Here is a 57671-nt window from a genome sequence, read left to right as displayed (position 1 = left end):
GAGCAGACCGTCGCCGGCGCCCTCCAGACGGCCACCCACGGCACCGGGCGCGACGCCGCCGGACTCGTCTCGCAAGTCGCCGCGCTGGAACTCGTCCTCGCCGACGGCACCATCGTCACCTGCTCGCGCGAAGAACGACCCGACCTGTTCGACGCGGCTCGCGCGGGACTGGGCGCACTCGGCATCATCACCGCCATCACCTGGCGGACCGTCCCGGCGTTCCTCCTGCGGGCACGGGAAGAGCCGATGAAGTGGGACGAGGTCCTCGCGCGCGTGGACGAGTTCGACGCCGCCAACGAGCACTTCGAGTTCTACTGGTTCCCGCACACCGAAGGCTGCCTGACCAAGCGCAACAACCGCGTCGAGGGGCCCGCCGCACCGCTCTCCAAGTTCAAGCACTGGCTGGACGACCAGTTCCTGTCCAACACGGTCTTCGAGGCCATCAACAGGGTCACGCACCTCGCGCCCGCCGCGACCCCGTTCGTGAACGCCATCTCCGCCAGAGCGCTCGGTGCCCGCACCTACAGCGACACCTCGTACAAGATCTTCACCAGCCCGCGCACGGTCCGCTTCAAAGAGCAGGAGTACGCGATCCCGCGCGAGGAACTCGTCCCCGCGCTGCGTGAGCTCCGTTCCCTGTTCGCCAAGAGGGACTGGCGGATCAGCTTCCCCATCGAGGTCCGGCTCCTCCCCCAAGAGGACGCCTGGCTGTCGATGGCCCACGGACGGCAGAGCGCCTTCATCGCCGTGCACGTCTACCACCGCAACGCGCACGAGCAGTACTTCCGGGGCGTGGAGGAACTCCTCACCACGCTCAACGGCCGTCCCCACTGGGGCAAGCTCCACACCCGCGACGCGGCGTACCTGGAGAAGGTCTACCCGCGGTTCGCAGACTTCCGCGCCCTGCGGGACGAACTCGACCCGGACCGCCGCTTCGCCAACCCGTACACGAAGCAGGTCTTCGGCGACTGACTCACTCGGCGGGCGCGGTCCGTCCCTGCGGGTCGGTGGCGCCCTGCTCCTGCCCGCCGTCCTGCGGCACCTCGGTCGGCGCGGGCGTCTCCGGAGCCGTCGGCACCGACGTCGTGGGCCCGCCCGTGGGCTCCTGGGTGGGCTGCTCGGTCGGCTGCTCGGTCGGCTGATGCTGCGGCGTGCTCGGCTCCGCGGTCGGCGCGTCGCCCGTCGGAGTCTCGCCGGGGGTGGCGCCGGGCTCGGTCGGACGGTCGGACGGCTTCTGCGACGGAGCCTCCTCCGGCTGCCCGCCACCGCCGCCGCCCAGCACGTTCGTGACGGTCAGGCCCTTGTCGCTGCTTCCGATGGGCGTCCCGGTGGCCGCCTCGTAGATCGTGATCCCCCCGATCACGAGCGCGAACACCGCCGCCGACGAGAGCGCGAGCTTCACCCAGTGCGCCTTGGCCCACTCGACCGTGCTCTTCCACGCCGACCGCCGGACGACCTGCCGCACCGCGTCCTCGCCCGCCTCCTCGGCGAGCGAGCCGGCGACCGTCTCCACCGGATCCATGCGCGTGGCGTTGGGGTCGCCCCCGGCCGGCGGGTCGAGCCGCGTCGCGTTCGGGTCCCCGCCGCCCGGAGGGTCGAACCTGGTGGCGTTTGGGTCACCGGACCACACGGCGGTCCGGGTCGGGTCGGCGCTCGTCGCCTCCTCCGCGGCGCCCTCCGCCATCTCCCGCCGGCGCACCGCCGCCTGCATGTGCGTCAGTTCCTTGAACTGGCTGCGGCCCTGGTCGAGATAGTGCTGGCCGATCGCCGACCCGGCCGTCGAGATCACGCTCATCAGCGCCGCACCGATGATCGTCCCGTACACCCCGAGGGTCGACGCCCCGAACGCCGCGGCCGCCGTCGCCGCCGCACTCGCGATGAGCTGCGTCGTGCTGACATTCGGCAGCTTGCGCGGCATGACCCGCTTCACCCCTGTTCATCGCCCGTTGATCTCGCAACGGAAACTAATCGGGACAAGCGGGTGTTCCTGCCAGGAACGTGACTCTTGCAACGTCAAATCGGTGGAGCCCGCCAGGCCCGTCAGGCACAGTGTGGAAAAAGATGCACAAGGATCGGGCAGAGCGACCCCCCGCCGGACGAGTCACCGGCAAGCTTGGTCAGGTGCCCTCTTCGACCTCGTGAAGGGGGCTTCGAGAGCGGCGATGTTCGGACATGCCGGGTACGGTGCTGGCAGCAGGTGTGTCCGAAAGAGAGACTCGGGAACCCGGGGGAAGGGCACGCATGCGCCCTCGGTGGGCATCGGACGGCCGACCGTTGAGAGCACGGTCGCGCGGTCCGGCGTCCTCCGTGCCATCAGGACAGGGCAGGAAGGACACGCATGCAGGAGCTGCGCCTCGTCGCGGTCAGCGAGGACGGTACGTACCTCGTCCTGGCCACCGCGGGCCGAGGCACCCGGTTCACCCTGCCCGTCGACGACCGGCTCCGCGCGGCGGTCCGTGGACACTTCTCCCGCCTCGGCCAGTTCGAGATCGAAGTGGAGAGTCCCTTGCGCCCCAAGGAGATCCAGGCCCGCATCCGGTCGGGCGAGACCGCCGAAGAGATCGCCGAGTCGGCGGGAATCCCGGTCGAACGCGTCCGCTGGTTCGAGGGTCCGGTCCTGCAGGAACGCGAGTACATGGCCCAGCAGGCCCAGCGCGTCACGGTCCGGCGTCCCGGCGAGTCCACTCCCGGCCCGCCGCTCGGCGAGACCGTCGAGGAGCGCCTCGGCCGCGGCGGCGTCGACCTCGACGAGGTCGAGTGGGACTCCTGGAAGTGCGAGGACAACACCTGGCGCGTCCGCCTGTCCTTCTTCGACAGCGGCCGCCCGCACGCCGCCGAGTGGACCTTCGACCCGCGCCGCCGGAACGTCTCCCCACTGGACGAGATCGCCGCGCGCCTCACCGCCGTCGAATGGGACGACGACGACGCGCTCTCCGACACCGTCACCCCGCTCGTCCCGCGCCGTCCCGCCATGAAGGTCGTCTCCAACGACCGCGACCCGACCGCCCGCGGCCTGCCCGCCGAGCCCGAGCACCCCGGCGCGCCCGGTCCGTTCCGCGCCGCCGAGCCCCGCGAGTACTTCGCCGAACACGGCCGCCGGGCCGAACCCCGTCCCGCCTTCCGTGAAGCGGGCGAGACCACCCCCCTGCGCGAAGCCTCCCGTCCCGAAGAACTCCGCGAGACCGCCCTCGGCCGCGACGCCCAGTCCGGCCGCACCGCGCCTCCCGCCCGGAACCCGCGCGAGGACCGCCCCTCTGAGGCGGCCCCGTCACACGCCACGAGCCGCCACGACCCGCCAGCCGCTCAGACACGGGACCACGAGGCCGCCCAGGCACGCGGAACCGCCCAATACCGCGACGACGTCCAGGAGCACGGGACCACCCGACCCCACGAAACCACTGGGACGCGCGACGCCGCCCAGGCACGCGAAACCGGCGAGGCATACGAAACCGACCAGCCCCGCGAAGCCGCCCAGGCACGTGAGGCCGCCCGGCCCCGCGAAACTGCCCAGGCACGCGAAGTCGGCGAGGCGCGCCAAGCCGGCGAGGCCCGTGGAACCGCCCAGCCCCGCGAAACTGCCCAAGCCCGCGACGACGCCCAAGCGCGCCATGGCGAAGCGCACGAAACCAGCCGAGCCCGCGAGACCACCCAGGCGCGCGAAGCAGGCAAGTCCCATGAAATCGCCCAGGCCCGGCAAGCCGCTCAAGCCCGCGACGACGCCCAAGCGCGCGACGGCGAGGCATACGAGACCAGCCAGCCCCGCGAGACCACCCAGGCGCGCCAAGCGGGCGAGGCCCGTGGAACCGCCCAGCCCCGCGAAGCCGCACAAACCCGCGAGGGCGAGGCTTACGAGACCGGCCAGCCCGGCGAGACCATCCAGGCGGGCGAAGCGGGCGAGGCGCGTGGAACCGCCCAGGCCCGGCAAGCCGCTCAAGCCCGCGACGACGCCCAAGCGCGCGAGGGCGAAGCTTACGAGACCAGCCAGCCCCGCGAGACCGCCCAGGCGCGCGAAGCAGGCAAGGCGCGTGGAACCGCCCAGCCCCGGCAAGCCGCGCAAACCCGCGACGACGCCCAAGCGCGCGAGGGCGAAGCGTACGAAACCGGCCAGCCCCGCGAGACCACCCAGGTGCGGGAGGGCGAGGCGTACGAAACCGGCCAGCCTCGCGAGAGCATCCAGGCGGGCGAGGGGCGGGAAACCGACCAGGCCCGGGAAGCTGCTCAAGCCCGTGGTGACGCCCAGGCGCGTGAGGCGGAGGAGCGCCTCGGAGCCGGCCGGCACGCCGAGAGCGGGGAGCAGGAGGGGCGGGACGAGTCGTCGGCCGGTACGGGCGAGGACGTCGAGGTCCAGGAGCCCGGGGTGGCCGCGCAGCAGCGCGAAACCGAAGGTTCCGAGGCCGGGCCCGCCGAAGACGAGAAGTCCGCGCCGGCGAAGAAGACGCCGGCGCAGCGGCCGGGGCAGCGGCAGACCTCGCGGACGCCGGCGAAGAAGAAGCCGGCGAGCCGTCCGACGATGCCCGCCGCCGCGCAGGACAAGCCGGCCGCCGGGGCGCCGGCGGCCGCCGCCAACGGCGAACCGGCGGCGCAGCGGCCCGCGCGGCGCCGCAAGGCCAAGGGCAAGCGCGCCTCCGTGCCGTCCTGGGACGAGATCATGTTCGGCGCCCGCCGTCCCGAATAGGGCGTCAGGCGTCTGGCGGGGTTTCCAGGAACGGGTTCAGCCAGGCGGGTGTTATGCGGGCGGCCAAGGCGACGGCGTCGGCTTCGGCCATGTCCATCGCCGAGTAGCCGCCGTCGCCCGCACCGACCGCCACAACGAGGGTGGCGAGGCCGAGCCTGCGCTGGAAGAGCGTCCGGCGGACGCGCCAGCCGACGATCGCGGTGTGTTCGACGACCACCTGGCGGCGGCGCAGGGAGCCTGAGCGGACGCTGATGCGTTCGCCGTCGTTGACGTGGCCGAGCTGGCGGTAGCGGTCCAGGCCCAGCGGAACGGCCAGGACGGCGACGGCGGCGAACAGGTAGGCGACCTGGGGCTGACCGGCCAGGACGGCCAAAACGGCGATGCCCGCAGGAGGCGCCACCGCGCGGGTGATGCGGCGGCTCCGCGCGGCCGGAGGGTGGGGGATCAACGGTCCGGGGACGTTGCCGACGACGCGTGCGGCGAGTGACTCGGCGACCGTGCGGGGGGCCGCCGGCAGCAGGCGCCCGCGGTGGGCGGCGTCCCCGAGGCCGGTGATGAGCGCGCCGAGGCGGGCCACGCCCGTCACGCGCTCGAAGGGGTTGTCGGCGAGTTCGACGCCGCGCAGCCGCCGGCGTTCGAGAGAGACGCTGCGGCGGGTGATCAGGCCGCGTTCGATGACGAGGGAGCCGTCCCGCTGGTGGACGGTGAAGTCCCAGTTGAACAGCGTGAACACGATCACCGACATGACCGGCATGGCCATCAGGAGGAGGATGGCCAGCGCGACGACGAGGGCGGTGGGCAGGCCCACCACGTCGTGGCCGAGGTTCTCCACGCGTTCCCGCGTGATGAGGCCGAGGTCGTCGCCGAGGTTGTAGAGGGTGCCGAGGAGACTGCCGGCCAGCGCGAAGGGCGTGAGCAGGTAGGCGCCGCTCAGCGGGGCGTACACGTACCAGCGGCGCCGCATGCGGGCGAGAACGCGGCGCGGCGGGGCGGGGGCGCCCCGTGCGAGGAGGACGCGGCGGAGCCGTTCGGCCTCGTGGCGGGAGACCGCGTTCAGCGCGCCCTCGCCGCCGTCCGCTCCGGCGTCGATGTGGACGACCGCCAGGCCGAGGAGTCTGTGCGGGAGGGACGCGTTGATGTCCACACCCCGGATCCGGTCGCGCGGGATGCTCTTGACCGACCGTCCTATGAGCGCGCGGCGAAGCTCGATTCGGTCGTCGTACAGCCAGTACGTGAACGTCAGCCAGCTGGCGACGTGGAAGAGCAGCCCGAACGCCAGCCCGGCGAGCGTGAAGTAGAACGCCGTGGACAGGCCGCCGACCAGAAGTCCCGTCGCGCCGGCGGCGATCAGGGCGATGAGTTCCCGGACGGCGCCGACGACGAACGTGAGCGGATGGAGCCGTTCACCCCGGGCGGTCTCCTCCCGCGGGCGCGTTCCGTTGGGCGCGGTCTCCTCACCGCCGTCCGAGCCGCCGCCGTGCAGGCCGTCGCCGTTCAGGCCGCCGCCGGACGAGGGGCCGGTGGACGTGCGGGTGGCGTGTTCGGGGCCGCGGTCACCGTCTCGTATGTTCACGTCGCGTCGTCACGCAGGTCGTGGGCACGGTGGGCGAGGTCCTCGGCCAGCCGGGTCGCGACGCCCACGGGGAGGCCGGAGACCTCGGAGGATCCGGCGTGGGAGGCCGTGTTGATCTCGATGGTGGCGAGGCCGAGCATCCGTTCGATCCAGCCCTGCTCGGTGTCGACGGTCTGGATGCGGCCGACGGGCACCAGCAGCCATTCGCGGCTGAACCAGCCCGTCCGGGTGTAGACGACGTCGGCGCTGACCTCCCAGCGATGGACGCGGTAGCGCCAGACCGGCGCGACGGTCACCATCAGCAGGCCGGCGGCGCCGACGATGTAGGGCAGCCAGCCGATCCGGCCCGACATCCATCCGGGTGTGCCGTCCCAGCCGGAGTCGCCGACCCAGGCCGCGACGCCCAGGGCGAGCCCGAACGCCAGACCCCACAGCAGCAGGTACTCGATCGCCCAGTGCGCGATCGCCCGGGCCGACACCCGGTGTTCGGGCGGCCGCAGCCGCGGCGGGTGCGGCCCCCCGCCGTCCTTCTGGTGACTGCGCCGCACCGACGTCACACGGTGAGTTTAGAACGCCGGAGGCGCCCTCCTGTTGTTTCGTCCGCCGCGAACCGCCGGAATCGGGGGCACGATCTCGGGCACGTCGGCGTTTTGTCAGTGGCACATGCGAGGTTGAGGACGCGTCTTCGCCGCCGTCGGCGTCGTGCCGGACCGGCGTAAAAATTGGATGCAAACCACCCGGACACCGCATATTTTGGCAGGTCCGTCTCGATCGGGGGCGGGGACGTCCGGCGAACGAGAGTCCTAGGAGATCACATGACGTACGCCATCCAGGCCGATGGCTTGGAGAAGCGGTTCGGTGAGACCCAGGCGCTGGCCGGCGTCTCCGTCACAGCCGAACCGGGAACGGTGCTGGGGGTCCTGGGCCCGAACGGCGCCGGAAAGACCACCATGACACGGATCCTCGCCACGCTGATCGAGCCGACCGGCGGCAGCGCCCAGGTCGGCGGGTTCGACGTGGTCAAGGACGCGCACAAGGTGCGGCAGCTGATCGGACTGACCGGCCAGTACGCCGGGGTGGACGAGATGCTCACCGGCACCGAGAACCTCATCCTGATCGGCCGGCTGCTCGGCATGTCGCGGCGGGCGTCCAGGGCGCGCGCCGCCGAACTGCTGGAGCGCTTCCAGCTCACGGACGCCGCCGAGCGGGCGGCCAAGACGTACTCGGGCGGGATGCGCCGCCGCCTCGACCTCGCGGCGAGCCTGGTCGGGCGGCCGCAGATCCTGTTCCTGGACGAGCCGACCACGGGCCTCGACCCGCGCAGCCGCAACGGCCTGTGGGACATCGTGCGCGGCCTGACCGACGACGGCGTCACCGTGCTGCTCACCACGCAGTACCTGGAGGAGGCCGACCAGCTCGCCGACGACATCGTCGTCATCGACCGCGGCCAGATCATCGCGCACGGCACGTCCGACGTCCTCAAGTCGCAGGTGGGAGGGCAGGTGCTGGAGGTCCGCCCGGTCGATCCGGCGGACGCCGGCGCCGTGGCCAAGCTCGTCGGCGAGCTCGCCGAGGCCGTCCCGGAGACCCACGACGGCCTGGTCAGCGCACCGATCACCGACCCGCAGCTGATGCCGGGCGTGGTCCGCCGCCTCGACGAGGCCGGCATCACCATCGGTGAGCTGTCGCTGCGCAAGTCGAGCCTGGACGAGGTGTTCTTCGCCCTCACCGGCCACCACACCGACGACATCGAAGCCGAGGCCGACGAACTGGCCCAGTCCGCCGAGAAGCAGGCGGCAGACAAGGAAGGGGCGTCCGCATGACCACCGCGACGTTCGCGCCGCAGGACCTCTCCAAGCGGATCGCGCCCGTTACCGCCCTGCGCAACACGGCCACGCTGGCGTGGCGCAACCTCGTCCAGATCAAGCACAACCCGATGGAGCTGCTGGACCTGTCCATCCAGCCCATCATGTTCGTGCTGCTGTTCGCGTACGTGTTCGGCCCCGCGATGTCGGGCAGCGTCGAGAACTATCTGCCGGTCGTCATCCCCGGCATCATCGCGCAGAACGCGCTGTTCGCGGGGATGAGCACCGGTTTCGGGCTCAACACCGACATCACCAAGGGCGTCTTCGACCGGTTCCGGAGCCTGCCGATCGCGCGCAGCGCCCCCCTCGCCGGGCGGATCATCGCCGACACCGCCAAGCAGGGGTGGTCGATGATGATCCTGCTCCTCGTCGGGTTCGCCATCGGCTTCCGGATCGAGACGAACATCCTCGCGCTGTTCACCGCGTTCGCCCTCCTGCTCGCCTTCGCCGTCCTGTTCTCCTGGACGTCGGTCTACATCGCGATGAAGGTGAACGAGCCGGAGAAGGTACAGATCTTCGGCTTCGTGGTGATCTTCCCGCTGAGCTTCCTGAGCACCGCGTTCATCCCCACGACCGAGGGCATCCCCGGGCCGGTGGCCGCGGTGATGGACAACAGCCCGGTGACGCAGCTGGTGGAGGCGATGCGCGGCCTGCTGGTCGGCGGCCCCGTCCTCGACCACGCCCTGGTGGCACTGGCGTGGGGCGTCGGCATCTCGCTGGTCTTCGCCCCCCTTTCCCTGCGCGCCTTCAAGAAGCGCGCATAGTTCCCTACTGGACGTCGTTCCTCTCCACGCGTCCGGGAGAGCCGAACGCCCCGGCGGTCGCGGGACCGCCGGGGCGTTCGGCTCTCGGCTGAGCGGGCAGGATCTTCGGGTCAGGCGGCGTTCTCGGTCTCCTTCGCCTTGGCCTTGGCGCGGGCGTCGTCGAGGGCGGCCAGTTCGAAGTCGGCGCGCGGCTGCTCGACGGTGGCGAGGGAGACGGTCTCGCGCTTGAGGAACAGGGCGAGCGTCCAGTCCGCCACGACGCGCAGCTTGCGGTTGAAGGTCGGGACCTTCGCACCGTGGTAGCTGCGGTGCATGAACCAGGCCGGCCAGCCCTTGACCTTGAACCCGTAGGTCTGGGCGACGCCCTTGTGGAGGCCGAGCCCGGCGACGGCGCCGATGTTGCTGTGCACGTAGGGCTTGAGGGTCTTGCCGCGCAGCGACCGGACGATGTTGTCGCCGAGCAGCTTGGCCTGGCGGACGGCGTGCTGCGCGTTCGGCGGGCAGTACTCGCCCTCCTGCGTCAGGTCCGGGATGGCGGCGTTGTCGCCGGCGGTGAACGCCCGCACCCGGCCCTCGATGGTCAGGTACTCGGTGCCCTTGACGCGGCCCTTCTCGTCCACGGGCAGGTCGCCGTGCCGGACGACGGGCGCCGCCTTGACGCCCGCGTTCCACACCAGCGTCCCGGCCTGGAAGCTGCTCCCGTCCGACAGCTCGATCTGCCCGTCGACGGCGGACCGCAGCAGCGTGTTCATCTTGACGTCGATCCCGCGGCCGCGGAGCTGCTCGGCGGTCCACTTGCCCATGTCGGGGCCGACCTCGGGCAGGATGCGGTCGGCGGCCTCGACCAGCATGAACCGCAGGTCCTGCGGGGTGACCTTGCGCATGTACTTGGTGGCGTCTCGGGTCATGTCCTCGAGTTCGGCGACCGCCTCGACGCCGGCGAACCCGCCGCCGACGAACACGAAGGTGAGCGCCTTGCGGCGCAGCCCGACGTCGTCGGTGGACTCGGCGATCTCCAGCTGCTCCAGGACGTGGTTGCGCAGGTGGATGGCCTCGCCGACGGTCTTGAGGCTGATGCCGTTCTCGGCGAGCCCGGGGATCGGCAGCAGCCGCGGCACGGCGCCGGCGGCCATCACGAGATAGTCGTAGGAGATCCGTTCCGGCGGCCCGGCCAGCGGCTGGACGATCGCCCAGCCCTCGTCGTGGTTCAGCTCGGTCACCCGGGCCTTGCGCACGGTGCACTTGGGCAGCACGCGGCGGAGCGGGACGACGACGTGCCGCGGGGAGATGTTCCCGGCGGCGGCCTCGGGAAGGAACGGCTGGTACGTCATGTACGAGTTGGGGTCAACGACGGTGACCTTGACCTCGCCCCGCCTGAGCTCGCGCCGGAGCTTCTTCTGCAGGCGAAGGGCGGTGTACATGCCCACATAGCCGCCACCCACGATGAGGATGTGGGGAGCGCCAGGGGTCACCTCGGCGGTCCTGGCCATTGCGGCCTCCAATGTCACGGTCGGCTTGTGAAGACATTCACAAACTATCCGATGGAACGTGCCCTGCACCAACCAATAACCGCGAAAGAACAGGAGAACTTCCGGTCCTGGCAAAGCAGAGCGCGATCATGGCTGTGAAACACGCCACTCCTTCACAAATTTTGGGATGGAACGGGGCAAAGCACGCATGACCAAGGTCACAGCCCCCGGTCCGGAGGCCCGCCGACGGCGGGACGAAAGGCCCGTTCCACTCCCGGCGAAGCCCTATCGTTGGGGTCGACGAGGAAGGGGGCGCCGGCGGGCGGGATGCGCGCGGGCCGGGATGACGGCGATCCGGCGGCGCGCGGCGCTACGATCTCGCCCGGGAGCGAATCGATGATGAGCAGAGACCGGCGTCCGATCCTGGCCGCGGCGGGCGCCCTCGCGCTCGCCGGGTCCCTGAGCGGCTGCGGGCTGATCGGCCAGCCCGAGACCAAGAGCGCCGAACTGTCGGAGTGGTTCACGGTGACCAGCCCGGTCTTCCGCGATGGGCAGGAGTTGCCCCCGCGGTACGGCTGCACGACGTACCCTGGCGGACAGGGAAAGACCCCACCGCTCCGGTGGTCGGGCACGCCGAACGGGACCAGGTCGTTCGCGATCGTCATGGACGACCCGGACGCGTCCGGCGGGGCCTACGTCCACTGGGTGATCGCGGGCATCGACGGAACGGTGAACGAACTCGTCGAGGGAGCCCGTCTGGACAGGACCGTCGAAGGGTTGACCACAGGCAAGAAGGCGGGCTACGCGCCGCCGTGCCCGCCCGAGGGAGAACGGCACCGGTACCGGTTCACCATCTACGCACTGGACCATCCGGCACCGTTCGAGGACGGCGCCGCTCTGAAGGACTCGCTGCCCGCCATCGCCGAGCACACGGTGGGACGGGGAAGGATCACCGGGAACTTCGGCGGCAAGTAGGCGCGTTGACCGTGGAGCCGCAGAGCACGGTCGAGGCGGACCCCACCGGGGGGCTGGAGCCGATTGGGGTGTACCGATGGGCGGGATTGGCCGATCGGCACACGCCGTGCGAGGGTAAATGTGCGCGAAGGGTGTGACAACGGTCATAGCGGTCGGTCAGAATCGGGCTAGGCCCGGACGGCAGCGGCCGCCTGCGACAATCGGGACGGACCCGCGGTCCGCGCCGGCGACTCTCACCGGGCCAAGGCATTGGGTGGTGGCATGACTTCTTACATCGTGGTCTTCGGCCTCATTGTGGTCGTGGTCCTCGTGGTCGTCCTCGTGGCCCTGGGCCTGCGGGCCAGCAGGGCGGGACGCGACGACGACGACTGGATGGACGACGAGCCGCAGCAGCCGCGTGGCCGCAGGGGAGTCCCGCCGCACGAGGAGATGGGCGGCCAGGACGACTACGGCTACAACGACGGCTATGACGGCGCCTACGACGGCGGTTACGACCGGCACGGCGCGCCCGAACCCGCCCACGACCGCCGGGTCGCCGGCCCGCTCGCCGCTCCCACCGCCGCCCCGTCCCCGCCGCCCCCGGCCCCGAGCGGCCAGGCGTCGGACGAGATGGAGGACGACGACTACTGGGCGACGATCACCTTCGACAAGCCCAAGTTCCCGTGGCAGCACGACCACGACGACCAGCGCTCGGACGTCGACCTCGCCGCCGACCCGCTGAACACGCCGCCGCCCGCCGAGCACCAGCCGGTCGAGCAGCCGAGCCTGACCCAGCCCGTCTCCATGGGCGCCGACGCCCCGGCCTTTCACGGGATGGGCGGCCACGGCGGCGGAACCGGTCCCCAGCAGATGCCGGCGCCCGGCGGATTCCAGGGCGGCTCCCCGTTCACCGGCCACGACCCCGCCTCGACCTCACTCGACCCCATCCCCGCCGACCTCGCGGGCCCCGGCATGCAGGGAGGCGTCCCGCAGCAGGGTTACGGCCCGCCCGACCAGCAGGTCTACGGCGGGCAGGAGCCGCAGCCCGCGTACGGTGCGGCGGACTTCGGTCCCGGTGACTCCTCCTACGGCGGCGGCCAGGACCAGGGGTACGGCGACCAGCCCCAGTACGGCTCCCCCGAGCCGTCCTACGGCGACTACGGCTCCGACCCGCTGGGCGGCCGCCCGGCCGCCGGGCCGCCTCCCGCCGGCCGCCAGGACGGCTACGACATGCCGCTCGGGCCCGGCGGGCCCCGCGGCGGCGACCCCCGCGTGTCCGACCCGCTCGGGCTGCCCCTCGGCCGCCCCGACGAGCACTCCGCCCCGCCCGCTCCCCCGGCGCCCGCCGCTTCCCCGGCGCCCGCGGCGCACGGCGGCGGGTCCGACACCGACGGCCACAAGCTCCCGACGGTGGACGAACTGCTGCAGCGCATCCAGTCGGACCGGCAGCGGTCGGCGAACACGGGGCCCTCGTCCGACGGGGGCGGCTCCTACGGCGGCGGCTCCCTGAACGACCCGCTGGGCGACCCGCTCAGCACCGGCTCGTTCGGCACCACCGGCGGCGCCGGGAACACCGGGAACACCGGCCCGTGGCCGTCCGGCGGCCAGCCCGGCGGATACGACTCCGGGCTCGGCTCCGGCGCGCCGTCGGGCCCCCCGCCCGGGTACGACTCGGGGATCGGTGCTCCGTCCGGTTACGGCCAGGGCCAGCAGAACGACGGCTACCCGACCGCTCCCGCCTACGGCGAGTCGCCGCGCTACGACGACCCGCTCAACGGCGGCCGCGAACCCTTCGGCGGTCCCGGCGGCGCGAGCGGTGCGGGCGGCGGCGGTGTCTACGGCGACTTCAGCGGCAGCAGCTACAACGGCGGCGGCGACCCGCTCGCCGCGCCTCACGACCCGGGCGCGCAGGGCGGCTACCAGGACCCGAACGCCACCCAGGCGTACGGCAGCGGCTACTACGGCGGCCAGCAGCAGGGCGGCTACCCGCAGGGCGGCGGCCAGCCGAACGACAACGGCCCGTACGGCTCCCGCCAGCCGGCCGACGACTGGGAGAACTACCGGCGCTGACGCCGCCGGACCACCCGGCCACGGCCTCGGACGGCCGCGCCGGGCGCTGAACCGCCCGAACGAGGGCCACCGGAACAGCTCCGGCGGCCCTCGTGAACACGCCCATTCGGTAGTGGGTGAAGGCGGGGGAACGCTGGTTATATACACAGAGTGACTTCAAAGCCACCGAATGTGTCCCTTGCGCGGCGTGACGTCCTTTCGTCGTTCGTCGTGTTCCTCGTCGCGATCCCCCTGTCGCTCGGCATCGCGGTCGCCTCCGGTGCGCCGGTCGCCGCCGGGCTGATCGCCGCCGTCGTCGGCGGGATCGTCGCGGGCCTGATCGGCGGATCGCCGCTCCAGGTCAGCGGCCCCGCCGCCGGGCTGACCGTGATCGTCGCCGAGCTCGTGCAGACCTACGGCTGGCGGGCGACCTGCACCATCACGCTGCTCGGCGGCCTGTTGCAGATCGTTCTCGGCGCCTGCCGGGTCGCGCGGACCGCGCTCGCCGTCTCCCCCGCCGTGGTCCACGGAATGCTCGCGGGCGTCGGCGCCGTCCTCGTCCTGGCGCAGGTGCACGTGGTGCTCGGCGGCAGCCCCCAGCGGTCGGCGATCGACAACCTGCGCGAGCTGCCCGGCCAGCTCGCGCAGCCGCACACCCATCCGGCGCTGCTCGGCGCGCTGACGCTCGCGGTGCTGCTGGGCTGGTCCCGGCTGCCGAGGAACGGCCCGCTGCGGCTGATCCCCGGCCCGCTGCCCGCCATCGTCCTCGCCACCCTGACCGCCTGGTCGCTCGGCTGGGACGCGCGGCGCGTCGAGCTTCCGGAGACCCTGCTCGGCGGCTGGGACGCCCCCGTCCTGCCGCACGGCCCGCCGGCCGGCGTCGTCGGCGCGGTCGTCTCCGTCGCGCTCGTGGCGGCCGTCGAGTCGCTGCTGTGCAGCGTGGCCATCGACCGGCGGCGCCCCGCCGGCGTCCCGCGCGCCGACCTCGACCGGGACCTGCTCGGCCAGGGGGCGGGCAACGCGGTGTCGGGGTTCCTCGGCGGGCTGCCGATCGCGGGCGTGATCGTCCGCAGCACGGCCAACGTGGAGGCGGGTGCGCGGTCCCGGGCGTCCACCGTCCTGCACGGCGTGTGGGTCCTCGTGCTGGCGCTGTCGTGCGGCCCCGCGATCGAGCAGGTTCCGCTGCCGGCCCTCGCGGCGCTGCTGGTCGTGCTGGGCGTGCGGCTCATCGACATCGCCCGCATCCGTGATCTCCGTCACCACCGCGAAGCGCCCGCCTACTTCGGCACGCTCGGCGGCGTGGTCGTCCTCGGCCTCGGTGAGGGCGTGCTGCTCGGCATCGGGATCATGGGGGTGCTGGCGCTGCGGCGGCTGACCCGGCTGTCGGTGCGCGCCGAGCACCTCGTCCCCGAACCGGAGGACGGCCCGGTCCCGACCCGCACCCACGTGGTCGTGGAGGGCACACTGACCTTCCTCGGCGTTCCGAAGGTCACGCGGCTCCTGCAGGACGTCCCGGCCGGTTCCCACGTCGACCTCGACCTCAACGTCGACTTCGTGGACCACGCCGCGTTCGACGCCATCCACCAGTGGCGGCTGGCCCACGAACGCCAAGGGGGGAGGGTCGACATCGACGAGGTTCACGAGGCTTGGTATGAAAGAGCGGTGACAGGTGATATGTCTTCGCCGCGTAAAACGCCCCCGACTGCCCGATGGTGGGCGCCTTGGGCGAATCGTCGACGGCGTTCCGAGGAGGAACTCGACGCACCCGAGGTGTCCCCCGCCGCGGTGCTGCTGAACGGCGTCCGCGAATACCACGGCCGCACCGCCCGGCTCGTCCGGCCGATCATGGCCGAGCTGGCCATGGAGCAGAAACCCCAGCACCTGTTCATCACGTGCGTGGACTCGCGCATCGTGCCCAACATCATCACCGCCAGCGGGCCCGGCGACCTGTTCATCAACCGCAACGTCGGCGCCCTCGTCCCGCGGCACGGCTCCCGCACCCGCGACGACTCGGTCGCCGCCACCGTCGAGTACGCCACCAACGTCCTCGACATCCGGACGATCACGGTCTGCGGCCACTCCAGCTGCGGCGCGATGGCCGCGCTCCTCGCGGGCGGCGCCGAGGTCGAGCATCTGGCCGGGCTGTCCCGGTGGCTCAAGCACGGCAACCACAGCCTCGCCCGCTTCCTCGCCACCGACCCGTCCGGCGAGGACGAGCCGCCCCTCACCCGCCTCTGCAAGATCAACGTGATGCAGCAGCTCGACAACCTGCTCACCTACCCGTGGCTCCGGGAGCGGGTCGAGTCCGGCGAGATCGAGCTGGTGGGCCTCTACCTGGACCTGCAGTCCGCCAACGTCGAGATCCTCGACCGGGCCAAGGGCGTCTTCATGCCGGTCCCGGACGAGGCCCCGCGGCCCCGGACCGTCGGCTGAGCCAAGCGTGGGCCGTCCCCCCGCCAGGACGGCCCACGCGCCGGTGTGTCAGCGGCTCACGAGTTCGTCCTCACGCCGCGCGTAGTCCCGCACGTACATCCCCGTCACCCGGCGCGCCCGCCGCGCACGCCGGTCGGACGCCGGAAGGAACAGCGCGTCGCGCCGGCTGGCGCGCGAGAAGTCCCACAGGTAGGCCAGGGACCCCAGCGCCCCTGCGAGGACGAGGGCCACGAACATGATGGTGATCATCAGCGCTCCTCTCCACGGGGCCCAGCACCCGGCCCCGCCGCCGACGCCCGATCGAGGCGATCGGCTCTTACCAGAACGGTAAGCGCCCTGTTTCGCCCGCTCTGTGTCGTGTGACCCGAAGCATGTGAGTTGCATGCCCCACCACGGCGACCGAGCGAGCCACATAGGATGTCCTACATCCTGAAGTGGGAGGCACCGCGTGGCTGCAAGCTTCGATCCCGACGTCGCCGAGTGGATGCGGCGGCGCGGCCTGGACCCGACGGCCGCGGACACCTCGGTCGCAGGTGCCCGGATCCACGCGCTCGCCGTCAACGAGCGGTCGCGCGCGCTGCTCACGGACCCGCCGGTCCCGGCCGCGGAACACGACATCGTCCTGGAGACCGCCGGGGGTCCCGTCACCGCCCGGGTGTTCGAGCCCGCGACGAGGTTCACCGACGCCACGATCATGTTCTTCCACGGTGGCGGGTGGGTCGCCGGGGACCTGCGCACGCACCTCCAGCACATGCGCCGGCTCGCCGTGGAGACCGGCTCGACCGTCGTCGGCGTCGAGTACCGGCTGGCCCCCGAGCACCCGTGCCCCGCGGCCTTCGACGACTGCCTGGCCGCGACGGTCCACGTCGCCGGGACGTCCGCCGGGCGGACGGCCGTCGCCGGTGACAGTGCGGGAGGCCAGCTCGCCGCGTCCGTCGCCATCGCGTGCCGCGACCGGGGGATCCCGCTCGCCGCCCAGCTCCTCATCGTGCCGGTCACCGACGTCGCGGGCGGCTACGCCGACCCCGCCGTGAACGCCCGGTACCCGTCCCGGGACGAACGGGCGGAGGGATACGGCCTCACGCTCGAAGCCATGCGCTGGTTCGCCCGGCTCTACGACCCGCCCGGCCGTGGAGAGGACTGGTACGTCTCGCCGTTGCGCGCACCGGACCTCGCGGGTGTCGCTCCGGCGGTCGTCCACACGGCCGGCTTCGACCCGCTGCGCGACGAGGGCAACGCCTATGCGGAGGCCCTGCGCGCCGCCGGCGTCCCGGTGATCCACCGCGAATGGCCCACGCTCAACCACGGCTTCTTCGGCCTCGGCGGCGTGTCGGCGACGGCGGGGCGGGCCGCCCGCCGGGCCGCCGCCGACCTGCGCACCCTCCTCACCCCCGGCCAGGACGGTCCCCCCGGTCAGGACGGTGTCACGGCGGCGGCGAACCGCGAGGTGATCCATTGAGGGTCGGTGATCGCGGTGCCGACCACCACGCAGGTGGCGCCCGCCTCGATCGCGGACGCCGCCGACGCGGGCGAGTGGTAGCGGCCCTCGGCGACGATCAGCGCGTCCGGGAGCGCGGCGCGCAACGCGCGGACGAGGTCCAGGTCGGGGCCCTCCGGCGGCGGTCCGGGGACGGTGTAGCCGGCGAGGGTGGTGGCGACGGCGTCGGCCCCGGCCTCGGCCGCGGCGATGCCCTCCTCCAGCGTCGACACGTCCGCCATGAACAGGGCCCCGGCGTCGTGCACGGCGTCGATCGACGCGGTGAGCGGGCGGCCGTCCGGTCGTGGACGTGACGTGGCGTCCGCGGCCACGACCCGCGCCCCGGCCCCGGCGACGGCGCGGGCCGCCGCGACCGTGGGCGTGATGAACACCCCGCCCGTCCCGTCCTTGGTCAGGCCGACGACGGGGACGTCCACGTCGGCGGCGACGGCGGCCACGTCGGCGACGCCGCCGACCCCGCCGCAGCGGATCGCGGCGGCGCCGCCGCCGACCGCGGCGCGCGCCATCCGGACGAGCGCGGCGGTGTCGCGCAGCGGATGCCCCTCCCCCGCCTGGCACGACACGATCAGCCGCCCGGCGACCGCCGCGGCGAAGGACTCGGAGGTCATCGGCCGCTCCCCCGGGCCGTGAGAGTCATCGCCAGCAGGGCCGCGCCCACGAGCGGCGCGTCCGTGCCCAGCCGGGCCGGAACCACCGGCGTCCCGCGCAGCGGCGGCAGCGCCTCGGCCCTGAACGCCGCGATGACCGCATCCAGGAACGGCGCGCCGATCTGCGCGACGCCGCCGCCGATGACGACGGCGTCCGGGTCCAGGACGGCGAGCAGCCCCGCCAGGGCGCGTCCCAGCAGGGAACCGGCGCGGGGGGCGTCGCCGGTGGCCGCGATGGCCGGGCCGGAGGCGACGGCCTCCAGATGGTCGCGCCGGCCGCAGCCGCACGGCACCGGCCCCCGTTCGGAGACGAGCAGGTGCGCGATCTCTCCGGCGGTGCCGTGCGCTCCGTGTTCGAGGCGGCCGAGGGTGGTCAGTGCGCCGCCGACGCCCGTTCCCACCGAGACGTGCAGGACGCGGTGCAGGCCGGCCCCCGCACCGGCCTGCGCCTCGCCGTAGGCCATGGCGCGAACGTCGTTGACCACCGTTACGGGCAGCCCGGTGAGGTCGGCGAGGACGTCCCGGACGGGTGTGCCGGACCAGCCGGGCAGCACGTCGGTGGCGGAGACGACGCGTCCGGTGTCCTGGTCGACGACGCCGGGCGCGCCGACGCCGAGGGCCCGGATGGGGGCGTCGCCGAGACCGTCCAGCATGCGGGCCGCGGAGGCGAGCACCGCGGCCCCGCCCCCGGCCGGCGTCGGCGTCCTCTCCCGCCGCAGGACCGTTCCATCGGCGTCCACCAGCGCCGCGGCGATCTTCGTCCCGCCGATGTCGAGGGCCGCGTACACGTCCGTGTCCCGGGGTCGCCCGGGCCCGGAGGTCTCGGCGCGGGGCGAGACATGCGGGCGCGTGCCGGACGGGCGGCCGCGGCCGGGCGTGCCGGGGGCGGTCACAGCAGTCCGGCGGCGGTGAGGAGCGCGCGGACACGGCCGGTCTCCGCCGCGTCGAGCTGAATCTGCGGCGGGGCCGTCACCGGGCAGTCGATGACGCCGAGCAGGTGCAGGGCCGTCTTGAACGAGCCGAGCGCGGACGAGCCGCGCCCCATCCGGCCGGCGGCGCCCGCGTTGACGATGTCGAACAGGCGCAGCAGCCGTTCCTGCTCGGCGCGGGCCTCCTCCCAGCGCCCGGCCAGGCAGTGCCGGTAGAGCCGGACGTAGCCGGCCGGGTCGACGTTGCCGAGGCCCGGGACGACGCCGTGCACGCCCATGGCGAACGCCGCGTCCACGGTCAGCTCGGAGCCGGTGAGGACGCTGAAGGCCGCCGCGCCGGCGTCCCGCAACGCGATCATCAGGGTGCGGAGACCGCCGTCGTCGCCGCTGGAGTCCTTCACGCCGGCCAGCACGCCCTCGCCCGCGAGCCGCAGCAGCATGTCGCCGTCCAGCTTGGAGTGCACCGACACCGGCAGGTCATAGGCGTAGACGGGCACCGGGACGGCGGCGGCGACCTGGCGCAGATGCCCCTCGATCTCCACCGGGTGGGTGCGGGTGTAGAACGGCGCGGTCGCCACGACACCGTCGCAGCCGACGTCGGCCGCGACCCGGGCGTGCTCGATCACCCGCAGCGTGGTCATGTCGATGGCCCCGCCGAGCACGGGCACCTCCCCCGCCACGTGCTTGACCACGGTCTCCAGGACGGTGCGCCGGTGCGCGTCCGGCAGGAACGCGACCTCGCTGGTCGAGCCGAGGACGAACAGCGCGTCCGCGCCGGCGCCGACGAGATGGTCGACGAGCCGTTCGAGGGACGGGACGTCCACCTGAAGGCCGGGGGTCAGCGGAGTGCAGACGGGCGGCACGACCCCGGTGAGCCGGCCGGACCCGCCCGGCGCGGCGGCAGGTCCGGAGGACATCACGGGGCCGGTGGGAGCGGGGGTCACGGAATCTCCTGGGAAACGGTGGAAAGAGCGAGATCGGACGGGTCGGTGACGGGATGCAGGCACCGGTACAGGTGCCCGGTGCCGGACGCCGGCGTGGCGTCGGGCATGGCGGCGGCGCATTCGGCGGTGGCGCGCCAGCAGCGGGTGCGGAACGGGCATCCGCTGGGCGGGTCGACGGCCGACGGGACGGGCCCGTCCAGCCGGATCGGTTCCATCGGGTCGAGCAGGCTGGGCGTCGCGGACAGCAGCGCCCGCGTGTAGGGGTGGCGCGTATCGCCGCGGGCCACCGCGGCGGCCGGGGCCTCCTCGACGATCCGGCCGAGATACATGGTGATCACCCGGTCGGACATGCGGCGGACCGTCTGGATGTCGTGCGAGACGAACACCATGGACAGCCCGAGCCGGTCCTTCAGGTCGAGCATCAGGTTGAGGATCTGCGCCCGGACCGACACGTCGAGGGCCGAGGTCGGCTCGTCCGCGACGAGCAGCGCCGGTTCCAGCGCCAGCGCGCGGGCGATCGCGACGCGCTGCCGCTGCCCGCCCGACAGCTGCCCGGGCAGCGCGGCGGCGAGCTGGGCCGGCAGCCCGACGAGCGTCATCAGTTCCCGGACCCGGTCGTCGCGCTCGGCCGGGGTGCCCCGGCGGTGCACGTCGAGGGGGTCGCGCAGGATGGCACGGACCGGCAGCCGCCGGTTGAGGGCGGTCGCGGGATCCTGGAAGACCATCCCGACGGACGCGCCGATCCGGACGGCCCGATCGCGGCGGCGGAGCGCGCCGAGATCACCGCCCTCGAACAGCACCGTGCCGGAGGTGGGCCGGGTCAGTCCGACGAGAACCTTCGCGAGCGTGGACTTGCCGCACCCGGACTCGCCGACGATCCCGACCGTCTCGCCGCGCCCGACGGCGAGGTCGGCGCCGGTCAGCGCGTGCACGGCGGCGCGGCGCAGCGGGTTCCCGGTGCGGACGGGCAGCCGGACGTGCACGTCGCGCAGTTCCATGACCGGGGTGTTCATCGTGATTCTCCCGCCTTCGCCGAAACGTGGCCGGACGGATCGGCGGATCCGCCGATCGGGTGATGGCAGGCGAACGCGTGCCGGTGCGGATCGCCGGTCGCCGCCGGGCGGGTCGCCGCGCACAGCCCGGTCGCGGCGGCGCAGCGGTCGGCGAACCGGCAGCCCGCCGGGAAGCGCGTCGGCGACGGCACCACGCCGGGGATCTGCTCGGGCCGGCCACCGGCCGCCTCCAGCGACAGGACGGCGCCGAGAAGCCCGCGCGCGTAGTGGTGCCGGGACGCGGCGACCAGATCGGAGGTGACGCCCGCCTCCGCGACCTGCCCGCCGTACATCACCACCACCCGGTCGGTGACGTCGGCGACCAGCGCGAGATCGTGCGAGACGAGGATCAGCGCGAAGCCGAGTTCGGCGCGGAGCCGGAGCAGCAGCCGCATGACCGCCGCCTGGACGGTGACGTCGAGGGCGGTGGTCGGCTCGTCCGCCACGACGAGCCGCGGGTCCCGAGACAGCGCCATCGCGATCAGCACCCGCTGCCGCTGCCCGCCCGACAGCTCGTGCGGGTAGCTGCGCAGCGTCCGGTCCGGGTCGAGGCCGACGAGGTCGAGCAGCTCCGCGGGGGTGCGGGTGCCGCCGCGCCGGGTGAGCTGGCGGAGCTGCGCGCGGATCGTCATCGCCGGGTTCAGCGACGACAGCGCGTCCTGGTAGATCATCGCCATCTCGTGGCCGAGCAGCCGGCGCCGCTCGCCGGCGGGCATGCCGTGCAGGTCGCGGCCGTCGAACAGCAGCCGGCCGCCGATCCGCGCGCCCCGCGGCTCAAGCCCCATGATCGCCAGGCTGGTGAGGCTCTTGCCGCAGCCGCTCTCACCGACCAGCCCGACCACCTCGCCGGGCCGCACGTCGATCGAGACCCCGTCGACCACGCTCAGGTCGCCGTAGCGGTCGGGGAATCCGATGGTGAGGTCCTCGACGCGGAGCAGCGGCTCGCCCTCGGGGAGCGGACGGGCCAGTTCCGCGAGCCGCAGGCCCGCCTCCCGCAGGTCGGCGTCGGCCCCCGTCGACGCGGAGGCCCCCGCCACCGGCCGGTCGCCGCCGGCATCGGTGCGGGCGGCGCCGACCGTGGGAACCATGTCGGCTTCGGCGGCTTCCGCCTCCGCTTCGGCTTCGGTGCGGGCCGCGGGCGCGGCCCAGGCGTCCGAGACGCCCTCGGACAGGACGTTCAGCACCAGCACCGTGACGAGGATGAACAGGCCGGGGAAGAACGTGGCCCACCAGCCGCCCGCCAGCACCAGCGACTTGCCGTAGGCGATGACGCTGCCCCAGGACGGGTCGGGGTCCTGGACGCCCGCGCCGATGAACGACAGGCTCGCCTCGAACACGATCGCGTTGGCGACGACGATCGTGCAGAAGACCAGGATCGGCGCCGCGCAGTTGACCACGACGTGGCGGCGCAGGATATGGCCGCGTCCGGCGCCGATGACGCGTTCCGCCGCGACGTAGTCCTCGCCGTACTGGGATAGCACGTTCGCCCGCACCACCCGGGCGATCTGCGGGGTGTACAGGAACGCGATCGTGCAGATCAGCACCGGCAGGCTCTTGCCGAACACGGTGACCAGCACCGCGGCCAGCGCGACCGCCGGGAACGCCATGATCACGTCGAGGCAGCGCATCACGATCTCGTCGACGACCCGGTGCGTGGTGGCGGCGACGGAGCCGAGCAGCGCCCCGGCCGCGAGGGCGAGCAGAGTCGCGCCGAGTCCGATGGCCAGGGACCAGCGCGCCCCGTACAGGACGCGGGCGAACACGTCCCGCCCGACCCGGTCGGTGCCGAACCAGTGCTCGCCGGACGGGGCCTGCCCGGCGGCCCCGGTGGTCAGCGGGTCGTGCTGGGCGATCAGCGGCGCGGCGAGCCCGGCCACGACGATCGCCAGCAGCACGCCGAGCGCGATCCTGGAGGCCGGCCCCAGCCGTCGCAGCGCACGCGTCGCCGGTCGCGGTGTCGCGTTCATCGGGTGGCTCCCCTCAACCGCGGGTTCGCGAACAGGTACAGCACGTCCACCAGCAGGTTGACCACCAGGAACGTCAGCGCGATGCCGATCACCACGCCCTGCACGAGGGCCGGGTCGCCCGCCGTGACGCCCTGCATGATCAGGGTGCCGAGGCCGGGCAGCCCGAAGATCGCCTCGACCACGACGGCGCCGCTCAGCAGGTAGCCGATCTGCAGGCCGAGGACGGTCAGCGGGGTGATCAGCGCGTTGCGCAGGACGTTGCGCCCGACCACCACCACGCGCGGCAGCCCGGCCCCGACGGCGGTGCGCACGTAGTCGCGGTCGAGTTCCTCGACCATCGCCGTGCGCACCACCCGGGCGAGCAGCGACCCCACCGGGAACGCGATCGCGATCGCGGGCAGGGTGAGGCTGCGCATCCAGCCGCCCACCGAGTCGGCCGGGTTGACGTACCCGCCGGCCGGGAACCAGCCGAGCCGTACCGCGAACTGCTGGATCAGCAGGATGCCGAGCCAGAACGAGGGCATCGCGACGCCCGCCATGGACAACACCCGGATGGCCTGGTCCGGCCACCGATCCCGGAACAGCGCCGCGGTGACTCCGAGGACCATCGCGAACAGCACGCCGCCCAGCACCGCCAGCACGGTGAGCTGGAGGGTGAGCGGGAACGCCGTCCCGATCGCGTCGGTGACCGACCGGCTCGGCGGCGCGGTCACCCCGAGGTCGCCGCGCGCCAGGTCACCGAGGAACCGGACGTAGCGGACGGGCAGCGGGTCGGTGAGACCGTGCTCGACCGCGTAGGCGTGCCGCGCCTCGGGTGTGGCGCCCTCGCCGAGCGCGTTGTAGGCGGGGTCGTTGGGTGAGAAGCGCAGCACGACGAAGACGAACAGCGTGATCCCCAGCACCATCGGTACGAGGGTCAGCAGCCGTCCCGCCGTCATGCGCAGGATCGTTGCCATGGAGGGTGTCCGTTCCGTCGTGGGTGCGGCGGCGGCCGGGCCGGGTCAGGCGCGGCCGACGTTCAGGAACGACAGTCCCGTGGTCGACATCGGCCGGAATCCGGGCAGTGCCTCGCGCTTCCATCCGGTGACGAGCTTGCGGTGGAAGATCGGGTACAGCGCGGCCTGCTCGGCGACGATGTCGATGGCCTGGCGCCACAGCTCCTGGCGCGCGGCGGCGTCGGTCTGGCGCGCCGCCTCGTCCAGCAGGCTGACGACCTTCTTCGCCTCGGCGGTGCCGGAGTTGTAGCTGCGGTTCTCCGGCCAGGTCCCGACGTAGAACCAGCGCATGAGCAGGTCGCAGTCGTTGCCGAACACCGACGGGTCGCCGGGGGCGGCCATGACCTGGTACTTGCCGGTGTCGATGCGGTTGGAGTACTGCCCGCCGGACTGGCCCACGTTGAGCGTGGTGGCGACCCCGATCGCGTCCCAGCTCTGCTTGATCAGCGGCGCGCAGTCCTTGACGAAGTCGGTGTCGGTGGTGACGAGTTCGACCTTGAGGCCGCTGACGCCCGCGTCCGACAGCAGCTTCTTGGCCTTGGCGGGGTCGTGGCCGTAGACGGTGGACGCCTTGACGTAGTCGGGGTGCCCCGCGGGCAGGAAGCTGGTCGCCGCGGCGGCGTTGCCCAGCATCGCCGTCTTGATGAGCTTTTCTGTGTCGAGCCCGTAGTGCAGGGCCTGCCGGACCCGCACGTCGTCGAACGGCTTCTCTTTGCAGTTGAACATGAGGAACAGCAGGCCGAAGCTCTGCACCGACTGGACCGCCGCATCCTTCGACAGCCCGGAGGCGTTCAGGTACGGGACGGCCTCGATCGCCTGGGCGCGGCCCGACTGGAGCGCGGTGACGCGGGTGGACGGCTCGGACAGCAGCAGCCACGTCATCTTGGCGACCTTCGCGGGCCGCGGGCCGTTGTAGGCGTCGGCCTTGGCGAACGTCAGCCCGTCGGTGGCGGACGCGGAGGCCAGCTTGAACGGGCCGGAGCCGACCGGCAGCGCGTCGAACTTCTTCTGGTCGGCCTCCACGGCCTTCTTCGGCACGACCTTCACGACCGACAGCCGCTCGGAGAACAGCGCGAACGGGTACTTGAGCTTGAACTCGACGGTGGCCGCGTCGACCTTCTTCACGCCGTCCAGGAACGGCAGGAACTGGATGAACAGCGACGCGTTCTCCGGGTCCAGGACGCGTTCGAAGCTGAAGACGACGTCGTCGGCGGTGACGGCGGAGCCGTCGTGGAACTCGGCGCCGTCGCGGAGCGTGACCCGGTAGGTGGTGTCGTCCACCTTGGCGGGGTCCTCCTTGGCGAGCGCGTTGTAGGGCTGCCGGGTGATGGGGTCGAGGTCGACCAGGGACTCCAGGACGTGGAGGTTGGCGGCAACGGCGACGGCGCTGGAGGCCGTCATCGGGTCGAAGCCGCCCGACAGGGCGTAGGCGAGCGCGGCCTGGATGGTGTCGGTGTCTCCGCCGGATCCGGTGGAGGAGGGGCCGCCGCACGCGGCCAGGCCGGCGGTGATCGTCGCGGCCGCGCCGAGCAGTCCGGTGTAGCGCAGGAAGTCGCGGCGATGCAGGCCGCGACCGGGCTGGAGATCGGTCACGTCGTCTCCTGAGGTGGGGAGGGATGGGGGTTGCAGGGTAGTGCGATGCAGGTCGGAGGGGAGGTAGGACATCCAACGTCGTTCGTCGGTGTACCGTAGGCGTCAGCATTCGGCGGGGTCAAGTGCCGGGCGGCGACGAAATCCGGCAGAACGAATCCGGCAGGGAGATCCGGCGGAGACGATCCGGCGGGGATGGGGAGCGTGAACCGATGACCGCAGCTCGGACGCGGGGACGTGCGTTGCGCGGCCGCAGCAGCCGGACCGAGGAGGTGCAGCAGCGGGTCAAGCAGCTGATCCTTGAGCGCGGCCTCGCGGTGGGCGACCCGATGCCCACCGAGTTCGAGCTGGTGGACGAGCTCGACGTCAGCCGCAACTCGCTGCGCGAGGCCCTCAAGGCCCTCCAGGCCGTCGGCATCGTAGAGATCCGGCATGGTTTCGGCATGTACGTCGGGACCATGTCGCTCAGCGCGCTGGTCGACGAGCTGACCTTCCACGCCCGCATGTCCAAGCGGCAGGGCCGCGACGACCTCGCGCACCTGGTGGACGTCCGCGAGGTCCTCGAACGCGGCCTCATCGACCAGGTCATCGACCGCGGCCTCGCCAACGGCGACACCGAGCTGGACGAGATCATGCGCCGGATGGACGCCGAGGCCGAGGCCGGTCTCGTCACCCCGGAGACCGACCGGATGTTCCACGAGCTGCTCTACAAGCCGCTCGCCAACCCGATCGTCAACCAGCTCCTCGGCGCGTTCTGGGACGTGTACCGGACGCTGCAGCACGACCTCGCGCCCGTCGAGCAGGAGGCCGCCGACGTCGCCCAGCGGCACCGCGACATCTACGAGGCGCTGCGCGCCGGCGACCGCGAGGCGGCCGCCACGGCGATGGCCGCGCACTTCCGCGGGATCCGCGTCCGCCTCGACGGGGCCCGCGACGGCGCCGGTCCCGGAATCTGACGGCAGGGGCTTGACGGCCCCCGCGACCGCGCCTAGCTTCATCCCACGACGGACATCCTACATCCTATGTCCGATCGAAAGGTGAGGCCATGCCCGCGTCCACCCCCGTCCGCGCCGCCACGGTCGCCGCGATCACCCTCCTCGCGTCGGTGACCGCCGTCCCGGCCCATGCCGCAGGCCAGTCCGCCGTCGTCACGACGGACTGCACGTCCAGCCGAATCCAAGAGACCGTGGTCAACCAGACCTCCTCCGCCACCACGTTCACCCTGACCTGGCCCGGCGTCGGCTCCTGGTCCGCCCGCGCCGCCGCCGGCGACAGCGCCCACTTCCACTTCACCAGACCGTCCGGCACCGCCTACACGTTCCGCACGACCACCCCGCAGGGCTTCGACCAGACCGACACCGGCACACTCAACTGCTCGAACGCGCTCAGCGCGCGCGCCACCATGGACTGCGGCAGCCCACACCGGCTACGCCTCATCCTGGACAACCGCTCCGACGCATCCCGTACGTTCACCGTCGCCTGGCCCGGACGCCGCGGCTCCCCCTGGACCGTCACCGTCCCCGCCCGCTCCGGCCACAACGGCTTCTACTGGACGGTCCCGGACGGCACCCCCTACACCTTCAACGTCTCATCGGGCTCCTGGAGCGACGCCCTCTCCGGCACGTCCGGCTGCGGACTGGACTCCGGCGAACCCGGCATGAACGCCCAGACCGTCCTGACCACGTCCACGGTCATCGACGGGCTCGGCAAGGCCGCCAGGTCCGTCCGCATCCCGGCCCTCGCCGCCACGAACAGCGGCACGGTCGTCGCCGTCATGGACGCCCGCGTGGACGGCGCCTACGACCTCGGCGGCGGCACCAACAACATCCAGATAGCGATGGCCCGCAGCACCGACGGCGGCGCCACGTTCTCCCACCCGAAGATCATCGCGAAGCCCTCGACGACCTCCCAGGGCTACGGCGACCCCAGCCTCCTCGTCGACCGCGAGACGGGCAAGATCTTCTGCTTCTTCACCTACTCCCCCAGGCCCGGCGTCGGCTACCACGGCTCCACCCCGGGCGACACGTCACCGACGGCACCGGACAACACCCACATCCGCTACGTCACCTCGACCGACGACGGCGCCACGTGGAGTTCACCGGTCGACCTCAACCCGCAGGTCCGCAAGCCCGCCTGGGCGGGCATGTTCGCCTCGTCCGGCCACGGCGTCCAGCTCGCCTCCGGCCGCCTCGTCCAGCCGATCGTCTACAAGGACGGAGGCGTTGACCACGCGTCCAACATCTACTCCGACGACCACGGCGCGACCTGGCACAACGGGACGTCCGCCGGGACCGGCGTCAACGAGAGCAAGGCCGTCCAGCGCTCCACCGGCCGGATCGCCCAGAACATGCGCTCCAACGGCGGCGGCGACCGCTGGTACGCCACCGCCCCCGACGTGACCGCCGCCTTCGGAACCGCCTGGAACAGCGGCCTCATCGACCCTCGCTGCAACGGCGACGAGATCTCCTACCTGCGCCCCACCCCAGGTACTCCGTCCCTGACGAACGTCGCCCTGCACAGCAACAACGCCGCGGACGACCGCACCGACCTCACCGTCCGCGTCAGCCGCGACGACGGCGCGAGCTGGCCCCGCGCGGCACTGATCAAACCCGGAACCGCCGGCTACTCCACCATGGCCGTCCTCGCCGACGGATCCGTCGGCGCCCTCTACGAGATCGGCTCGACGGGCGGCATCGTCTTCACCCGGTTCACCCTCCCCTGGCTCGAATCCTAGGAAGGGGCGGACGAGCCGGCCTGTAAGCCGGGTTCTGTGCCCGCCGCCCTGCGAGGGGCGGCGGGTGACGGCCATCCATCTCGGGCCGCCGTTGCCGGCGGCCTCCAGCGGTCTACCCGCAGGCTCGGGCGGGCCGCCCTCGGGCGCCTGCGCGGGGCCTCTTGCGGGGCCCCTTCTTGACCTTGCTCCGGGTGGGGTTTACCGAGCCGCCCACGTCACCGTGGGCGCTGGTGAGCTCTTACCTCACCGTTTCACCCTTACCACCGGCGGACCGGTGGCGGTCTGCTTTCTGTGGCACTGTCCCGCGGGTCACCCCGGGTCGGCGTTACCGACCACCCTGCCCTGTGGAGCCCGGACTTTCCTCGACGGGGATCGCTCCCCGACGCGGCCGTCCGGCCGACTCGTCCGCCGTACATAGACGATAGCGGGTCCCGTGTTGTTCCCGGCTCAGGGGAGCGTGGTCATGGCCTCGTCCAGGCGGGACTGGGGGAGGGTGTGGTCCTCCATCTGGCCGGAGAGGTAGCGGTCGTAGGCGGCCATGTCCAGGTGGCCGTGGCCGCAGAGGGCGGTGAGGATGACCTTGGGTTCGCCGGTCTCGGCGCAGCGGCGGGCCTCCGCGATGGCCGCGGCCAGAGCGTGGGTGGGTTCGGGGGCCGGGACGATGCCCTCGGTGCGGGCGAACAGGACGCCGGCCTCGAAGCACTCGCGCTGGGGTTTGGCCTCGGCTTCGAAGATGTCGAGGTCGTACATGTGGGACAGCAGCGGGGCCATGCCGTGGTAGCGGAGGCCGCCCGCGTGGATGGGGTCCGGGACGAAGTCGTGCCCGAGGGTGTGCATCTTGAGAAGCGGCGTGAAGCCGGCGGTGTCGCCGAAGTCGTAGGCGTAGTGGCCGCGGGTGAAGGACGGGCACGCTTCGGGTTCCACGGCCCGGATGGCCGGGTTCATGCGGCCCTGCAGCTTTTCGCGGAGGAACGGGAAGAACAGGCCGGCGAAGTTGGAGCCGCCGCCGGTGCAGCCGACGATCAGGTCGGGGACGTCTCCGGCGAGGGCGAGCTGTTCGAGGGCCTCTTCGCCGATCACCGTCTGGTGCATGAGGACGTGGTTCAGGACGCTCCCGAGGGCGTAGCGGGTGTCGTCCGGGCTCGCGGACTCGACGGCCTCGCTGATCGCCATGCCGAGGGAGCCGGGCGAGGCGGGGTCCTCCGCGAGGATCTTCGCGCCGGACGCGGTCAGCGGCGACGGGCTGGCGTGCACCCGCGCCCCGTACAGCTCCATCATCGAGCGGCGGTACGGCTTCTGGTCGTAGGAGGCGCGCACCATCCAGATCTCGCACTCCAGGGCGAACTGGGCGCACGCGAACGCGAGGGCGCTCCCCCACTGGCCGGCGCCCGTCTCCGTGGTCAGGCGGCGGACGCCCTGGCGCGCGTTGTAATACGCCTGCGGCACGGCCGTGTTCGGCTTGTGGGACCCGACGGGTGAGACGCCCTCGTACTTGACGTAGATGCGGGCGGGCGTGCCGAGGGCCCGTTCGAGGCGGTGCGCCCGGATGAGGGGCGTCGGACGCCAGAGCCGGTAGACCTCGCGGACCTCCTCGGGGATGTCGATGAAGCGGTCACCGGAGACCTCCTGGGCGATGAGGTCCATCGGGAACAGCGGCGCTAGGTCGTCCGGCCCGAGCGGCTCACGCGTCCCCGGGTGCAGGGGCGGGGGCGGCGGCGCGGGCAGGTCGGGGATGACGTTGTACCAGCGGCTCGGGAGCCTCGACTCGTCCAGCAGGATCTTCGTGGTCACGATCCCTCCCCAGGTCACGGTGCCTTGCGTGGAGGGTAGGCCGCCGCGGGCGGCTACGGAAGACCGGTTGCGGTCAGGCCGGAAGATGGTGGGTGTCGTTGAAGAAGCGCAGGGTCGCGGGGCCGTCGGCGTACCAGTCGATGGACGAGAGCGCCGACACGTTCAGGTGCATCCGGTAAACGGACGACATCGGTGCGCCGAGCGCGTCCCTGACCAGCAGCTTGATGGGCGTGACGTGCGAGACGACCAGCACCGTCTGCTCGCGGTGGCGGACCTTCAGCTTGTCCAGGGCCGTGCGGACGCGGCGGGAGACGTGGGCGAAGCTCTCCCCGCCCGGCGGCGCGGTCTCGGGGTCGGCCAGCCACGCCTTGAGTTCGGCGGGCCAGCCCTTGCCCGCCTCCGCGAACGTGAGCCCCTCCCAATCGCCGAAGTCGGTCTCGCGGAAGCCGTCCTCGACGCGGACGTCCAGCCCGGTCACGGCGGCGACCTCGGCGGCCGTGTCGCGGCAGCGCGCGAGCGGCGAGGTGACGATCGCGTCGAGCCCGCGGTCCTTGAGGGCGAGGGCCGCGGCGCGGGCCTGGGCGAGGCCGTTCGCGGTGAGGGGGACGTCGCCCGTCCCGGCGAAGCGCTTCTCGGCCGACAGCGGCGTCTCACCGTGCCGCAGCAGGACCGTGGTCAACGGGGTGGACGACGGGGGCACCCAGCCGGACGGCGGCGGCTCCGGCTCCCCCGGCGTCTCCTCCACCTTGCGGACCCAGTGCTCGCCGCGGGCGGCGGCGTCCATGGCCTCGTTGGCGAGCCGGTCGGCGTGCGCGTTGCGGTTGCGCGGAATCCAGCCGTAGGAGACCGGGCCCAGATCCTCCGCCAGCTCCCGGGCCCGCAGCGCCAGCGGGATCATGTCCGGATGCTTGATCTTCCAGCGTCCGGACATCTGCTCCACGACGAGCTTGGAGTCCATCCGGACCTCGACGCGGGCGGACGGGTCGATCTCGGACGCGGCGGTCAGCCCGGCGATCAGGCCCCGGTACTCCGCCACATTGTTGGTGGCGTGCCCGATCGACTCGGCGACCTCCGCGAGAACCTCCCCGGTCAGCGCGTCGCGAACGAGGGCCCCGTACCCGGCCGGGCCGGGGTTGCCGCGCGACCCCCCGTCCGCCTCGACGACCAGCTTCCGGCCCGCGCCCGCGCCCCTGTGAGGGGACGACCCCCCACGCCCCGCGGCAACCGCGTTCACAGGCCCGACTCGGGGGTGCGGATCAGGATCCGCCGGCATTCCTCGCAGCGGATGACCTCGTCCTCGGCGGCGGCCCGGATCGTGTTCAGGTCGACGGTGTTGAGCGCCAGATGGCAGCCCTGGCAGGCGCCGCGGAACAGCTTGGCCGCGCCGACGCCGCCGAACTGGCCGCGCAGCTTCTCGTAGAGGGCGAGCAGCTCGTCCGGGACGTCCTTGGCGACGGCCGTGCGCGCGGCGCTCGTCGTCCCCGACTCCTCGTCGATCTCCTTGCGGGCGGCGTCGCGGCGCTCGGCGAGCGCGGTCAGCTCGTCCTGCGCGGCGGACTTGTCGGCGCGCAGCGCGGCGACCCTGCCCTCCGCCTCCTCAGAACGCTCCATGATCTCCAGCACGACCTCCTCCAGGTCGGACTGGCGGCGCTGCAGCGACTCGATCTCCGCCTGCAGGCTGCTGAGGTCCTTGGCGGACGTCACCTGCCCGGAGTCGAGCCGCTTCTGGTCGCGGTCGGCGCGGGTGCGGACCTGGTCGACGTCCTGCTCGGCCTTCTTCTGCTCCCGCTGCAGGTCGCCGACCTCGGTCTCGGCCGACACGATCGCGTCGCGCAGCTCGGTCAGGCGTCCCTCCAGCCGCTCGATCTCCGCCAGCTCGGGAAGGGTGCGGCGGCGGTGGGCCAGCCGGTCCAGCGAGGCGTCGAGCTCCTGCAGGTCGAGCAGGCGAAGCTGGGCTTGCGGTGCGGCTTTCAAAGTGCTCCTTCGTCGTGGAGGCGCCACGCGTCGGTGACGAGCGTGGACACCCGGGTCTCCAACTTGCCCGCTTCCGGTGCGGCCGCCGCCAGACGCCGCTCGGCGTCGGCGAGCCACGGCCACTCGGTCGCCCAGTGCGCGGCGTCCACCAGGGCGGGCCCGCCCTGCTCGACGAACTCCGACGCCGGGTGATGCCGCAGGTCGGCGGTGAGGTAGACGTCGACACCGGCGGCGCGCGCGGTGTCGAGCAGGGAGTCGCCGGCGCCCCCGCACACGGCGACGGTGCGGACGGTGCGGTCCGGGTCGCCCGCCGCCCGCACTCCCCAGGCGGTGGACGGCAGCCCGGCGGCCACCCGTCCGGTGAACTCCCGCAGCGTGACCGGCCCGTCAAGCTCCCCGATCCGGCCCAGGCCGCGGCGCGAGTCGTCGTCGGCGGGGACCATCGGACGCAGCTCACCGGTGACGCCGACCGCCCGCGCGAGCGCGTCCGAGACGCCGGGATCGGCCCGGTCCGCATTGGTGTGCGCGGTGTGCAGCGCCACCCCATTGGTGATCATCCGGTGGAGGAGCCGCCCCTTCGGCGTGGTCGCGGCGACCGAGTGCACCCCGCGCAGCAGCAGCGGATGGTGCGTGACCACCAGGTCGGCGTGCCACTCCAGCGCCTCGTCGATCACGGCGGCCACCGGGTCGACCGCGAACAGCACCCGGCCGACCTCCTGATCCGGGTCGCCGCAGACGAGGCCGACGGCGTCCCAGGACTCCGCCCACGCGGGCGGATAGAGCTCCTCCAGAGCCGTGATGACATGGGATAGACGCACGTCCCGCAGGCTACCGCGCCGAGCCGCTCCCAACGAGCCACCGAGCGTCACCACGAGGCACCGGTGTCTGAAACGATGGGCCGGGGGACAGCAGACGAGGGACGACCCGACCGAGGGGAGAAAGCCATGTCGGCTTCCGGCGCCGCCGCGGAACCGGAGCCCACCGAGCCCACGGCAGCCAACGCGCCCACCGCCGGACGTCCGTACATGCCCGGCTACGGCATCGCGGGACCGGATGAGGGAAGCGGCCTGCTTCCGTGGTCCTGGGCCGAGGAACGGCTGAAGGCCGCGCGCAACTTCTGGCTGTGCACGGTCCGGCCGGACGGACGCCCCCACGCCATGCCGGTGTGGGGAGCCTGGTCCGGTGAGGCGCTGTTGTTCAGCAGCGCCGTTCCGTCCCGCAAGATGGTGAACCTGCGGGCGAACCCGCGGGTGGTGGTGACCACCGAGGAGGCGGAGAACCCGGTCGTCGTCGAGGGGATCGCGGAGGTCCTGACCGAGCAAAAGGACCTCCAACGGTTCATCGACCTGGTCAACTCCAAGTACGCCACCCGATATCGTGTTGACTTCCTGGACCCCGAGGTGAACGCGACCGTCGCGGTGCGGCCACAGACGGCGTTCGGGCTCCGCCAGGGAGACTTCACCGGTTCTCCCACCCGGTGGTCGTTCGGGACCTGAATGTCCGCCGGGATCAATCTGGACACTCATCGCGTTGGAGAGTGTGTGAAGTCACCTTTTCGCCGCCGCAAGCGCGTCAAGGGCCGCGCCATGGGCAACCGCCCCGAGCCGGCCGAGCAGGAGATCGTCGAATGGCCCCGCGACGGGACCGGCAGGTCGTCCCTGATGGGCGCGATTCGCGGCGACGGCGAGACCGGCGCCGGATTCGGCGGCGGCATGTTCGAGGACCTCGCCTCCGCGTTCGAGGGCTCCAAGAAGGTCAAGGTCGAGGAGCAGGAGCGGCAGCAGATCATGCGCCAGGACGACCACGAGCAGACCGGCTCGGGCTCCTCCCGCGACGACCTGGACTCCGGCAGGATCCGCATCCGCCGCACCCCGCCCGTGGAGTAATCGTGTCCGATTTGTATCGAACATAGGTTCGAAGGCGGGTTATCCTGACCGCGTGAGCACCTACGTTCCGCCCGGCTGGCCCTCGCAGGTGCACCCACCGGGCACCGAGCGCTTCGAGGACACCGCCATGGCCTGGCTGCTCGAGCTGGTCCCGCCCGAGTACCGGCGCTACGGCGTCCTGCGCCGCTACCCCATCGCCCTGGCCCGCATGGCCCGCCAGCACGTCGCCGCGTCCGTCGAGGCGGCCCGCGAGGGCTTCCGCACCGCCCGCGTCGATCTCGGGGACGCCGTCCCGCCGCACGGCGTGGAGGCCGTCCTGGAGACCTACCGCCGCGAAGGCGCCCGCCTGGTCGCCATCCTGGAGGGCATCGAGCTCGTCGAGACCGCCCTGCACGGCCTCGCCGACCCCGACGACCCCGCCCACCGCCGCCCCTTCACCCCCAAGCTGTGACCATTCCGTTGACGCTGAGTCGCGACGTGCGCAAGCCTTGAGCTGATCCTGACGGGAGGGTTCCGGTGAGCGCACCACCTGGGTGGTACCCAGATCCAGAGTGGATGGGCCGCGAACGCTACTGGGACGGACAAACCTGGACGGACCAGTCGCGCCCGTTCGCAACCCGCTCCCGAACCCGCCGCCGCCCCGGCGGCCCACCCCGACCGTCCCCACCCGCGCCAAGCCCCTCCCCTCCCCCAGCCGCGCCGCCCACCACCCCGGCGCCCCAAGACCCCGGACCGCAGGCACCGCCGCTCCAGCCCACGCCCGCTCCGCCTCCACCGCCCAGCTCACCGGAGCCGCAGCGGCCGCCGCCACCGCAGGCGCCACCCGAACCCGCGCCACCCCGGCCGCCGCCGCTCATCGGATCGACGCGCCCAACGCCGCCCCACGAGACGCCCCAGCCGCCAAAGTCGACACCGCAAGCACCGTCGATCCACGCCGCACCTCATCCGGCCCCACCACCCGAGGCCCCCGCCCCCGAGGCTCCAGCACCGCAAGAGCCAACGCCCCAGCCGCCGCCGCTCCGGCCGGCACCTACCCCGGCCCCGCCGCCCACGAGGCCGGAGGCACTGGCGGACCCAGAATCCTCGCCGAGTCAACCATCGCCGCCCCGGCCGTCGCCCTCGCTCGGCGGCCGGGCGCGGCCCGCGTCACCGGGCACGTCACCGCAGGCGCCGCCGCTCCGGCCCGCACCTTCCCCCGCCCCGCCGCCCATGACGCCGGAGGCACAGGCGGACCCCGAATCCTCACCGGGTCAGCCATCGGGCCGGTCGTCGCCCTCACTCGGCGCCTGGGCGCGACCCGCGTCGCCGCAGGCGCCGCCCGTCGCCGGGCCGGGGGCGGCGTCGCAGGCCACGGCGGTCAGCGGTCCGACGGGGCAGGTCCCGGTCCCCGTGGCTCAGGGGGGCCGGGCACTCCAGGTTCCGCCGGACGGTCCGGGTGAGGTGGGGCGGTTTCTGCCTCCGGGGCGGTCGCCTGAGGTGCGGTCGGGCGGGGCGGGGGGCCGGGTCGGGCTGGTCGTGGCGGCTGAGGCCGTCCTCGTGGCGGCGGCCGCGGCCGGGCTGCACATGGTCTGGCCCGTGTGGGGTGCGGTCACGGTGGTCGCCGTGTGGGCGGTTCTGCTGGCCGCGCCTCTGGCCGCTCCACGTGCCTACGGGTATCGCGATCCGGTGGACGCCGAGCGCGGCCGGCTGGAGCAGTCGTGGCGCAACGTGCAGCGGCGCGCGGGGGCCGAGGCGTATCGGCTGGTCGTCGTCGAGTCGGACGAGTTGAACGCGTGCGCGCCGTTCGGGCGGACCGTCGCCGTCACGTCCCATTCGGCGCGTTCACTGCCGCCCTGGCGGCTGGAGGCCGTGCTCGCCCATGAGCTGGGGCATCTGCTGGGTTGGCGGGCGGTGCCGGCGTTCGTCCACGCGCAGGTCACGTTGCCGAGCCGCGCGTTGTGGCGGGTGCTGCGCTGGTCGTGGTCCCCGATCGGCCCGATGTGGAAGCGGGCCGTCGCCTGGCACCGGCCGATCGGTTTCGTGGCGGTGTTCCTCCTGGCCGTCCTGGCCGCGGTGGTCACGGTGGTGGTGGCGTTGCCCGCGGCGGTCGCCTTCGCCGTGGCGTGGGCCGCGCGCCTGCCGGGCGGGCGCGGTGAGGCCCGGGCGGACGCGGCGGCCGTGCGGCTGGGGTTCGGCGCCGAACTTGTCGCGGCCGTGGAGCATCGCATCGAGAACGAGCCGCACGGGCTGCCGCTGCCGCTCGTCCGGCGGGCTCAGGGGTTGCGGCGGCGGCTCGGCTGAGCCGGGGGTCAGCCCTTGCCGCCGAAGAGCGGTGGCGGTCCCGGCCGGGGGTCGTCGGGTGGGCGCGGGCCGGTCCGCCGGCCGGGCGGCGGACCCGGGTCGGACGCCAGGGGCGCCCGCGGCGGAGGCGGCGCGGGCGGCGCGGCCCATGAGGGTGGCTGCTGCGTCAGCGGGCCGTGCGAGGCCGGGGCCGGGCCGGGGACGGCCTGCCGGGGCGGGGGCGGGTCCGGGAGGGGGCCGGTGGTCACGCGGTCCAGGGTGATGATCGCGGGGTCGCATTCGACGGGGGTGACGGTGCGGCCGCCGCCGGGGGCCGACACGACCACCAGCAGGGCGTGGTCCGGGAGGTGCTGGAGGGAGACCGGCTCGACGGCGTACTCGTACACGCGCTGGGTGGTGTCGGCGTCGCTCCAGTTGGTGCCCTCGGCGTAGGAGTAGGCGGCCGACCAGTTCCGGGACGTCGACGTGGCGATCCCCTCGGTGTCGCTGGTGCTGGTGCCGCCGCCCCGGTTGCGCCCGCGCTGGTAGGAGGTGGAGCGGTCGGGGAACAGCCCGAACATCTCGCCGCCCGAGTAGCTGGTGCCCGACGAGCGGCTCGTCCCCCAGTTGCGGGACGTGCCCGTCGTGTGGCTCGTGCTGCGGGTGTCGGAGTCGCCCTCGCCGCGGGTGTCGGTGGAGGTGTGGGACTCGTTCCCGCCGACGTTCTTGGTGATCTGCGACAGGACGAAGCGGTGGTCACGTCCGATGAAGTCGGCGGCCCGGGTGGCGTCCTCGTGGTTGCCGAGCCGCATGAACGCGACGGCGCCGCCGCCGATCATCTCCGCGGACGTCTCCCGCAGCCGCCGGAACAGCAGGGTCAGCGGGACTCCGCGCCGCTCGCACGCGTCCGACAGCCGTTCCAGGTGGCGGCGGGCCAGTTCGTCGGCGCCGGCGACGACCACGGCGGGCGTCGAGTCGTAGGACGCGGTGATGCGGTGCGTGACCCACTGGACGACCAGGTCGGTGAGCAGTTCGGAGCGGACGTTGCGGGCCTGGCTGTCCAGCGCGATGCACGTCAGGTAGCCGACGCCGTCCTTGGACGGCTCGGTCCCGAGGTTCTCCAGCGGGTGCACGTAGGACTCGATCCGCGACAGGCCGGCGTGGGCCTGGCGGCGGTATTCGACGGTGAACAGGTCGCTCGCGATGTGCCGCCGCTCTTCGCGGGTCAGCAGGTCCCCGTCGTCGGGTTCGCCCATCAGGGCGCGGAGGGCCGCGCCGATCCGGCCGAGGGTGATGGTGTCGCCGAGGGCTTCGCAAACCTTGGTCAGGATGCGGTCGTCCATGCTGCGTTCCGCGCGCGCGGCGTCGGGGGTGCCTCCGTGCATGGATTCGACGATCGCGTCCACGAGGTCTTGCGGCGACATGTCGTTGAGGATGGTGGACGAGGCCTGGCGGCTGGGCAGCAGTTGCACGTCCACCCCCATCCAGGCGGCCTGGGACAGTTCGACCAGTTCACGGCTGACGACCTCGCGGGACAGGTCGAGCACCAGCAACGGCTGTACGGCGAGGGTGGACGTCCCGTAGGTCGTGAGCAGCGCCTCCCACGCCCACAGCGTCCCGCCGAACACGTCGAGGCGGCGACCGGGCCGCGGGGCCGCGCCCCATTCGGGCAGGCCGTCGAGCCGCGCGCGCTCTGCGGCGTCGTGGGCGTGCTTGCGCGACTGCCATTGCCGCGCCTGGTCCTGGTAGCCGTTCGCGATCTGCTGCTGGGCCAGTTCGTGCGCCTGGCGGGCGTGCTGCCGCTGCCGGACGGCCCACCATGTCAGCGCCGTGCCAGGCCCCGCGGCGATGACCGCGAGGAGCAGCGACCCGATCGGGACGGTGGCGTCCCCCGCGGAGCCGCCGGCGGAGCAGGCGGCGAACAGCAGCAGGAGGGCGCCGATGCCGCCGCTCACCGGGAACGTCCGGCTCAACCGGCGTTGAGCGAGCCGCTCGGTCTCGGCGACCCGGCGGGCCAGGTAGTCCGGCAGCGTCTGCTGCCGCGGGGGCGGCTCGGGGAACGGCCGCAGGAACCACCAGCGGTCCCGGAACACCCAGCCGAGGCGGGGTTCGGGGCTGAAGAGCCGTTCACGGCGCGACATCAGTCCCTCATGATCGACCCGTCCGCCCATCACGACGGTGAACCCCCGTTCCGCTCGGGTGCCGACTCGATCGTCACGCCCTGCGGGGAATGCGCGGCGATGCGCAAACAACCCAAGCAGATTGACAGGGAACTTGTCAGGCCCTCTGCCCCGAATCGGCCTTCCCAATGGCGGGCTTGCTCAATAGCCTGACTGCCCGTGATGGTGGAGCGGGACGGGGCCGTGGAGCGCGACGGGCCGTGGAGTGGCGCGGCCGTCCGTCGACGGGCGCCGGGCCGGGGAGGAACGGCGGAGATGGCGCGAATCGAGTCCTATGTCTCGGTCGACGTCGAGGCGGACGGGCCGATTCCCGGGCCGTACTCGATGCTCAGCTTCGGGATGGCCGTGTGCGGGACGTTCGACGGGACGCGGTTCACGGCGCCCGACCCGTCCGAGAAGACCTTCTACGCGGAGCTGAAGCCGATCAGCGATGACTTCGACCCGAAGGCGCTGGAGGTGAGCGGGCTGGACCGCGGGCGGCTCGTCCGGGAGGGCCGCGATCCGGCGGAGGCGATGGACGCGGCGGCGGCGTGGGTCAAGACCGCGTCGGACGGTGCGCTGCCGGTCCTGGTGGCGTACCCGCTCGCCTATGACTGGATGTGGCTGTACTGGTACTGGATGCGGTTCACGTCGCGCTCGCCGTTCGGGCATTCACGTCATCTGGACATCAAGAGCCTCTACGCGGCGAAGGCGGGGGCGATGGTCGCCCAATCCACGAAGCGGCAGATGCCCGCCGCGCTGCTGTCCGGCCGCCCGCACACCCACAACGCGCTGGACGACGCCCTTGAGCAGGCCGAACTGTTCCAGAACCTGTTCCGCTGGGACGCCTGATCATGTGGGACGCGGTGCGCGGCCTGCCGGTGTGCCGGCTGCTTGAGGTTCCGCGGCGGGACGCGGCGGACGGGCGGGACGAGTGGCGCGACCAGCGGCTCGCCGCGCTCGTGTCGGCGTACCACGCGGGCGGGGAGCCGGTGCTGATCGGGTGGCGGCGCGCGCTGGCGTCCGGTCCGACGGAGGTGTTCGTCGGCGGGGAGGGGCTCCTCGCCGACCGTGACGGCGCGTCGGCGACGCTCAGCCTCCCGGCGGGCGGACGCGGCGTCATGCTCCCGCACGGGATCGCGGAGGACTCGATGGCCCACTGGGTCGGCATCGGCGCCATCGCCGACGGCCTCCTGGTGGACGGCCCGCTCGCGAACGACGGGGCGCCCGACGAGCCCGCGAGGCCGTCCCTGGAGGACGGTCTGCTGTCGGTCTGGATGCAGCCGTTCGCCTGGATGCTGGTCGCCGAGCCCGTGACGGGTCCGGAGACCGAGCGGCTGGCCGACGACCTGGCCGACCGGCAGCAGCGCGCCCAGTCGATGGCGGAGCTGTCGCCCGAGGACTCCGTCGCCGCCGTCCGGATGGAGCGGCGGCACCGCGAGCTGCGCCAGGCGGCCACATCCGGCCTGTGGCGGGTGCACCTGATGGCGGGGGCGGCGACGCCGCGGGCCGCAGCGCGGGTGGCGGCGCTGGTGTGCGCGTCGGCCGACCTGAGCCGGCTGCCGTACGCGCTGGTCCCCGGGGCGGACGGGCCGTTCGAGGCGAGCACGCAGCTGGTGGCGGCGCTGGCCCGCCCGCCCGTCCGGGAGGTCGCGGGCGTCCGGTTCGCAATGCGGCCCGAGTTCGACGTGACGCCCGAGTTCGACGTCGTGGCCGGCGCGTCCGGCCCGGCGGCCGGCGTGCCGCTGGGACGGGTCCTGGACCGCAACCGCCGCGAGGTCGGGCCGCTGTCGCTGCCGCTGTCCAGCCTGAACCGGCACACGTTCGTGTGCGGCGCGACCGGCGCCGGCAAGTCGCAGACCGTCCGTTCGCTGCTCACCGCCGCCTCGCACGCCGGGCTGCCGTGGCTGGTCGTCGAGCCGGCCAAGGCGGAGTACCGGCTGATGGCGGCGCGCCTCCCGGACGCGGAGGTCGTCGCGATCCGCCCCGGCGACGCGGACGCGATCGCCGCCGGGATCAATCCCCTCGAACCCGCCACCGGTCCCGACGGGCGGCCGTTCCCGCTGCAGACCCACGCCGACCTCCTCCGCGCGCTGTTCCTCGCCGCGTTCGACGCCGACGAACCGTTCCCGCAGGTGCTCTCCGCCGCGCTGACCCGGTGCTACGAGCGGCTCGGCTGGGACCTGGCGCTCGGCGAGCCGTCCATCCCCGGGTCGTCCCCCCGCTACCCGACCCTCGCGGACCTGCAGGCCACCGCCGAGCAGGTCGTCACCGACATCGGCTACGGCCAGGAGATCACCGACAACGTCCGCGGGTTCATCCGCGTCCGGCTGTCCAGCCTCCGGCTCGGCACCACCGGGCGGTTCTTCGAGGGCGGCCACCCGATCGACTTCGACGCGCTGCTCGCCCGCAACGTCGTCCTGGAGATCGAGGACGTCGGCGACGACCGCGACAAGGCGTTCCTGATGGGCACCGTGCTGGTGCGGCTGGTCGAGCACCTGCGGATGCGGCAGCGCCAGGGAGGTCCGGCGGGGCTGCGGCATCTGAGCGTGTTCGAGGAGGCGCACCGGCTGCTGCGGCGCAGCGAGGAGGCCGGGCCCGCGTCCCACGCCGTGGAGACGTTCGCGAGCCTCCTGGCGGAGATCCGCGCGTACGGCGAGGGGCTGATCGTGGCGGAGCAGATCCCGTCCAAGCTCGTCCCGGACGTGATCAAGAACACCGCGGTCAAGATCGTCCACCGGCTGCCGGCGAAGGACGACCGGGACGCGGTCGGCGCCACGATGAACATCACCGACGACCAGTCGCAGTACCTGGTCACCCTGACGCCCGGCGAGGGCGCCGTGTTCACCGACGGCATGGACTACCCGCACCTCGTCCGCATGCCGGACGGCTCCCATCTGGAGAAGGCCGCGCCGGTCGCGTCCCCCCGCGTCCTGGTGAGGCCCCGGAGCGGCACCTGCGGGGCGGACTGCCGCGACTCCCCCTGCACCCTCCGCGACATGCGCACCGCGCAGCGCGCGTTGGACGAGCGTCCCGAACTCGTCCTGTGGGCGGAGCTGGCCGCGGCCGCGCACCTGACCGGGTGGGGTACTCCCAGACCACCCCTGTCCGTGCTGGACGGCCTGCCCGCGCGACTCCGCGACTGCTCTATCTCCCACGCCGTCGACGCCGCCGTCGCGGCCCGCAGCGCCCCCACCGGACTGGCCGGGCATCTCACGGGCGCTTTTCACGGCCTCCCTTGTACGGCGAACGAGTCCGAATACTTCGCCACGCCCTACCGCTGGTGCCTCGTCCTGGAAGAACTCCAGGAAGCGCATCAGGCCTCCCCCGACGCGGGCAGGCACACCCGGACCGACGAATGGACGTCCCTCTATGGACGCGTGATTCCCGGCGGCACTCTCGCCGAGCAACTCGGTCACGTCAACGCCTGGTGGGGCCGCGACCAACGCGACCTGGACGCCCGCACGCACGCCATCTGGGGCGCCACGCCGGCGATCGAAACCGCAGTGGGCGCTCTCCGCACCGACTCCGACTGGCCCGACCGCCTCCGCGAATCCACACACGATCTTCACATCTCGGACGGCCTGCTCGACTGCTACATCAACGGCGGCTAATGCACTATGGATTCCATGGGGATCCTGGAACAGGTGGCACCGAATCTGGCCGACGTCCTCCGCCGCGACGCTTTGTGGATGACCTGGAACACCATCCTCGCGTGGATTCCCGTGGGGCTGGCCTGGGCGCTCTTCCGCGGCGACCGCCTGTCGCGCTCACCCTTCTGGTGGGCCGGATTGACGCTATTCGTCCTCTTTCTACCGAATGCCCCGTACGTCGTCACCGACATCGTCCATCTGCGCGGCGACATCCTCCAGGCGAACGACGGCGGCCCCGTGGTCAGCGCGATCCTGCCGCTCTACGCCCTGTTCATCGGCTCCGGTTTCCTCGCCTACTACCTGGCCCTCCGCGCAGCACTGGGCCACCTCGCCCGGCTCGGCCTCGGAGCCTGGCAGATCCCGGTCACCATCGCGGCGCACGGCCTGTGCGCCCTCGGCGTCTTCCTCGGGCGGTGGGCCCGCCTCAACAGCTGGGAACCGGTCGTCGACCCGCACGGCACCCTCGAACGGATCTTCATCCAGCTCACCTGGACGTGGGCGCCGGTACTGATCCTGGCCACGTTCCTGGTCACCTGGATCTGCCACTTCATGACCAAGGCGATCGCCGAAGCCTCGTTCGAGGCGACGCTGAAGGGTGCGCGCTTCCTCCGCGCGACCCTCACGTCCTGACCTTCATGTCCTGGCGGAACGTCAGGGCTGTGCCGGGGGTTGCCCGGAAGGCTGCTGACCCCACTCCCGGCCGGACGGCGGCGCCTGCTGCTGGTACTGCGGCTGCGCGGCCTGACCGTACGGCTGCGCCGGCGGCTGCCCCGGAACGAACGACTGCGCCGGTTTCGGACCGGCCGCGAGCTGGAATCCCAACCCGGCCAGAATAAAGGCCAACCCGGCGACGATGATGTTCAGCAGCGTCGAGAGCTGCAGCGATACCTCGCTCTTGTCGGCATCCGCCTCGTCCACCTTCGCGCCGACGACCAGAGTGCCGAGGAGCGCGAAGGCGATGAGCACGAAGCCGACGAAACAGAGAATGACGAAGGGCGGGCTGATCTTCTTCCCTGACATGGCCTGCACAATACAGAGAACCCACTGGTCACAAATCACGCTTGCCGGGTTTGCCGACCGCGGGAAACCGGACCGGCGCGAAGTCGCGGCCCGTAATGCCCGCTCAGAACGGTACCCGGCGGTCAGGCGGCGTAGTTGCGGACGACCCGGAGCGCGTCGGCGGCATGCGGGCCCTCGGCGATGAGGCCGGTCTCCTCGGGCGTGACCCGGCGGGCGCCGACGCGGCAGAACTCCGCGGCCGGCCCGGTGATTCTCGAGGCGGCCTCGGGGTCGCCGAACGTCCAGCGGGTACCGTCCGGCGCGGCGAGGTCGCAGAACACCGGGGCGTCCGCGAGCCCGGCGAGGGAGAAGGCGTACGGCAGCGTCCGATGAGCCAGCCACGCCACATGACGCAGCCGTGCCGTGTCGGGGTACGGGATGCCCAGCGGGACGGTGATGTCCTGCGCATGCGCCCAATGCTCGGCGAGCCTCGTCGTGGCCAGCGTGCGCGGGGACAACGGGGTCCTCACCCAGGACAGACGCGTCCCCGCAGGCTGGGCGCGCAGAGCTTCAGGGGTGGCGAAGGCGGCCTTGCGCCAGCGCGCCAGCAGTTCCTCCGGCGGTATCCCGCGCTCGGCGGCGACCATGTCATCCGCCATTCCGTCCACGGTGGTCTCATCGGACGAGAGGAAGGCCGCCCCCTCCCCCAAGGACGGCCCGGTGATCACTTCTTCGGTCTGGACGAGATGCAGGACGACATCGGAGACCGTCCACCCCTCGGCATCGGACGGACGAGACCACTGCTCCGCCGTCAGCGACGCCAGCACGGCGTCCAGCTGGCGGTACTCCGCGATCAGGTCATCGAAAACATCCACCATGGGTCACTCCAACCGGATCCGGGTGTTCGGCGTCCATCGCCATTGGATCACCCGAACGCCGTTCCGGTCACCGTCACGCGATTTTCTCCAGGTGGTCCGCTGCTTCGGCGGCGCCTCCGGCGGAGGCGATGGCGTCCCGGGCCCGTGCGGCGGCGGCGCGGTGCGGGCCGTCCGTGAGGACGGTGGCGAGGGCGGTCCGGAGTTCGTCCGGGCGGACGCGGGCGTAGCGGACGGGAACGCCCGCCCCCGCGGCCTCGACCTGCCGGGCGATCACCGGCTGGTCGTCCCGGTCCGGGGCGACCACCATCGGGAGGCCCTGCGAGAGGGACGTGCAGACGGTGTCGTGGTCGCCCTGGCAGACGACGGCGGAGACGTGTTCGAGCAGCTTGTGCTGCGGGACGTCGGCGCGGACGAGGACGTTCGGCGGCGGGTCCGCCACCACGTCCGGGGGCGCCACGAGGATCGCCTGGACGTCCATGTCGCGGACGGCTTCGGCGGCGATCCCGAAGAACCGGTCGCCGGACGGGCCGCGCGCCGCGCCCAGGGTGACCAGGACGGCGGGGCGGCCGTCCAGCCAGTCCCAGGGGAAGGCGCGCGGTGCGGGGCGGCCGAGCGCCGGGCCGACGAAGGCGAAATGGTCGGGGAAGAACGAGGTGTCGCCGATCAATCCTCCCGTGGAGAAGGCCAGGACGAGATGGTCGGAGAACCGCAGGTCGAGCAGGTCGTCGATGCCGTGGTCGAGCTGGAAGTCGGCGATCTGGTCACGGATCCACTCCTCGACCTTCGGCATGGCGGCGAGCGGGCGGGTGAACTCGGCGGACGTCGCGGCGGAGGTGGCCCATGGGAGTTCGCGCCGCCGCGCCGCGACGGGGGCGGCGAGGGCGAACTGGTCGGAGACCACCGCGTCCGGGCGGAAGCGGTCGATCGCCTTCCCGACGCCCGGCATCATCGCGTGGCCGAGCGGGACGAGGATGTCCCTCCAGAGGAAGCGGAGGGCGGCGAGGCCGCGGAGCTGCAGCAACTCGTCCCGGAGGCCGGGCAGGCGTTTCCCGAAGTCCTCCCCGACGGCGTCGATGACGCGGGAGCCGGGGCGGAGCCGGGGTTCGAGGGACGCCCGGTGGCCCGTCCAGGCGACCTTGTGGCCGCGGCGGGCGAGTTCGGCGGCCACGGCGGCGGTCGGCGCGACCACCGTGTTCGAGGTGACACCGGCGTTCGAGGTGAAACCGGCGTTCGAGGCGGCACCGGCGTTCGACGGGGCACCGGCCTTCGAGGTGACCGCGGTGTCCGACCCCATCGGGCCGGTCAGCGGCGGGACGGCGAACAGGAAGCGGCGTTCGGGGGTTCTCACGCGCCGGATCCCGGGGTCGCCCAGCAGGGACGGGACCTGGGTGCGGCGCGCGCTCACCGGGCGGCCCCGGCGGGCGAACGCGTCCGGGCGACGTGGTCGGCCACGTCCCCGACGGTCAGGCTCAGGATCTGGTCGAGGTCCAGGTCGGCGATGAAGGCGGACAGGTCGGCGTCGTCGCCGTAGCGGGCGCGGACCCGGCCGGCCAGGGCGGCGAACTCGATGCTCTCCAGGGCGAGGGCGTCGCTGAACGTGGTGTCGGGGCCGATCTCCACGTCGAGCAGGAATTCCTCCCCCACCACGTCGGTCAGCATCCGGACGACCTCGGACAGAGCGTCGTTCATGCTCGTGCTTCCTCCATTTCGGTTCCGCCGGCCTCGACCGTCCAGGCCACGACATGTCCTTCGAGTTCGCGTGTTTCCACTGTCGTGACCGTGCCCTCGGCGGCGATCAGGAGCCGCTCGGCATCGGCGACGGTCACGACGAGTTCCGGACGGTCGGATCGGGTGATGTTCATCGACTGCAGTACTGCTTGTTCGGCTGCCCGTACACGGGCGTCTTTCTCGTCGTGCGCCAGACCGATGCCGGCCGGTTCATGGCCGGGTCTCACCAGGGCGACGCCCAGGTCGGCGTCTGATGCGATGGAGATGGCGAGGGGCTCCTCGAACGGTCCTGTCACCATAGGCCCGTCGTGGACCGTGAGCTCCGCCGGGAACAGGGGCCCGTGGCCGTTGCGCCACAGGTGGTCGCGGACGGCGTCCTTGGCCGCGATCCGTCCGAGGAGCCATGGGCCTTGCGCGAACGGCGGGAGGGCTTCGTATTCGGCGCGTTCGGGGGCGCAGAGGTACTGGCGCATGAGGAGGTCGCGGGAGGCGGTGCCGTCCCAGCGTTTGCGGGCCAGGCACCAGCCGCCCGGCTGCGGTTCGCCGGTTCCGGACACCTCGGCTGTGAACTTCATCCGCCAGAGGGCTTCGTCCGTGTAGAAGCGGTGGGTCGTCCATCCGTCGACGCGCGCCCACAGCGTTCCGTTCTCGCGGAGCAGTTCGGCGGAGCAGCGCATGGTCGTGTCGGTCAGGGACTGGTTCCAGACGGTCGTCGCCAGATGTTCGCCTGTGGATGGCAGTGGCCCGTACAGGGAGAGCCGTTCGATGCCGACGGGGAACACGGTCTGGTTGGTATCGCCGTACACCTGGATCCAGTGGCAGCAAAGCTGCCCTGCGCTGTCCAGGAGCGCGCCCGGCGTGGGCAGCGAGGTCAGGACGGCGCGCACACCGTCCTCCGCGAGGGCCGCGATCTCGGTGATGCCCCGGAAGAGCGGGCCCTGGAACATCCAGCGCTCCTCGTACAGCCGTTCCGCGCTGACGATGGGCGGGCCCTCGATGGTCAGCGGCGTGCGGTCCGGCACGGGCGGCACCGGGTAGTGCTCGGCGAGCAGAACCGTCCCGTCCGCGTGCCCGTGGATGACGACCTTCACCTTGCGCGGCCGGTCGCCCCCGACGAGGTGGGCGCGGACGTCGGCGGTGGTCGGCGGTGCGGCCACGACCCAGCGGACGGCGCGGACGTCCTCGAATCCGACGACGACCATGCCGGGCAGCAGTTCCCCGGCCGTGTCGGCCATGACCTCCAGCAGCGTCGTCAGCGGAACGATCGGAAACCTGTCCGACATGTCGGGCCAGCCGGTGGCCTGCGGGAACACGCAGTGGTCGCGCAGATACGGCATCGAATCGAGCGAGAAGACACGGGAGACCGACAGCTCCTCCTCCGCCGGCGGCGCCTCACCCGACGGCGCGGACGCCGCACCGCCGCCGAACGCCTCCAGAACGGACTGCGCCCCGGTCGTCGCGTCGTTGAGCAGCGCCTCCAGTTCGGCCATGACCGGGTCGTCGTCCGGCAGCGACGGAACGCCGGAGGTGAGGCGGATGGGCGGCACGGCGCCGTCCAGCCTGATCAGCGGCGTCCCGAGATCGAGGGGCATGCCCGCGGCGGGCGCCGGCGGCGGCGACGCGCCGTACCCCTCGGCCCACAGCGCGGCGACGACGCGGCGGAGCTGGGCCATCCCGTCCCGGTTCGGGACGTTGACGGCCATCGCGAGGTGCTCGCGACCGCCGAGCCTGTCGCCGACGAACCCCGTGAGGCTCCCGGGCCCCACCTGGACGAACGCCCGTACGTGCGCCGCGCCGTACAGCTCTTCGATCAGCTCGCTGAACCGGACGGGTTCGAGCAGGTGCCGGACGGCGAGGTCGCGCACGCCGGCGGCCGGGCGAGGGTACGGCGCGGCGGTCGCCGCCGACCACAGCGGCACGCGGGGCTCGTGCACGCGCAGCGCCTGGAAGGCGTGTTGCACCTGTTTCTCGTACGCCTCGGCCAGTGGTGTGTGGAGGCCCGTCCGGAACGGCAGTTCCCGCCCGAGGACGCCCTCGGACGCGAGCCGCCCGAGGATCTCGCGGACCTCCCCGGGCGGGCCGCAGATCACCGACTGGTGCGGGCAGTTGTCGTGGCTGACGAAAACACCGGAACATCCCCCGGCCGCCTCCTGCGCCTGGGCTGCGCCGCAGCCGAGGGCCCCGTACACGACGTCCGGGGCGTCCAGGGCGTCGCCGTCGAGGGCGCCGGCGAGCGTCTCGGCGGCGTCGGCGTCGAGCATTCCGGCGGCGATCGCGGCCGTCCACTCCCCGAGGCCGTGCCCTGCCACGACGTCCGGTTCGACGCCGAGTTCGGCGAGCGCCGAGGCCAGCAGGCGCCCGACGCCGATGACGTCCGCGGCGTGGCCGGCCAGGTCGGTGCGCCCGGTCGGCTCGGGCCTGGACAGCCCGAAGTGTTCGGCAACGTCGTCCACGCTGGGTTCGAAGGCGGGCTCGAATCCGGGGAACAGGAACGCCAGCCGTCCGCCCTCCGCGAGAAGCGGGCGGGGCGAGAACCACACGTCGCTGCGGCCTCGCCACGCGGTTCCGCGCTGGACGACGGCCCGCGCCAGGTCGAGCCTGCGCGGCGTCGGCGCGACCACCGCGAGGCGGCAGGGGAGGTCGGGGACGTCCTCCGGCATCCGCGCCAGAAGCTTCTCGTCGGGGACGGCCAGGGCGTCGGCGAGTTCGTCGGCCGTGCGGGCCGCCAGCCGCAGGACGGCCTCGTCCGACTGCGGCGTGTCGAGCCGCCAGGTCCGTCCCGCCCGCCGGACGGCACTCGACGGCGGCTCCTGAAGGACCAGATGCGCGTTCGCGCCGCCGAAACCGAACGCGTTGACCACGGCCCGCCGCGGCCCGTCCCCCCGCTCCCACTCGGCGGTCTCCCGGACGAGCCGCAGCCTGCCGTTCTCCAGCGCCGGATGCGGGTCGTCCACGTGCAGGGTCGGCGGCAGGACGCCGTCGCGCAGCGCGTACGCGGCCTTGATCAGCCCGGCGATCCCGGCGGCGGGCATCGCGTGCCCGATCATCGACTTGACCGTGCCGAGGCCGATCGGCGGGCCGCCGGTCCCGAACACCCGGCGCAGCGTCGCCAGCTCCGCCTCGTCGCCCGGCGGGGTCCCGGTGCCGTGCGCCTCGACCAGCCCCAGCGCGCCGGGCGCCGCCGGGTCGAGGCCCGCGTCCCGCCATGCGCGCTCGATCGCGAGGACCTGCCCTTCCACGAGCGGGCTCATGATGCTCGACGCGCGGCCGTCGCTGGACGACCCGGCGCCCAGGATGACCGCGTGGATCCGGTCCCCGGCCCGCTCGGCGTCCGACAGCCGCTTGAGCAGGACTATCCCGGTGCCCTCCGCCAGGAGCGTCCCGTCCGCCGCCCGGTCGAACGGCCGGATCGTCTCGCTGGGGCTCAACGCGCGGAGCTGGCAGAAGACACTCCAGACGGTCGCGTGGTGGGCGTGGTGAACGGCCCCGGCCAGCATCGCGTCGGCCTGCCCGCTCCGCAGTGCCCGCACGGCGTGCTCGACCGCCATCAGTGACGACGCGCACGCGGCGTCCAGCGTGTACGCGGGGCCGTGCAGGTCGAAGCCGTGGGCGATGCGGGACGCGGCGAAACTCGGAACCAGGCCGATCGACGCGTCCGGGCCGTCCGGGCCCAGCCGCTCGCAGAACGCCCGGCGGATCTCGTCGAGCCGCTGTTTCCCGAGTTCCGGCACCAGTTCGGCGAGGATCCCGGTGACCTGGTGGGACGTCCTGACCCGCTGATCGAACCGTGCCACGCCCGGCGTGATGTAGCCGCCGCGTCCGATGACGACGCCGATCCGGGCCCGGTCGGGCAGCCGCTCGTCGCCGCCCGCGTCCGCGATCGCCTCCCCGGCCGTGCGCAGCGCGAGCAGCTGGTCGGGTTCCATGCCCCGCACCGCCGCCGGCATGATCCCGAACCGCGCCGGGTCGAACGTGGCCAGTTCGTCGACGAACCCGCCGCGCCGGCAGTAGAACCTGTCGCTCTCCGGGGCGCGCCCGTACGCGTCGGGGTCGTAGTAGAGCGCGGGATCCCATCGCCCCGCCGGGACGTCGGTGATCGCGTCGAACCCGGCGAGGACGTTGCGCCACAGCTCGGCCGCCGACCCTGCGCCGGGGAACACCGCCCCCGCGCCGACGATCGCGATCGGCTCCCGGGCGTGGTTCACCGGACGCCCCCGGTCAAGGCCGCCCCGGTGAACACGACCTGCGTCTCGTTTCCGTGCACAATCTCCCGCAGCAGCGCCGCCGCACCCGCCTCCGGCTCGACCGGCACGGCACCACGTTCACACTCCGATTCGCGTTCCGGTTCGCTTCGCGCCCACGGGCCCCAGTCGGCGACGAGCACCCGTCCGCGCAGCCGCGTCCGCCAGACGTGCGCGAGCGTGTCGCACGCGTCGCTCGCCGCCGCATGCGCGACCTGCCCGCGGACGCCGTGCACACCGGCGATGCCGCCGAGGACGACGAAGAACCCGATGTCCGGCTCGACCGCCTGCGCGAGTGCGCACGCCCCGTCCACCTTCGTCCGGTACAGGTGCTCGAACGACTCGGGCGTCATGTCCCGGACCAGGCGGTTCTCGACGAGACCGGCACCGTGGACGACCCCGTCGAGCCGGCCATGCCGCCGATAGGCGCCGGTGACGACATCCCGGACGGCGTGGGCGTTCCTCACGTCCCCCGAGTGGTACCGGACGGACGCCGCATGCTCCCGCAGCGCCTCCAGATTCCGGTGCGTCTCCCGCTCCGCCAGGATCCGCCGGACCGTCGCCTCGATCTCGCCGGTCTCCCCTTCGCCACTGGCGACCAGGGCCCGCCGGAGCCCGGCCTCGTCCGGGACGTCGGCGAACGCGGGCCCGTCGACCGGTTCCGGTGTGCGTCCCATGACCTCGATGTGGCAGCCGCTCGTCCGGGCCAGCTCCAGCGCCACCTGCGCGGTGACGCCCCGCGCGCCGCCGGTGAGCAGCACGACCCCGTCCGGCCCCGGCGGCGGCGCGCCGGTCACGGGCGGCTCGCCGGGCGGTTCCGCCGGCACCACGCTCAGGCCGTGCCGCAGGTCGCCCTCGTGCCCGACCACGACCGGCGCCTCCGCGTCCAGCAGCTCCGCCATGATCCGCTGTGCGATCGCCCGCGGGGTGTCCTCGGTGTCGACGTCGAGCGCTCGCACGAGCACCTCGGGATACTCCTGCGCGACCGTCCGCGCCAGCCCCCGCAGCCCGGCGCCCGGCGCCGGATCCCCGATGCCGCCGCCGTCGAAGCGCCGCCCGAACCGCCCGCCGGCGCCGCTCCCGACGACCAGCCACCGCAACCCGCCGGCCAGCGCCCGCCGGATGCCGGCATACGCCTGAGGCAGCACACCCGCCGCCCCCGGCCGCAGCGCCGCCAGATGGATCAGCCCGTCGCAGGCGCCGTCGACCTCGCGCGGCGTCCGCACCTGCGCACCGTGCCGTGCGAGCATGCCGGCGAGTTCCAGCGCGACCCCGCACCCGTCGTCGACGACGATGAACCGCCGCCCGGTGAACACCGTCCCCGACTCGGGCGGCACCGGCAGCGCGTCCAGCTCAACGACCCGGAGAACGTGCCGGACCACCCCCGGCCGCGCGGACGTCTCCGCCGGCGCGGCGGCCGGGCCTTCGGCACGCGGCGACACCAGGGAGTCGCCTTCCGTGGACGGTGCCGGGACGCCGGGGCCGGACAGGGCCATGGTCCTCACGTGGGAACCCGACCGCGCCTGATGCGGGACGGAGACGGTCTCGCCCGGGAGGACGGGGCGGGGCGCCGGGACCGGCGCGGGTGACGTCGCAGGTGGCGTCGCGCCCAGGTGGCGGAGGACGACCTCGCGCTGGGCGGCGATCAGTTCGCGTCCCGCGCGCAGGTATTCCAGGACTGCGGCCTCGGCGTCGCGGTCGCTCCCCTCCGGGACGCGTTCGGCGGGGCGGAGCGCATTGGCCGGGTAACCGCCGTCGGCGGTGCGGACGAGGTGGCCGTTGACGAACCAGCCGGGTGCCGCGGCCGGGGCGGCGGTGAGCGGGCGGGCGTCGCGTCCGGCGAAGAGGGGCAGCGGGTCGACGGGGACGCCGGCGGCGGCGAGTCCGGCCAGGGTGCGCAGGAAGTGGGCGAGGCCGTTCTCGCCGGGGGCGTCGCAGCTCACGGCGGTGTGCGGGCGGTCTCCGAGGATCTTGCCGATGAGGCCGGTCAGGACGTCTCCGGGGCCCGCCTCGACGAAGGTGCGGGCGCCCGCGCCGTACATGGCCTCGATCTGCTCGACGAAGCGGACGGGCGCGGCGATCTGCCCGGCGAGGGTGGCGGCGAGTTCCGCGGGGTCGGTGTCGTACGGGGCGGCGGTCGCGTTGGCCCAGACGGGGAAGGCGGGTGAGCGGAGGTCGCGGCCGAGGAGGTCGGTGCGGAGGTCGGCGGACGCGGCGGCGACGAGGGGGCTGTGGAACGCGCAGGGCACGGGGATGCGTTCGGCGTCGAGGCCCGCGGCGGAAAGGGCGGCCAGGGCGCGGTCCAGGCCCGCGCGGGTTCCCGAGATCACGACTTCGCGGGGCGCGTTGTGGTTGGCGACGACGACCTCGGAGACGCCCGCCAGCGTCTCGCGGACCTCGCGCAGGGACGCGGCGACGGTGGCCATCGCGCCCGGGTCGCCGCCGGCGGCGGCCAGGATCGCCTCGGCGCGGGCGGCGCTGAGTTCGACCATGTCGGTGTCGTCGACGACGCCGGCGGCGCAGAGCGCGACGAGTTCGCCGTGGCCGTGCCCGGCGGCGAGGTCGGGGTGGACGCCGACGGCGGTGAGCAGGCGGTGGACGGCGAGTCCGGCGATGCCGAGGGCGGGCTGGGCGACCCGGGTGATCTCGGCCTGGTGGCGGCCGGTCTCGTCGGGGGTGAACGCGGCGGGCGGGAACATCGCCGACGCGTACCGTCCGCCGGCGAGGCGCAGGAGGCGCTGGAGGCGCGGGAAGGCGACGAAGAGGTCGGCGAGCATGGTGGGCCGCTGGCTGCCCTGGCCGGGGAAGACGAACGCGACCTGGCCGGGCTCGCCGGACGGGTGGAAGACGTCCGGTGCCGGGCCGGACTCTGCGGCGAGTGTGAGTTTGTGCCGGAGGTCGTCCAGGCCGGTCGCCACGAACGCGGCCTGCACGGGCCCTTCCAGCGAGGCGGCCGTCCGCGCGAGATCCCGGAGCCGTGGCTCGCCGGCGGACAGGTCCAGGAGGCGGTCGATCTCCGCGCGGGCGGCGGGACGGTCGGGCGCGCGGACCAGGAACAGTTCGGCGGGCCATTCGGCGAGCCCCGACACGGGTTCGGGCGCGCCGCCGTACCCGGACAGGACGGCGTGGAAGCACACGCCGCCGGCGCCGGAGCCGCTCAGCCCCGCGTGCCGGTCGCCGGGACGGGCCGCCCACGGGCGCGCGGCGCCGCCGAACACGAGCGGGCCGCCGGGTTCCCACTCCGGGCCGGGACGGGAGAGGTGCAGCGTCCCCGGGAGAACGCCGGTGTGCAGGGCCAACGCGGTCTTGATGAGCCCGGCGAGGCCCGCTGCGCATCCGGTGTGCCCGATCTGCGACTTGACCGATCCGAGCGTGACGCCGCCCGCGGCGGCGCCGGTGAACGCCGAGGCCAGGGCGGTGAGTTCGGCCCGGTCGCCGGCCTGGACGCCGGTGCCGTCCGTCTCGATGAGGCCGATGCCGGCGGGTGGGACGCCCGCGCGTTCGTGGGCGCGCTCCAGCGCGAGCCGCCGTCCTTCGGCGCGGGACGTGGTGAGGTCCGCGCCGCCGCCGGGGGCGCGCCCGTCGCCGGCTCCGGCGACGGACTTGACGACCGCGTAGATCCGGTCGCCGTCGCGTTCGGCGTCGGCGAGGCGTTTGAGGACGACGCACGCGACGCCTTCGCCGGGCGCGATGCCGTCCGCCGACGCGTCGAACGCGGCGCAGCGGCCGGACGGGGACAGTGCGCGGGCCGAGGCGAGCAGCAGATAGTCCCGGACGCCGCCGCCGAGGTCGGCGCCGCCGCAGAGCACCATGTCGCTGGCGCCCGCGGCGAGGTCCTTGCAGGCCGCGTCGAGTGCGGCGAGGGACGCTGCGCCGGCGGCGTCCACGGTGTACCCGCCGCCGCGGAGGCCGAGGGCGCCGGCGACCCGTGCGGCGATCACGTTGGTGAGGACGCCGGGGAGGGACTCCTCGGTGGGGCGCGGAAGCCGTTCGTCCAGGGCGGCCGGGACCTCGCCGAAGTAGGACGGGAGCGTCGCGCGCACCGCGTAGGCCGTGCCGAGGTCTCCGCCGCCGCCGGCGCCGAAGAACACCGACGTGGCGGCGCGGTCGAACGGCCGGTCGGCGTATCCGGCGTCGCGGAGCGCGCGCGACGCGACCTCCAGGGAGAGAAGCTGGATCGGCTCGATGGCGCCCAGCGCGTGGGGCGGGATGCCGTGCGCGTGGGCGTCGAACGGGATGTCGGGGATGAACCCGCCCCACTTGGACGGCGACTTGCCCTCCGCGGACGGGTCGTAGTGGATCTCGGGGTCCCAGCGCGTGACCGCGGTGACGGAGTCGACGCCCGCGACGATGTTCGCCCAGTAGCCGTCGGCGTCGCGGGCGCCCGGGAAGACGCAGCCGATGCCGATGATCGCGATGTCGGCGGGGCGCGCGGCGTCCGTGCGGGCGGGGCGCGCCGCGGTGACGCCGACCTCGGCGGCGCGGGCGGCGAGGAACGCGGTCGCGCCCGCCGTGACCTGCTCGTGCAGGGCGGCGATGCCGGTCGTGGCCGAGCGCAGCGCCGCGACCTGGCCGAGCGTGTACAGGCCGCTCGCCCGCTGCTCGGCGACGTCGACGGGGGTGGCGCGGCGCAGGCCCTTGGCGGCGACGCGCAGGCGCGCGAGGTTCAGCTTCTCCAGACGGCGCCACACGTCCCGGCGGGGTGTCCCGACCTGTTCCAGCTCACGGCGGGTCTCCGCGAACGTCTCCACGTACGGTGTGCGGGCGCAGCGGGTCACGTGCTCGGGGGACGACTCCAGCAGCGCCGTCCCGTCGCAGGCGAGCGCGGTCTCCTGGTAGCCCGGCAGGATCGCGCCCGTCGCGACCGCCTCGGACGTGAACAGGTACGCGGTGCCCATCACGACGCGGACGTCGGCGCCCCGCTCCGCAAGCGGCCCCGCCAGAGCGGCCACCATCGCGGCGGACCGCTCGTCATGGACGCCGCCCGCGAACATCACCGACAGCTCACCGGCGTCGGCGTCGCACTCCATCAGCCGTCCGATCTGCGCCTCCCAGAGCGGGAAGCTTGCGCGCGGCCCGACGTGGCCGCCGCTCTCGCGGCCCTCGAAGAGGAACTTCCGCGCGCCCTCGTCCAGGAACCGGTCCAGCTGCTCGGGCGAAGGGACGTCCAGGTACGTGCTGACCCCGGCGGCCTCCAGAGGCTCGGCCTCCGCCGGGCTCCCCCCGGCGATCAGCGCGTAAGGGGGCCCGGCGGCGCGGACGGCGGCGAGCTGCGCCGCGCGGACGTCCGGCGGCGCGAACCCGGCGACGCCGACGCCCCAGGGCCGGCCGCCGAGGCGGTCGGCGGTCTCGCGCAGCAGCGCCTGCACCCGGTCGCCGTCCATCGCGGCGAGCGCGAGGAACGGCAGGCCGCCCTCCTGCGCGACCGCGCCCGCGAAGGCCGAGCAGTCGCTCACCTGCGTCATCGGCCCCTGCACGACCGGGTAGGCCTGCACGGCCGGGGGTGCGCCGCCGGACGCGGCCCGGCGCGGCGCCAGCGGCTCGGCCCGGACGGCGGCCCGCAGATGCGCGCCGATCTCCCGGCGGATCGCCTGAACCACGCCCCCGGCGGTCTTGTGGCGGCCGGCGAGCGCCGCGGCGAGCGGCCCGTCCTGGACGGTCCCGGTCTCGCCGCCGTCCATCGCCGACAGCGCGGTCACGGCGCCGGCGGGCAGGTCCGTCTCCCGGACGAGCGCGAGCTGCACGTCGAGGACGACGCCGGCCGCGCCGCCCGCCACCGCCGCCGCGGCCGTGTGCGGCCCGATGCCGCCCGCCGCGTACACCGGGACGTCCACGGACGGGTCGGCCGCCAGCCGCTGCAGCAGGACGAACGCGGTGAGGTCACCGGCACGGCCGCCCGCCTCGCAGCCGCGGGCGATGAGCCCCACGTCGCCGGTGAACCCGCGGGCGACGGGGATGACGGCGGCGGCCTCGTCCGGGCCCACGACCTCGACCAGGAGCCGGCGCCCGCGCGCGAACCCGGCGACGTCCAGCGAGGCGTCCGACCGCAGGGCCGGGGCGTCCACCAGGACGGTGTCGGCGGCGGCCGGGATCTCGGCCGGCCGGACGCGGCACCCGGCGGGGACGCGGACGCCGAACGGGCCCGTCCACCAGCGGCGCACGTCCGCGAGGGCGGCGAGCCCGGACGCCCGGTCGGCGCCGAGGTCGAGCACGCCGGTCCCGCCCGCGCGCGCGACGGCCACGGCGAGCTGGGGCGCGGGGCGGCCGAACGGGGTGACCCCGATGATCTCGGTCCGGAGACGATCCCCCGGTCCCCGCCCGTACTCGGCCGTGTCCGCCGCCATGCACTGCCCCCCGACGTCCCGCCCGGCCCCGGCTCCCCGGCCCGGCGCGGCTCGCAACAACGGTGCGCCACACTACGGTCGGCGACCAGTCCGTTACCGGGATGACACACCCGACTGCGCGCCGATGGCGGCACCGCCAAGAAGATTTGAACGTCCCTTGACGTGCCGGAGACCCCGGTGTTCGTCCGGGCGGGCCGGGGCGGCGGGTCAGACGGGGACGGTGGAGCGGTGCGGGCGGATGCCGTGCCGGACGATGCCCTCGTCGAGCCAGCGGTCCAGATGCCGCCACGTGGTCGCCTTGGCCGAACGTCCGGTCAGCACGCCCAGGTGGCCGCCGGACGCGATCTCGAAGCGCACCTGCGGCGCCCCGCCCAGCAGCCGGACGAGCGGCAGGACGGCCGGGACCGGCGCGAGGGCGTCGCCGCGTCCCGCTATGGCCAGCACCGGCACGGCGACCCGGCCGAGATCCACCCGCCGGCCGCCGGTCTGGACGGCGCCGCGCATCAGCGCGTTGTCCCGCAGAAGGGTCCGGTAAATCCGTCGTGCGGCGTGTCCCGGGTAGGCGGACATCGTCTCCGTTAAATGATCGACGGCCTCGGTCTGAGCCAGTAGATCGGCATCGTGAAGGCTGGTCAGCATTCTGCCGGGACGGAGAATGCATTTGTCTATTCCGGTGACCTGGCAGGCCCGTTTCACCACTGGCCGGGGAAGGCCGCCGTACATCTGCCCCAGCAGGTCCGCCTCCGCACCGCGGGTCAGGCCGAGCAGCGACCGCAGCGGCGCCACGCGCCGCACCGCGTCCGCGTCGACCGGCGCGGCGATCACCGCGACGGACGCGATCGGCAGGCCGGTTCCGTCGGCGGCGGCCAGCAGGGAGAGGATGCCGCCGAGGCACCAGCCGACGAGCTGGACGGGCTGCCCGCCCGCGTCCCGGCTGACGGACCGGATCGCGCCCGGCAGCACGTCCCCGACCCATTCGTCGAGCCCCGGGGCGCGGTCGCCGCACCGGGCCGGCCCCTGGTCGAGCAGGTAGCTGCGCCGCCCGGCCCGGACGACGTGCTCGGCGAGGCTGCATCCCCGGCGCAGGTCGTAGCAGCGCGCCGGCGCCGCCGGCGGCGGGACCAGCAGCACCGGCGGCCCGGCCGGCACCACCCCCTCCGGCGGCCGGTAGCGGTGCACCGACCGGCGCGGCCCGTCGTCGATCGTTTCCGCCGGCATCGGACGCAGATCGGCGACATGCCCGTACAGCGCCAGCTGGAGGAGATTGGACGTGGCGGCTCGCAGGCCTCGCGGGGAGAGGATCATTTCGTCATTATCCATCCGGGTTCGACGGACACGCCTGGCGCGCATTGACCAAAGGCGGCCGCGCCTCTGCCACGGCCCCTTCAAGGCATTAGTACACTGGTCAGAGCCCGGTCGATATCGCCCGCTGTGAATTCTTCGTTAAAGCGGATTGACAGCGCGTGAATTCCGGGGCGGGGCCCGCGCCGGTCCGGCGACCCGTCAGGGGGTGATCATCGTGGGCCGCGTCTGAACGGGGCGTCCCACGAGAACGGCCGCGACCCCGCCACCACGGCCGACAGCAGCACCACCACGGCCGTCCCTCCGGCCAGGTTGACAC

42 protein-coding genes, 1 other RNA gene and 1 pseudogene (2 of these 44 running past the window's edge) are annotated in these 57671 nt (G+C 73.3%); 18 read left to right on the top strand and 26 right to left on the bottom strand.

The features are described from left to right. Positions 1-972: the 3' portion of a D-arabinono-1,4-lactone oxidase gene (locus AB0C35_RS21300; protein ID WP_358458356.1), read on the top strand. Its footprint begins 339 nt before the window's first position; the window shows 972 of its 1311 coding nt (coding positions 340-1311); the start codon falls outside the window, past its left edge; the stop codon is at positions 970-972. A gap of 1 nt (position 973) precedes the next feature. Here the strand turns inward: AB0C35_RS21300 and AB0C35_RS21295 are convergent, their stop codons facing one another. Then, on the bottom strand, positions 974-1918 hold the full coding sequence (locus AB0C35_RS21295) for a hypothetical protein (RefSeq protein WP_358458354.1): 945 nt from the start codon (positions 1916-1918) through the stop codon (positions 974-976). Between the two features lie 420 nt (positions 1919-2338). Here AB0C35_RS21295 and sepH point away from each other — a divergent pair, with 420 nt between their 5' ends. Further along, complete coding sequence (gene sepH / locus AB0C35_RS21290) at positions 2339-4675, top strand: septation protein SepH (RefSeq protein ID WP_358458352.1); 2337 nt, start codon at positions 2339-2341, stop codon at positions 4673-4675. 4 nt (positions 4676-4679) lie between these two features. On the opposite strand, the gene AB0C35_RS21285 is transcribed toward sepH, so the two are convergent. Both AB0C35_RS21285 and AB0C35_RS21280 read right to left on the bottom strand, forming a co-directional pair. Continuing rightward, positions 4680-6248, bottom strand: coding sequence for a PH domain-containing protein (locus tag AB0C35_RS21285; RefSeq protein ID WP_358458350.1), 1569 nt, complete (start codon positions 6246-6248; stop codon positions 4680-4682). Beyond that, positions 6245-6805, bottom strand: coding sequence for a PH domain-containing protein (locus tag AB0C35_RS21280; protein WP_358458348.1), 561 nt, complete (start codon positions 6803-6805; stop codon positions 6245-6247). The genes AB0C35_RS21285 and AB0C35_RS21280 overlap by 4 nt, the downstream gene beginning before the upstream one ends. A gap of 258 nt (positions 6806-7063) precedes the next feature. Between AB0C35_RS21280 and AB0C35_RS21275 the strand changes: the two genes are divergently transcribed. Together AB0C35_RS21275 and AB0C35_RS21270 are read left to right on the top strand one after the other, a co-directional pair. After that, a complete protein-coding gene (locus AB0C35_RS21275) occupies positions 7064-8071 on the top strand; it encodes an ATP-binding cassette domain-containing protein (RefSeq protein ID WP_358458346.1) in 1008 nt (335 codons plus the stop codon). Further along, positions 8068-8877 carry an ABC transporter permease gene (locus AB0C35_RS21270; protein ID WP_358458344.1) on the top strand — a complete coding sequence of 270 codons (810 nt, stop codon included), beginning with the start codon at positions 8068-8070 and terminating at the stop codon, positions 8875-8877. Before AB0C35_RS21275 ends, AB0C35_RS21270 begins: the two co-directional genes overlap by 4 nt. Before the next feature lie 110 nt (positions 8878-8987). Here AB0C35_RS21270 and AB0C35_RS21265 read toward each other — a convergent pair whose 3' ends face one another. Beyond that, positions 8988-10367, bottom strand: coding sequence for an NAD(P)/FAD-dependent oxidoreductase (locus tag AB0C35_RS21265; protein WP_358458342.1), 1380 nt, complete (start codon positions 10365-10367; stop codon positions 8988-8990). A gap of 375 nt (positions 10368-10742) precedes the next feature. On the opposite strand from AB0C35_RS21265, the gene AB0C35_RS21260 reads away from it, so the two are divergent. The 3 genes from AB0C35_RS21260 (at position 10743) to AB0C35_RS21250 (ending at position 15782) form a co-directional block, all read left to right on the top strand. Continuing rightward, positions 10743-11321: a YbhB/YbcL family Raf kinase inhibitor-like protein gene (locus AB0C35_RS21260; RefSeq protein WP_358458340.1), complete on the top strand. Its 579-nt coding sequence runs from the start codon at positions 10743-10745 to the stop codon at positions 11319-11321. Positions 11322-11582: 261 nt separating this feature from the next. Further along, positions 11583-13370: a hypothetical protein gene (locus AB0C35_RS21255; RefSeq protein ID WP_358458338.1), complete on the top strand. Its 1788-nt coding sequence runs from the start codon at positions 11583-11585 to the stop codon at positions 13368-13370. A gap of 171 nt (positions 13371-13541) precedes the next feature. Beyond that, positions 13542-15782, top strand: coding sequence for a bifunctional SulP family inorganic anion transporter/carbonic anhydrase (locus AB0C35_RS21250; protein WP_358458336.1), 2241 nt, complete (start codon positions 13542-13544; stop codon positions 15780-15782). A gap of 48 nt (positions 15783-15830) precedes the next feature. Here the strand turns inward: AB0C35_RS21250 and AB0C35_RS21245 are convergent, their stop codons facing one another. Continuing rightward, on the bottom strand, positions 15831-16031 hold the full coding sequence (locus tag AB0C35_RS21245; RefSeq protein WP_358458335.1) for a hypothetical protein: 201 nt from the start codon (positions 16029-16031) through the stop codon (positions 15831-15833). 199 nt (positions 16032-16230) lie between these two features. On the opposite strand from AB0C35_RS21245, the gene AB0C35_RS21240 reads away from it, so the two are divergent. Further along, the gene (locus tag AB0C35_RS21240; protein ID WP_358458333.1) at positions 16231-17241 is read left to right on the top strand and encodes an alpha/beta hydrolase; all 1011 of its coding nucleotides are present in this window, start codon (positions 16231-16233) and stop codon (positions 17239-17241) included. On the opposite strand, the gene AB0C35_RS21235 is transcribed toward AB0C35_RS21240, so the two are convergent. The 7 genes from AB0C35_RS21235 to AB0C35_RS21205 form a co-directional block, all read right to left on the bottom strand. Beyond that, entirely contained in the window at positions 17196-17888 is a 693-nt protein-coding gene (locus AB0C35_RS21235) for a putative N-acetylmannosamine-6-phosphate 2-epimerase (RefSeq protein ID WP_358458331.1), read from the bottom strand. The genes AB0C35_RS21240 and AB0C35_RS21235 overlap by 46 nt on opposite strands. Next, positions 17885-18715, bottom strand: coding sequence for an ROK family protein (locus AB0C35_RS21230; protein ID WP_358458329.1), 831 nt, complete (start codon positions 18713-18715; stop codon positions 17885-17887). The genes AB0C35_RS21235 and AB0C35_RS21230 overlap by 4 nt, the downstream gene beginning before the upstream one ends. Before the next feature lie 101 nt (positions 18716-18816). Beyond that, complete coding sequence (locus AB0C35_RS21225; protein ID WP_358458327.1) at positions 18817-19800, bottom strand: dihydrodipicolinate synthase family protein; 984 nt, start codon at positions 19798-19800, stop codon at positions 18817-18819. Then, entirely contained in the window at positions 19797-20813 is a 1017-nt protein-coding gene (locus AB0C35_RS21220) for an ABC transporter ATP-binding protein (protein ID WP_358458325.1), read from the bottom strand. Before AB0C35_RS21220 ends, AB0C35_RS21225 begins: the two co-directional genes overlap by 4 nt. Beyond that, positions 20810-22819: a dipeptide/oligopeptide/nickel ABC transporter permease/ATP-binding protein gene (locus AB0C35_RS21215; RefSeq protein ID WP_358458323.1), complete on the bottom strand. Its 2010-nt coding sequence runs from the start codon at positions 22817-22819 to the stop codon at positions 20810-20812. The genes AB0C35_RS21220 and AB0C35_RS21215 overlap by 4 nt, the downstream gene beginning before the upstream one ends. Continuing rightward, positions 22816-23775 carry an ABC transporter permease gene (locus AB0C35_RS21210; RefSeq protein ID WP_358458321.1) on the bottom strand — a complete coding sequence of 320 codons (960 nt, stop codon included), beginning with the start codon at positions 23773-23775 and terminating at the stop codon, positions 22816-22818. Before AB0C35_RS21210 ends, AB0C35_RS21215 begins: the two co-directional genes overlap by 4 nt. A 45-nt stretch (positions 23776-23820) precedes the next feature. Then, on the bottom strand, positions 23821-25407 hold the full coding sequence (locus AB0C35_RS21205; RefSeq protein WP_358458319.1) for an ABC transporter substrate-binding protein: 1587 nt from the start codon (positions 25405-25407) through the stop codon (positions 23821-23823). 209 nt (positions 25408-25616) lie between these two features. Between AB0C35_RS21205 and AB0C35_RS21200 the strand changes: the two genes are divergently transcribed. Further along, positions 25617-26360, top strand: coding sequence for an FCD domain-containing protein (locus AB0C35_RS21200; protein WP_358458317.1), 744 nt, complete (start codon positions 25617-25619; stop codon positions 26358-26360). 89 nt (positions 26361-26449) lie between these two features. Then, a complete protein-coding gene (locus AB0C35_RS21195; protein ID WP_358458315.1) occupies positions 26450-28138 on the top strand; it encodes a sialidase family protein in 1689 nt (562 codons plus the stop codon). Between the two features lie 7 nt (positions 28139-28145). Here the strand turns inward: AB0C35_RS21195 and rnpB are convergent. The 5 genes from rnpB to AB0C35_RS21170 all read right to left on the bottom strand — a co-directional run bounded on the left by rnpB (position 28146) and on the right by AB0C35_RS21170 (position 32721). Further along, an RNA gene (rnpB, locus tag AB0C35_RS21190) (RNase P RNA component class A) lies at positions 28146-28542 on the bottom strand. Positions 28543-28585: 43 nt separating this feature from the next. After that, positions 28586-29929: a TrpB-like pyridoxal phosphate-dependent enzyme gene (locus AB0C35_RS21185; RefSeq protein ID WP_358458313.1), complete on the bottom strand. Its 1344-nt coding sequence runs from the start codon at positions 29927-29929 to the stop codon at positions 28586-28588. A 73-nt stretch (positions 29930-30002) separates the two neighbouring features. Beyond that, positions 30003-31163, bottom strand: a complete 1161-nt coding sequence (locus AB0C35_RS21180; RefSeq protein WP_358458311.1) for a bifunctional RNase H/acid phosphatase — start codon at positions 31161-31163, stop codon at positions 30003-30005. Continuing rightward, positions 31160-31903 carry a C4-type zinc ribbon domain-containing protein gene (locus tag AB0C35_RS21175; protein ID WP_358458309.1) on the bottom strand — a complete coding sequence of 248 codons (744 nt, stop codon included), beginning with the start codon at positions 31901-31903 and terminating at the stop codon, positions 31160-31162. The genes AB0C35_RS21180 and AB0C35_RS21175 overlap by 4 nt, the downstream gene beginning before the upstream one ends. Beyond that, on the bottom strand, positions 31900-32721 hold the full coding sequence (locus tag AB0C35_RS21170; protein WP_358458307.1) for a Nif3-like dinuclear metal center hexameric protein: 822 nt from the start codon (positions 32719-32721) through the stop codon (positions 31900-31902). Before AB0C35_RS21170 ends, AB0C35_RS21175 begins: the two co-directional genes overlap by 4 nt. 126 nt (positions 32722-32847) lie before the next feature. Between AB0C35_RS21170 and AB0C35_RS21165 the strand changes: the two genes are divergently transcribed. The 5 genes and pseudogenes from AB0C35_RS21165 (at position 32848) to AB0C35_RS21145 (ending at position 36069) form a co-directional block, all read left to right on the top strand. Further along, positions 32848-33399 carry a pyridoxamine 5'-phosphate oxidase family protein gene (locus AB0C35_RS21165; RefSeq protein WP_358458306.1) on the top strand — a complete coding sequence of 184 codons (552 nt, stop codon included), beginning with the start codon at positions 32848-32850 and terminating at the stop codon, positions 33397-33399. 45 nt (positions 33400-33444) lie between these two features. After that, on the top strand, positions 33445-33789 hold the full coding sequence (locus tag AB0C35_RS21160) for a DUF6191 domain-containing protein (protein WP_358458305.1): 345 nt from the start codon (positions 33445-33447) through the stop codon (positions 33787-33789). A gap of 52 nt (positions 33790-33841) precedes the next feature. Beyond that, complete coding sequence (locus AB0C35_RS21155; RefSeq protein WP_358458304.1) at positions 33842-34240, top strand: hypothetical protein; 399 nt, start codon at positions 33842-33844, stop codon at positions 34238-34240. A 65-nt stretch (positions 34241-34305) separates the two neighbouring features. Next, positions 34306-34398: pseudogene (locus AB0C35_RS21150) on the top strand (DUF2510 domain-containing protein); the annotation flags it as partial. Positions 34399-35304: 906 nt separating this feature from the next. Further along, the gene (locus AB0C35_RS21145) at positions 35305-36069 is read left to right on the top strand and encodes a M48 family metalloprotease (protein WP_358458459.1); all 765 of its coding nucleotides are present in this window, start codon (positions 35305-35307) and stop codon (positions 36067-36069) included. Between the two features lie 8 nt (positions 36070-36077). Here AB0C35_RS21145 and AB0C35_RS21140 read toward each other — a convergent pair whose 3' ends face one another. Continuing rightward, complete coding sequence (locus AB0C35_RS21140; RefSeq protein WP_358458302.1) at positions 36078-38189, bottom strand: hypothetical protein; 2112 nt, start codon at positions 38187-38189, stop codon at positions 36078-36080. Positions 38190-38483: 294 nt separating this feature from the next. On the opposite strand from AB0C35_RS21140, the gene AB0C35_RS21135 reads away from it, so the two are divergent. The 3 genes from AB0C35_RS21135 to AB0C35_RS21125 are packed head-to-tail and all read left to right on the top strand — an operon-like array spanning position 38484 to position 42490. Further along, positions 38484-39059 carry an exonuclease gene (locus tag AB0C35_RS21135; RefSeq protein WP_358458300.1) on the top strand — a complete coding sequence of 192 codons (576 nt, stop codon included), beginning with the start codon at positions 38484-38486 and terminating at the stop codon, positions 39057-39059. A 2-nt stretch (positions 39060-39061) separates the two neighbouring features. Further along, the gene (locus tag AB0C35_RS21130) at positions 39062-41821 is read left to right on the top strand and encodes an ATP-binding protein (RefSeq protein WP_358458298.1); all 2760 of its coding nucleotides are present in this window, start codon (positions 39062-39064) and stop codon (positions 41819-41821) included. Between the two features lie 15 nt (positions 41822-41836). Then, positions 41837-42490, top strand: coding sequence for a DUF1361 domain-containing protein (locus tag AB0C35_RS21125; protein ID WP_358458296.1), 654 nt, complete (start codon positions 41837-41839; stop codon positions 42488-42490). Between the two features lie 21 nt (positions 42491-42511). Here AB0C35_RS21125 and AB0C35_RS21120 read toward each other — a convergent pair whose 3' ends face one another. The 8 genes from AB0C35_RS21120 to AB0C35_RS21085 form a co-directional block, all read right to left on the bottom strand. Then, positions 42512-42880 (bottom strand): hypothetical protein, encoded by a 369-nt coding sequence (locus tag AB0C35_RS21120; protein WP_358458294.1) that lies wholly within the window; start codon positions 42878-42880, stop codon positions 42512-42514. Positions 42881-43002: 122 nt separating this feature from the next. Beyond that, a complete protein-coding gene (locus AB0C35_RS21115) occupies positions 43003-43737 on the bottom strand; it encodes a maleylpyruvate isomerase family mycothiol-dependent enzyme (RefSeq protein WP_358458292.1) in 735 nt (244 codons plus the stop codon). Between the two features lie 73 nt (positions 43738-43810). Next, on the bottom strand, positions 43811-45142 hold the full coding sequence (locus AB0C35_RS21110; protein ID WP_358458290.1) for a glycosyltransferase: 1332 nt from the start codon (positions 45140-45142) through the stop codon (positions 43811-43813). Then, complete coding sequence (locus AB0C35_RS21105) at positions 45139-45426, bottom strand: phosphopantetheine-binding protein (protein WP_358458288.1); 288 nt, start codon at positions 45424-45426, stop codon at positions 45139-45141. Before AB0C35_RS21105 ends, AB0C35_RS21110 begins: the two co-directional genes overlap by 4 nt. Beyond that, on the bottom strand, positions 45423-49670 hold the full coding sequence (locus AB0C35_RS21100) for a beta-ketoacyl synthase N-terminal-like domain-containing protein (protein ID WP_358458286.1): 4248 nt from the start codon (positions 49668-49670) through the stop codon (positions 45423-45425). Before AB0C35_RS21100 ends, AB0C35_RS21105 begins: the two co-directional genes overlap by 4 nt. After that, positions 49667-56050 (bottom strand): SDR family NAD(P)-dependent oxidoreductase, encoded by a 6384-nt coding sequence (locus tag AB0C35_RS21095; protein ID WP_358458284.1) that lies wholly within the window; start codon positions 56048-56050, stop codon positions 49667-49669. The genes AB0C35_RS21100 and AB0C35_RS21095 overlap by 4 nt, the downstream gene beginning before the upstream one ends. 207 nt (positions 56051-56257) lie before the next feature. Then, entirely contained in the window at positions 56258-57355 is a 1098-nt protein-coding gene (locus tag AB0C35_RS21090) for an alpha/beta hydrolase (protein ID WP_358458283.1), read from the bottom strand. A gap of 209 nt (positions 57356-57564) precedes the next feature. After that, positions 57565-57671, bottom strand: the 3' portion of a protein-coding gene (locus AB0C35_RS21085; protein ID WP_358458281.1) for a hypothetical protein. Its footprint extends 523 nt past the window's final position; the window shows 107 of its 630 coding nt (coding positions 524-630); its start codon lies beyond the right edge, outside the window; its stop codon occupies positions 57565-57567.

Origin of the sequence: Spirillospora sp. NPDC048819 (assembly GCF_040650055.1) — a bacterium.
Classification (GTDB): domain Bacteria; phylum Actinomycetota; class Actinomycetes; order Streptosporangiales; family Streptosporangiaceae; genus Spirillospora.
The sequence above is the reverse complement of the archived record's forward strand: the minus strand, read 5'-3'. Positions and strand labels throughout refer to the sequence as shown.

What these genes read in the sequence shown, in the direction of transcription:
- AB0C35_RS21295 (WP_358458354.1), bottom strand. Translation starts at nt 1,918, where the DNA reads ATGCCGCGCAAGCTGCCGAATGTCAGCACGACGCAGCTCATCGCGAGT.
- sepH (WP_358458352.1), top strand. Translation starts at nt 2,339, where the DNA reads ATGCAGGAGCTGCGCCTCGTCGCGGTCAGCGAGGACGGTACGTACCTC.
- AB0C35_RS21275 (WP_358458346.1), top strand. Translation starts at nt 7,064, where the DNA reads ATGACGTACGCCATCCAGGCCGATGGCTTGGAGAAGCGGTTCGGTGAG.
- AB0C35_RS21270 (WP_358458344.1), top strand. Translation starts at nt 8,068, where the DNA reads ATGACCACCGCGACGTTCGCGCCGCAGGACCTCTCCAAGCGGATCGCG.
- AB0C35_RS21265 (WP_358458342.1), bottom strand. Translation starts at nt 10,367, where the DNA reads ATGGCCAGGACCGCCGAGGTGACCCCTGGCGCTCCCCACATCCTCATC.
- AB0C35_RS21260 (WP_358458340.1), top strand. Translation starts at nt 10,743, where the DNA reads ATGATGAGCAGAGACCGGCGTCCGATCCTGGCCGCGGCGGGCGCCCTC.
- AB0C35_RS21255 (WP_358458338.1), top strand. Translation starts at nt 11,583, where the DNA reads ATGACTTCTTACATCGTGGTCTTCGGCCTCATTGTGGTCGTGGTCCTC.
- AB0C35_RS21245 (WP_358458335.1), bottom strand. Translation starts at nt 16,031, where the DNA reads ATGATCACCATCATGTTCGTGGCCCTCGTCCTCGCAGGGGCGCTGGGG.
- AB0C35_RS21235 (WP_358458331.1), bottom strand. Translation starts at nt 17,888, where the DNA reads ATGACCTCCGAGTCCTTCGCCGCGGCGGTCGCCGGGCGGCTGATCGTG.
- AB0C35_RS21220 (WP_358458325.1), bottom strand. Translation starts at nt 20,813, where the DNA reads ATGAACACCCCGGTCATGGAACTGCGCGACGTGCACGTCCGGCTGCCC.
- AB0C35_RS21215 (WP_358458323.1), bottom strand. Translation starts at nt 22,819, where the DNA reads ATGAACGCGACACCGCGACCGGCGACGCGTGCGCTGCGACGGCTGGGG.
- AB0C35_RS21210 (WP_358458321.1), bottom strand. Translation starts at nt 23,775, where the DNA reads ATGGCAACGATCCTGCGCATGACGGCGGGACGGCTGCTGACCCTCGTA.
- AB0C35_RS21200 (WP_358458317.1), top strand. Translation starts at nt 25,617, where the DNA reads ATGACCGCAGCTCGGACGCGGGGACGTGCGTTGCGCGGCCGCAGCAGC.
- AB0C35_RS21195 (WP_358458315.1), top strand. Translation starts at nt 26,450, where the DNA reads ATGCCCGCGTCCACCCCCGTCCGCGCCGCCACGGTCGCCGCGATCACC.
- AB0C35_RS21165 (WP_358458306.1), top strand. Translation starts at nt 32,848, where the DNA reads ATGTCGGCTTCCGGCGCCGCCGCGGAACCGGAGCCCACCGAGCCCACG.
- AB0C35_RS21140 (WP_358458302.1), bottom strand. Translation starts at nt 38,189, where the DNA reads ATGTCGCGCCGTGAACGGCTCTTCAGCCCCGAACCCCGCCTCGGCTGG.
- AB0C35_RS21135 (WP_358458300.1), top strand. Translation starts at nt 38,484, where the DNA reads ATGGCGCGAATCGAGTCCTATGTCTCGGTCGACGTCGAGGCGGACGGG.
- AB0C35_RS21130 (WP_358458298.1), top strand. Translation starts at nt 39,062, where the DNA reads ATGTGGGACGCGGTGCGCGGCCTGCCGGTGTGCCGGCTGCTTGAGGTT.
- AB0C35_RS21125 (WP_358458296.1), top strand. Translation starts at nt 41,837, where the DNA reads ATGGGGATCCTGGAACAGGTGGCACCGAATCTGGCCGACGTCCTCCGC.
- AB0C35_RS21120 (WP_358458294.1), bottom strand. Translation starts at nt 42,880, where the DNA reads ATGTCAGGGAAGAAGATCAGCCCGCCCTTCGTCATTCTCTGTTTCGTC.
- AB0C35_RS21115 (WP_358458292.1), bottom strand. Translation starts at nt 43,737, where the DNA reads ATGGTGGATGTTTTCGATGACCTGATCGCGGAGTACCGCCAGCTGGAC.
- AB0C35_RS21105 (WP_358458288.1), bottom strand. Translation starts at nt 45,426, where the DNA reads ATGAACGACGCTCTGTCCGAGGTCGTCCGGATGCTGACCGACGTGGTG.
- AB0C35_RS21095 (WP_358458284.1), bottom strand. Translation starts at nt 56,050, where the DNA reads ATGGCGGCGGACACGGCCGAGTACGGGCGGGGACCGGGGGATCGTCTC.
- AB0C35_RS21090 (WP_358458283.1), bottom strand. Translation starts at nt 57,355, where the DNA reads ATGATCCTCTCCCCGCGAGGCCTGCGAGCCGCCACGTCCAATCTCCTC.